Origin of the sequence: Lysinibacillus sp. UBA5990, from assembly GCF_002429815.1 — a bacterium.
Classification (GTDB): Bacteria; Bacillota; Bacilli; order Bacillales_A; family Planococcaceae; genus Lysinibacillus; species Lysinibacillus fusiformis.
On sequence record NZ_DJAY01000009.1, the window covers coordinates 173,015 to 225,611 of the forward strand.

At 36.0% G+C, this 52,597-nt stretch carries 45 protein-coding genes (1 of these 45 only partly in view); 10 read left to right on the forward strand and 35 right to left on the reverse strand.

The window, feature by feature from the left end; genetic code table 11:
* From B3D94_RS06400 to B3D94_RS06455, 12 genes are all read right to left on the reverse strand, one after another.
* Positions 1–2,754: the 5' portion of an Eco57I restriction-modification methylase domain-containing protein gene (locus B3D94_RS06400; RefSeq protein WP_069483119.1), read on the reverse strand. It extends 396 nt beyond the left edge of the window; only the first 2,754 of its 3,150 coding nucleotides appear in the window; it begins with the start codon at positions 2,752–2,754; its stop codon lies off the left edge, out of view.
* 114 nt (positions 2,755–2,868) lie between these two features.
* A complete protein-coding gene (locus B3D94_RS06405; protein ID WP_291755826.1) occupies positions 2,869–5,724 on the reverse strand; it encodes an N-6 DNA methylase in 2,856 nt (951 codons plus the stop codon).
* Between the two features lie 10 nt (positions 5,725–5,734).
* The gene (locus B3D94_RS06410) at positions 5,735–7,651 is read right to left on the reverse strand and encodes a DNA methyltransferase (protein WP_083244760.1); all 1,917 of its coding nucleotides are present in this window, start codon (positions 7,649–7,651) and stop codon (positions 5,735–5,737) included.
* A gap of 178 nt (positions 7,652–7,829) precedes the next feature.
* A complete protein-coding gene (rlmH, locus tag B3D94_RS06415; protein ID WP_069483117.1) occupies positions 7,830–8,309 on the reverse strand; it encodes a 23S rRNA (pseudouridine(1915)-N(3))-methyltransferase RlmH in 480 nt (159 codons plus the stop codon).
* Positions 8,310–8,399: 90 nt separating this feature from the next.
* Positions 8,400–8,564 (reverse strand): CxxH/CxxC protein, encoded by a 165-nt coding sequence (locus tag B3D94_RS06420; RefSeq protein ID WP_069483116.1) that lies wholly within the window; start codon positions 8,562–8,564, stop codon positions 8,400–8,402.
* A gap of 242 nt (positions 8,565–8,806) precedes the next feature.
* Positions 8,807–10,105 (reverse strand): S1C family serine protease, encoded by a 1,299-nt coding sequence (locus tag B3D94_RS06425; RefSeq protein WP_069483115.1) that lies wholly within the window; start codon positions 10,103–10,105, stop codon positions 8,807–8,809.
* Between the two features lie 165 nt (positions 10,106–10,270).
* Positions 10,271–11,059, reverse strand: a complete 789-nt coding sequence (locus B3D94_RS06430) for an MBL fold metallo-hydrolase (protein WP_069483114.1) — start codon at positions 11,057–11,059, stop codon at positions 10,271–10,273.
* Positions 11,059–11,883 carry a two-component system regulatory protein YycI gene (locus tag B3D94_RS06435; protein ID WP_291755832.1) on the reverse strand — a complete coding sequence of 275 codons (825 nt, stop codon included), beginning with the start codon at positions 11,881–11,883 and terminating at the stop codon, positions 11,059–11,061. The genes B3D94_RS06430 and B3D94_RS06435 overlap by 1 nt, the downstream gene beginning before the upstream one ends.
* Entirely contained in the window at positions 11,870–13,195 is a 1,326-nt protein-coding gene (locus tag B3D94_RS06440; protein WP_029986985.1) for a YycH family regulatory protein, read from the reverse strand. Before B3D94_RS06440 ends, B3D94_RS06435 begins: the two co-directional genes overlap by 14 nt.
* On the reverse strand, positions 13,192–15,057 hold the full coding sequence (gene walK / locus B3D94_RS06445; RefSeq protein WP_025115722.1) for a cell wall metabolism sensor histidine kinase WalK: 1,866 nt from the start codon (positions 15,055–15,057) through the stop codon (positions 13,192–13,194). The genes B3D94_RS06440 and walK overlap by 4 nt, the downstream gene beginning before the upstream one ends.
* 5 nt (positions 15,058–15,062) lie before the next feature.
* Complete coding sequence (gene yycF, locus B3D94_RS06450) at positions 15,063–15,776, reverse strand: response regulator YycF (RefSeq protein ID WP_291755838.1); 714 nt, start codon at positions 15,774–15,776, stop codon at positions 15,063–15,065.
* Between the two features lie 213 nt (positions 15,777–15,989).
* A complete protein-coding gene (locus B3D94_RS06455; protein WP_069483112.1) occupies positions 15,990–17,450 on the reverse strand; it encodes a M23 family metallopeptidase in 1,461 nt (486 codons plus the stop codon).
* 386 nt (positions 17,451–17,836) lie between these two features.
* Between B3D94_RS06455 and B3D94_RS06460 the strand changes: the two genes are divergently transcribed.
* Entirely contained in the window at positions 17,837–18,712 is an 876-nt protein-coding gene (locus tag B3D94_RS06460) for a YitT family protein (protein ID WP_069483451.1), read from the forward strand.
* A gap of 49 nt (positions 18,713–18,761) precedes the next feature.
* Here the strand turns inward: B3D94_RS06460 and B3D94_RS06465 are convergent, their stop codons facing one another.
* The 8 genes from B3D94_RS06465 to rpsF all read right to left on the reverse strand — a co-directional run bounded on the left by B3D94_RS06465 (position 18,762) and on the right by rpsF (position 26,435).
* A complete protein-coding gene (locus B3D94_RS06465; RefSeq protein WP_008177939.1) occupies positions 18,762–20,051 on the reverse strand; it encodes an adenylosuccinate synthase in 1,290 nt (429 codons plus the stop codon).
* Positions 20,052–20,284: 233 nt separating this feature from the next.
* Entirely contained in the window at positions 20,285–21,646 is a 1,362-nt protein-coding gene (dnaB, locus tag B3D94_RS06470) for a replicative DNA helicase (protein WP_008177941.1), read from the reverse strand.
* Between the two features lie 13 nt (positions 21,647–21,659).
* Positions 21,660–22,106, reverse strand: a complete 447-nt coding sequence (gene rplI, locus B3D94_RS06475; RefSeq protein ID WP_008177943.1) for a 50S ribosomal protein L9 — start codon at positions 22,104–22,106, stop codon at positions 21,660–21,662.
* Positions 22,106–24,076, reverse strand: coding sequence for a DHH family phosphoesterase (locus tag B3D94_RS06480; protein WP_069483111.1), 1,971 nt, complete (start codon positions 24,074–24,076; stop codon positions 22,106–22,108). The genes rplI and B3D94_RS06480 overlap by 1 nt, the downstream gene beginning before the upstream one ends.
* A 13-nt stretch (positions 24,077–24,089) precedes the next feature.
* Positions 24,090–25,031, reverse strand: a complete 942-nt coding sequence (locus tag B3D94_RS06485; RefSeq protein ID WP_291755852.1) for a YybS family protein — start codon at positions 25,029–25,031, stop codon at positions 24,090–24,092.
* Between the two features lie 225 nt (positions 25,032–25,256).
* Positions 25,257–25,493 (reverse strand): 30S ribosomal protein S18, encoded by a 237-nt coding sequence (gene rpsR, locus B3D94_RS06490; RefSeq protein WP_004233359.1) that lies wholly within the window; start codon positions 25,491–25,493, stop codon positions 25,257–25,259.
* A gap of 38 nt (positions 25,494–25,531) precedes the next feature.
* Positions 25,532–26,101: a single-stranded DNA-binding protein gene (gene ssb / locus B3D94_RS06495; protein ID WP_069483109.1), complete on the reverse strand. Its 570-nt coding sequence runs from the start codon at positions 26,099–26,101 to the stop codon at positions 25,532–25,534.
* Positions 26,102–26,147: 46 nt separating this feature from the next.
* Positions 26,148–26,435: a 30S ribosomal protein S6 gene (gene rpsF / locus B3D94_RS06500; protein WP_008177955.1), complete on the reverse strand. Its 288-nt coding sequence runs from the start codon at positions 26,433–26,435 to the stop codon at positions 26,148–26,150.
* Positions 26,436–26,613: 178 nt separating this feature from the next.
* Between rpsF and B3D94_RS06505 the strand changes: the two genes are divergently transcribed.
* Positions 26,614–27,198 (forward strand): DUF3267 domain-containing protein, encoded by a 585-nt coding sequence (locus B3D94_RS06505; protein ID WP_291755860.1) that lies wholly within the window; start codon positions 26,614–26,616, stop codon positions 27,196–27,198.
* 41 nt (positions 27,199–27,239) lie between these two features.
* Here the strand turns inward: B3D94_RS06505 and B3D94_RS06510 are convergent, their stop codons facing one another.
* The 4 genes from B3D94_RS06510 to B3D94_RS06525 form a co-directional block, all read right to left on the reverse strand.
* Positions 27,240–28,280 (reverse strand): acyl-CoA dehydrogenase, encoded by a 1,041-nt coding sequence (locus tag B3D94_RS06510; RefSeq protein WP_193833500.1) that lies wholly within the window; start codon positions 28,278–28,280, stop codon positions 27,240–27,242.
* An 82-nt stretch (positions 28,281–28,362) separates the two neighbouring features.
* The gene (ychF, locus tag B3D94_RS06515; protein ID WP_069483106.1) at positions 28,363–29,463 is read right to left on the reverse strand and encodes a redox-regulated ATPase YchF; all 1,101 of its coding nucleotides are present in this window, start codon (positions 29,461–29,463) and stop codon (positions 28,363–28,365) included.
* 97 nt (positions 29,464–29,560) lie between these two features.
* Positions 29,561–29,761: a DUF951 domain-containing protein gene (locus B3D94_RS06520; RefSeq protein WP_008177961.1), complete on the reverse strand. Its 201-nt coding sequence runs from the start codon at positions 29,759–29,761 to the stop codon at positions 29,561–29,563.
* A 1-nt stretch (position 29,762) separates the two neighbouring features.
* Positions 29,763–30,635: a mechanosensitive ion channel family protein gene (locus B3D94_RS06525; protein ID WP_291755864.1), complete on the reverse strand. Its 873-nt coding sequence runs from the start codon at positions 30,633–30,635 to the stop codon at positions 29,763–29,765.
* 91 nt (positions 30,636–30,726) lie between these two features.
* On the opposite strand from B3D94_RS06525, the gene yyaC reads away from it, so the two are divergent.
* Complete coding sequence (gene yyaC, locus B3D94_RS06530) at positions 30,727–31,359, forward strand: spore protease YyaC (protein ID WP_036121907.1); 633 nt, start codon at positions 30,727–30,729, stop codon at positions 31,357–31,359.
* On the opposite strand, the gene B3D94_RS06535 is transcribed toward yyaC, so the two are convergent.
* The 11 genes from B3D94_RS06535 to rpmH form a co-directional block, all read right to left on the reverse strand.
* Positions 31,276–31,992, reverse strand: coding sequence for a DUF554 domain-containing protein (locus B3D94_RS06535; RefSeq protein WP_069483104.1), 717 nt, complete (start codon positions 31,990–31,992; stop codon positions 31,276–31,278). The genes yyaC and B3D94_RS06535 overlap by 84 nt on opposite strands.
* A gap of 77 nt (positions 31,993–32,069) precedes the next feature.
* Positions 32,070–32,918 carry a ParB/RepB/Spo0J family partition protein gene (locus B3D94_RS06540; RefSeq protein ID WP_291755868.1) on the reverse strand — a complete coding sequence of 283 codons (849 nt, stop codon included), beginning with the start codon at positions 32,916–32,918 and terminating at the stop codon, positions 32,070–32,072.
* The gene (locus B3D94_RS06545) at positions 32,911–33,672 is read right to left on the reverse strand and encodes a ParA family protein (protein ID WP_069483102.1); all 762 of its coding nucleotides are present in this window, start codon (positions 33,670–33,672) and stop codon (positions 32,911–32,913) included. The genes B3D94_RS06540 and B3D94_RS06545 overlap by 8 nt, the downstream gene beginning before the upstream one ends.
* A gap of 224 nt (positions 33,673–33,896) precedes the next feature.
* A complete protein-coding gene (noc, locus tag B3D94_RS06550; RefSeq protein ID WP_291755872.1) occupies positions 33,897–34,796 on the reverse strand; it encodes a nucleoid occlusion protein in 900 nt (299 codons plus the stop codon).
* Positions 34,797–34,976: 180 nt separating this feature from the next.
* Complete coding sequence (rsmG, locus tag B3D94_RS06555; protein ID WP_069483100.1) at positions 34,977–35,693, reverse strand: 16S rRNA (guanine(527)-N(7))-methyltransferase RsmG; 717 nt, start codon at positions 35,691–35,693, stop codon at positions 34,977–34,979.
* Between the two features lie 114 nt (positions 35,694–35,807).
* Positions 35,808–37,700, reverse strand: a complete 1,893-nt coding sequence (mnmG, locus tag B3D94_RS06560) for a tRNA uridine-5-carboxymethylaminomethyl(34) synthesis enzyme MnmG (RefSeq protein ID WP_291755876.1) — start codon at positions 37,698–37,700, stop codon at positions 35,808–35,810.
* A gap of 27 nt (positions 37,701–37,727) precedes the next feature.
* Entirely contained in the window at positions 37,728–39,113 is a 1,386-nt protein-coding gene (gene mnmE, locus B3D94_RS06565; protein ID WP_291755878.1) for a tRNA uridine-5-carboxymethylaminomethyl(34) synthesis GTPase MnmE, read from the reverse strand.
* A 249-nt stretch (positions 39,114–39,362) separates the two neighbouring features.
* Positions 39,363–40,166 (reverse strand): RNA-binding cell elongation regulator Jag/EloR, encoded by an 804-nt coding sequence (gene jag / locus B3D94_RS06570; RefSeq protein WP_069483098.1) that lies wholly within the window; start codon positions 40,164–40,166, stop codon positions 39,363–39,365.
* Positions 40,163–40,933: a membrane protein insertase YidC gene (gene yidC, locus B3D94_RS06575; protein WP_036121922.1), complete on the reverse strand. Its 771-nt coding sequence runs from the start codon at positions 40,931–40,933 to the stop codon at positions 40,163–40,165. The genes jag and yidC overlap by 4 nt, the downstream gene beginning before the upstream one ends.
* A gap of 354 nt (positions 40,934–41,287) precedes the next feature.
* The gene (gene rnpA / locus B3D94_RS06580; RefSeq protein ID WP_069483097.1) at positions 41,288–41,632 is read right to left on the reverse strand and encodes a ribonuclease P protein component; all 345 of its coding nucleotides are present in this window, start codon (positions 41,630–41,632) and stop codon (positions 41,288–41,290) included.
* A 100-nt stretch (positions 41,633–41,732) separates the two neighbouring features.
* A complete protein-coding gene (rpmH, locus tag B3D94_RS06585) occupies positions 41,733–41,867 on the reverse strand; it encodes a 50S ribosomal protein L34 (protein WP_004233310.1) in 135 nt (44 codons plus the stop codon).
* 594 nt (positions 41,868–42,461) lie between these two features.
* Here rpmH and dnaA point away from each other — a divergent pair.
* The 7 genes from dnaA to B3D94_RS06620 all read left to right on the forward strand — a co-directional run bounded on the left by dnaA (position 42,462) and on the right by B3D94_RS06620 (position 52,312).
* Positions 42,462–43,811 (forward strand): chromosomal replication initiator protein DnaA, encoded by a 1,350-nt coding sequence (gene dnaA, locus B3D94_RS06590; protein ID WP_025115702.1) that lies wholly within the window; start codon positions 42,462–42,464, stop codon positions 43,809–43,811.
* 170 nt (positions 43,812–43,981) lie between these two features.
* On the forward strand, positions 43,982–45,118 hold the full coding sequence (gene dnaN / locus B3D94_RS06595) for a DNA polymerase III subunit beta (RefSeq protein WP_069483096.1): 1,137 nt from the start codon (positions 43,982–43,984) through the stop codon (positions 45,116–45,118).
* Positions 45,119–45,229: 111 nt separating this feature from the next.
* A complete protein-coding gene (yaaA, locus tag B3D94_RS06600) occupies positions 45,230–45,454 on the forward strand; it encodes a S4 domain-containing protein YaaA (RefSeq protein ID WP_069483095.1) in 225 nt (74 codons plus the stop codon).
* Between the two features lie 3 nt (positions 45,455–45,457).
* Complete coding sequence (gene recF / locus B3D94_RS06605; protein WP_069483094.1) at positions 45,458–46,573, forward strand: DNA replication/repair protein RecF; 1,116 nt, start codon at positions 45,458–45,460, stop codon at positions 46,571–46,573.
* A 92-nt stretch (positions 46,574–46,665) separates the two neighbouring features.
* The gene (gene gyrB / locus B3D94_RS06610; RefSeq protein WP_069483093.1) at positions 46,666–48,600 is read left to right on the forward strand and encodes a DNA topoisomerase (ATP-hydrolyzing) subunit B; all 1,935 of its coding nucleotides are present in this window, start codon (positions 46,666–46,668) and stop codon (positions 48,598–48,600) included.
* 25 nt (positions 48,601–48,625) lie between these two features.
* Positions 48,626–51,091, forward strand: a complete 2,466-nt coding sequence (gyrA, locus tag B3D94_RS06615) for a DNA gyrase subunit A (RefSeq protein WP_069483092.1) — start codon at positions 48,626–48,628, stop codon at positions 51,089–51,091.
* 141 nt (positions 51,092–51,232) lie between these two features.
* The gene (locus B3D94_RS06620; protein ID WP_069483091.1) at positions 51,233–52,312 is read left to right on the forward strand and encodes an HD-GYP domain-containing protein; all 1,080 of its coding nucleotides are present in this window, start codon (positions 51,233–51,235) and stop codon (positions 52,310–52,312) included.
* Positions 52,313–52,597 lie beyond the last annotated feature (285 nt).

The window sequence follows — 52,597 nt, forward strand, 5'->3', positions numbered from 1 at the left end:
GGCAGCACAAGGCTGACTTCCCCCTGCCCCCATATGAACTAAAATGTTATCTTCATAAAAATTTTGCTGCGTAAGTTTCCCTCGAACATCTAATCCTTTACGGAAACTATTTTTTTGAAACTCTTCTAATGTATCAAATTGACTAAACCATTTAGCAGAATAACTTTCACCTTTAATAATTAACTCTTCATTACTAACCATCTTAATTTCATCATCTACTTTGATAGGTAACGCAACTATTAATTCGTCAGGCAAAATATAAAAAGGTAAGAGCATTTCTGAAATTATGGTACGGAATAAATATTTCGGACTAATGATACCTTTAAAAACCCGATTTTTGAGTTTCTTATTATTTTTATTATTTGCAGCGTATTTAGATGTTGAAATAGATATATTTTTTCCACTTGCACTATTCATTTTTTCAACAAATACAGCAGTACGAGGCATTAAATCCGCCCCTTGTCTAAATCGACCTAAATACGTATTTTGTACAGAAGAGATTACATTGTAATTCGTACTATAAGCACTCTTCTTGTCTAATTGAACTAAATAAATTTTCCCTAAAGACACATTTTCATGCTCGTCTAACGTAATAAGTTCTCGATATTTAAATTCCTTGTTCTCTGCATACTCTTTAGTACAAAACAGTACACATGATTTCACTTTAAATGTTGATAGGTTATTAGGAATTTCCCAAAATTCTTCAAAACGTACATTTACAATTGGATGAAAAGCAGATTGACGGAATTTGTAATGATTATCTCCGTCCATAATTGTACCCGGAAGAATAAACACTGCATCCCCTTCTGGCTTTAAATAAACATCAATGGCTTTCAACATAAATACTGTTGCCATTTCAGGATGATGTGCTGAACTACCTGTAGGATTAATTTTATACTCTTTTGCTAAACCTATAATTTTATTTTTGTACCTAACATTAGGAAGACTTGATATCGTTAGCCAAGGTGGATTACAAATAATAAAATCAAATTCTTGATTCAAACCTTTTGGAACAGTTTTATTCAGAAGCATATATTGCCAAATACCATCATTTATTTTTAATCGTTTCTTGTAAAAATATTTGATTAGAACATCTGATGCTTCTTCTAACATTATTTTTTCAACTTCATCTAATTCAATAATTTCATCTGCTAAGATACCCTCAAACTGGAACTCATCAATAATCCCTTCTAAATCCCCATTAATAAGAGCAAGTTTTGCCAATGAATCGAAGTGTTTATACAACTTAGAAAGTGCCCCATGATTAATTGCTAATGTGCGAGGAATACTGATAATTTGATTTTCTTCATCTAATTCCAATGTAACAATATCATCATCATATAATTTTTTAATTAAAGAATCTGTATGATAAATAGGTATCGTAATCATATCATCAGCTTCAGGTAATAATTCTGCAGTTGTCAAAAGCCACGTTGCTTTCGCCAAAATAACTGCAATTGGATCAACATCAATACCTAGAATATTTTGCTGAATAATTTTAATTTGCTCGGATTTAGGTATTTCTTCAATATCTAAAATATTTCGTAATTCACGAATAGCTTCTCCTAAAATTGCACCTGGACCAACAGCTGGTTCAATAATTTTAGAATCACTTTTTAAATTTGTACGAATACGTTTAAAAATATTTTTCACTAATGATTCTGGTGTGCTAGTCTGTCCGTTCTCTCTTCTAGCTTCAGCAGGGATAATTTCCTCAAAAATCAAATGAAATAAGTTGGCTTTATCTACCTGCTCGAAATTAAATTCCTTTACGTAAAAGTAAAATTCTTTGCCAATACTTACGAACTGTTCTATATACTGTGGTTGTAAAATCCAAGAATAATAATCCGACTCTACAAAATTGGTTACATTTAAAGCTGTTTCAGTCAATTCACCGGTAATCATTTCTCTAATTAAATTATCATCTACGACAGCATTTTCATCTAGTTTTAAACTACGAGCCACAATGATTCTGCCTAACAGCACTAAATAAATGTGCTGACTATAGGTGTTATGAACACGTCCTGGCGGAAATTGATAGTTATATTGCTGAGATTTTACCCATAAATCAATTTGATTTTTTACTATTAAATCACTTTCAGCTATTTCTGTAACAATAGAATATATTTTGCTTACATGTGACTTAAAAAATGTACTATTCTCACCGAAATTCGCTTTTAATGTTCCTGCTGATATGAGCAGTACATTATCTTTAATCAAATATTTTTCTAAAAATTTTTCCACATATATAGCATTGCTTTGAATGTTTGTAGAAGCATCAACTTCCTCACACATAGTCAATTGAACGTCATCTGCACTATATATTTCTTTTTCTTCAGCACATGATGCCTTGTATGCTTTCCAACGTAATCCGTCAGTAATAATCCCAATATGATGATCATCATATCCAAATTCATTCCACTTGCCAGAAGTATATCTACGAATTTCTAAATCAGCTGTTGTAAAGGCACGAGTATCTGTTAAATCCCTCTTCCATTCAACGGTCACACTACCTAAATCCGTATCCTGGAAACCCGTGACACTGTTACTTTCAGAAGATTGTTGTGTGGCAATCTTTCCTTCTGCCCCCATGTAAATATTATCGATTTTTAATCGGGCAATCGGATTTTGGTGAAATATTGATTTTAAATTACCAATCAATATTTCTTTTCGTGCCGTCTCGTTTTTGTTTAAAAATTCAGCTTGTTGCATCACATTTAACATATCAACTGTTGGTTCTAATGAATGTTCCATCTTACCCCTCCTGATTTTACTCATCGTTTTTTAAGTCCTCGTAATTTTAGAGTAAACGAAATCAGTTAAGATGTCAATAAAAAACAGTCAATAAAAAAAGAAGAAATAGCAATACTATTTCTTCAATCTTTCGTTTTTCACAAACTCTATTTCCTCATAGATTTCTTGGAGTAATTTTAGGGCATTTTGTTCAGTATCTGTGACCGTTTCTAATAGCAAGCGATCTATCTCGCTCACTAAATGTTCATCAGGAAATTTTTTATTTTTTATGGTCATTCCTAATTTTTCCAAATTTTGTATTTGCCGCTCAGATAAAACACTTAAATCTGGAACCAAAATTTTTCTTAAATGTGTTGCTTCAACTTTTAACGCACCACCAGCCATTACAGTACAATTTTTCTCTAACTGTAAACGAATCAAACTAGAATTAAAAATTGCCATATACACATGCAATGTTTTTCCATCCACATTATCCTTGAAGGTCATCGTCGTAAAATTGGCATCAATAACATACGGATTTTTCATATCATTTAATACGAAAGGGATTTCCTTATAATTAATTCGATTCACAAAAATATTGCCTATATGTCTAGATTGTAAAGCTAAAGTGTACCAGTATGTAGGTAGACTTTGCTTTTTAGGCTTATTTTTATAGCTTTGTAATACTGGCATTTCTGGTACATAAATAATACCTTCATTTTTTTGCACACGTAGTTTCATTGCTTCTTCTACATAGGCATTTGTAGCCTCATCAAATGCATGTAACCCCATTGTTGTCCAGCCTTCAATTTCCTCACTCATATAATTTTCTGCTAAACAATTTAAATCGTTCCGTAAAATACCTTCCCCGCTTATAAAAATATAATGTGGAAGCCGTTCGTTTGTCACATCATAATAGCTTAAGTCTTTAATAGAGCGTACAGCTTTTTTTAAATACTTTTTCCGAATAAACGTTAATTTATCTTTCTTCTCACCTAAATCAACATAATTATATGTCACTAAAATATACTCATTATATTGGTTTTCATAATTTACGGGTATTTTTGTAGATGGTGCACATATATCTTCAATATTCACTAGATTTTTTTCATAAATATTTTCCCAGTATAAATCTGTACATGGGTTGGTTTGAATACTTCCTTTTACTAAACCTTTTTCTCTAAGTTCCTCAAACGTTAATCGTTTAAAATAAAAGAAACTGTTATATCCCGTACGAATTCCTTGATTAATATTTATAGGTAGGTGATCAATACTCATCCATTTATTTGAACTATACAATGTCTCCATTACGCTCCCATGTTGAAAAAAATCACTCCACTTTTTAGGTAATAAAGGGTCTATTTTTTCCTGAGCAGGTATGAATTTTAGTAATTTTTTTTCTTGTAGTAATTCGCTTAACAGATCTTGTTGTTCTACTATACGAATTCGGACAAAAGCGTCTTCCCAATCGGATTCTATCGTTTCTAACCAATTACTAAATTGTAGTTCTAGATTTTTTCCGTCTTTATAGCATTTTTTACCTTTTAATATATTCGTCATCATATAATGTAAATTATGATTTTGTTGATCTATTTGCTTAAACTTAATAAATTTCACACGGTTTTTAGGATTAAATTTCTTTTTGGACGTAATAACGATTGATGTACTTACTTGTGCATCATCAAAAGCCACAATATTTGAAAGGTCCATTACATATTTCAATTCTGTTAGTTTTACAAGAAATAACTTCAGCATTGCTCCGTAGTCACGATTAATCCATGAATTAGATGTAATGAAGCCCATTTTACCCTTCAGATTACACAAAGTGTATGAAAGTAACCATGTAGGAACCGTTGAATCTGATAAGCCCGAATAGCCTTTCACCATGTTATGCCAAAATAATTCATCTTCCGCAATATAAGCGATTGATTTTTTCTTAATTAATTTTAACCGCTCTTTGAAATGTTCCATATTTTGAATATTTCCTAATAAACTCGCACGAATATATGCGTTCACAAATTTCCCTTGAGCTTTCGAATCTTCCAGTAACTCATTGTAAACTTCAATATACGCCCTTTTAAATTTGTTTGGTATATATTTATATAACTGCCCTAAATTTTGATAGCGAATATATGCTGGATTTCCGATAATTACATCGAATGGTTCCACACGCTGTTGTTCATTATCTAATGCAAACATCTCTTTCGAAGGTGGAGTACGAATAAAGGGATTGAAAGCATCTACGTTTAATATTTCTACCTCATGTGAATATTTTTTTTCTAATTTTTCAACCTTAAATACTAATTTAGCAATTTCAGCAGTTATTAAATTTATTTCAAACCCAACAAATTCTTTTTTTACACCGAAATCCGCTTGCTCTAAAAGCTCTATAGTGGATGAAATGAATAATCCTGTACCGCACATTGGATCTAAAATTCGCTTACTTTCTTTAGTGATAGTAAGCGCTGCAATCAGTTTACTAATCGTATGTTCTGTAAAAAATTTCCCTAAATCTTTACGTTCTTTTTTACTAATTACATCTTCATAAATACTGACCAATTCAATCAAATCAAAGTCATTAGCCATGTTTAATAGCGCATAGTAATTTTTCTCTTTATCTATCTCTAATAAAGCTACATAATACATTGTAGTTGGAAACTCATTCACTTCATTTTTTTTGTCTATACATGATAAAAGATCCTGGACATGATTTATTTTTTTATACTCATTCGCTTCATACTTCTTTAAGAAGAGTATGTTCAAGATAAATAGATAAAGTAATTTTTCAACACTTTTCTCCAAATTGTGATGGAAATCCTTTTCTTTATCCTTCAAATCATTGATTTCTAACCAACGTTCATGAATATTAGAAAGCTTACTTTGTTCAAAATGTAAAGCTAGCTTAGAAGTAATCGTTTGAATTATTTCTAAGCTAGCAGATTGCCATTTCGTATACTGCGTTCTTCTGGTGCTCTTATCGTATGACAACATGGCCGTTCACTTACTCCTTTAAAAATCTTATTTTTAATTGCTTATAGAAATCCTTTGCATCGTAATTGACTGAAAAATGATTTTTGATCATGTAACTTAAATAAACACTGTATAAAAATTGCTTATCTTTTTCTATTTCTTCCTTCGACTTATAATTTTCATTTATTACATCAGATAAATGATCCCATATATTACATTCATCATCACTCAATGTTTTTAATGCATTTTCCTGAAAAGGTTTTATTACACCAATAATAATATCTTTCCCTACCGCATTTTGAGATTTTACTTGCTTAATACTACCTTGCTTTTTATCTAAGATTGATGTTTCAACGATTCTAAATCCGACCTCAACCATTGATTCAATTGTTGCATTCCATACATCTTTTTTAGAATTATGAAATACGACGGACATATGTTTCCCAGCCTTGAGTATACGATACATTTCACTAAATGCTTGCTTCATTAATTCTTTGTAATCAACAAGTCCTTTACCTTGAGCTTTGCAAATAATCGCTTCATTTTTATTATCAGTATATTTTCCTAACCATGCTTCTAAAATAAAATTCATCTCAGAATAGATTATATCTTGTCCGAAAGGCGGATCAGTAAAAATATAATCAATACTATTATCTGGGATATTTAAATCTGTAATAGACTGTGTAGAAATTCGTATATCATTTTTATCTACATTAAATAAGCCCGATGCTTTTATTAAATTCTTTAATTTTTGTTCTTTAATTCCTTTAATAATATTCTTCTCTAAAGAGATTGATCCAAGATATAATTGACCATTTTGATAGCCTGTCACTACTAAATCTTCTACGCTTTTCTTGAATACAACTCGTGTCATTAACGTTGAATTAGATAAATTATAACTAGAAATTAAAAATAACAGTTGATTCCTCACTTCTAAAGGCGCTTTCAATGCATTTTCCCACAATGACCCTAACACAATTAAATTTCTTCTTGTGTAAAAATGATGAACATGGGTAACCCCTTTATGATAACCACTTCGATACATCTCACCCCAATTACCATCTTTAAACATCATTTTTACATTGGGGACCGTTTCTGGAATAGGTGTTAATTCAATTCGATTAATCAACTTAATATCATTTTCTATACATTCACGGTAATATTTCTTTTTACCGACTTGAACATATACACGCTTTGGTACTCTCTTTATACGAGATGCTTTTTCCTTTAAGACATCGTCATATATCTCTTCGGTTACTCTTTCACAAGCTGATTTTTCAAGATTTGTATTACAAGATGGACAAGTAAATGTATCTTTAAAAGTTTTATTTTCGAAATCTACTCCTACATCCCAATAGTCGATTTCAAAATTGCAGTTAGGGCATTTGTATATTTCTGACCAAACAATTTGACGAATAGTCTCTTCAACGCCATCATTCATTACTTTATACATCCAACCAATTTCTTTTTCACTTTCTTCTAAAAGTTGAACTGCTGCTTGTTCAAGTTTTTTTACATCAACAGGAAGAGCAATACTTGAAGAAATAAAGGTAGCAATTGGACTCAAATCTGTTAAAATCGCTTTACGCTTTCCTAATTTATAATCTACATTATGTTCTTGGAATTCTTGTTCGATTTTACTATCTACCTCATCACAAGAGATAGCCGCTAAACCCGTTGAACCTGTTCCTGAAAAACCATCAAATACAACGTCTCCTGGTTTTGTATAATACAAAATATATTTTATTATTGAATGATAATCTATTTTCGTAGGATAAGAATGCATATTATATACAGGACCACTTCTTTTGGATTCAACAGGATCATTATAAGGAGTCCAATTAGAATTTCGTATTATTTCACTAGACGTCTCAGATATATCTAGAATTTCTGCAATACACTCATTTTCACCCGTAGAATAGTACGGTAATCTATTTAAATTTTTCATTATATTCTCTCCTAATTTACATCTCGCAATTATACCATCTAACTTTTTAAAACAGGTAGTGTACTGTTCATTATAACATGCAAAACATACGTTCCCTATTTTAAATAAAAATATCCCAGTAAAAATTTTTACTGGGATTAACTAATTCATATTTTCAAATAGAAAGTTAAAACCGCACTTACTTATGATACGGTTCACCCTTCATAATTCTAAAGCTTCGATAAACCTGCTCTACGAGTACGAGCTTCATGAGCTGGTGGGGTAAGGTCATTTTGCCGAAGGATTGTTGCTCATCGGCTCTTTTTAGGACGTCTTCGTGTAGGCCCAGGGAGCCGCCGATGACGAAGGCAATTTTGCTTTTGCCATAGGTCATGAGAGATTCAAGATCAGTAGCCATTTGTTCCGAGGTTTTCATTTTGCCATTGATAGCGAGAGCAATTACATACGTGTCTGTACTAATTTTGGCTAGTATTCGTTCTCCCTCTTTTTTCTTCACGATATCCATTTCAGCATCACTAAGTTGTTCGGGTGCTTTTTCGTCAGCTACCTCTATTAAATCCATTTTTGCATAGCCGCCTAGTCGTTTTACGTACTCATCGATCCCCATTTTTAAGTACTTTTCTTTTAACTTGCCGACTGATACAATCGTTATATTCACACGTTATCCACCTTTACAATTCATTTACAAACAAATTATCCACAAAAGTTATCAACATATCCACATGCCATTGCTATATATTGTGTAAAGTTATTTACTTGATACAATATATTCTGCTGGCTGTTCACAGTAGCTACACTTTGTGGATAACTTTTTTTCATCTTCGATTTTATCCATAATTGGGAACACTTTTTGCTCTGCTACAAACATGTCTAAAGCGTGTTCTATATGGCTTTCACAGCTGTATTTTTCCATTTTTTGATGTCTCCTTATTTTCCGAAATTTCCACAAACTTATTCACATTTCAGTCTATGTTATCCACAACCTATTGTATCAAAGGAATAGCATGTATGGAAGAAGTGCCTTTTCCTCACTGTTTATTGTATACAATCAGTATTCAAAATTTTCTAGTTATCCACAATATTTTATTAAAGAGCTTCTTCATCTCCACAAAAAAGCAGCGGAGATTTTACAATCTCCACTGCTACTCATCCCTTTTACAATGTATTACCGTTTGTTAATGTAAGCGTAAGCTCTACCAATTTACCTTGGCGGTAAACTTTTAATGATAATTGATCACCGATTTTTTTCTCATTATATAGATGTTTTCGTAAATCAATGGCTGTTTCGATTTTTTGACCATCCATTTCCACAATAACATCATATTGTTGGATACCTGCTTTTGATGCTGGTGAGTTATTCATTACATCTGTAATCACAACACCTGTTGTCACTTCTGCTGGTAATTTTAATGTTTGTTGTTGGTAGAAGGCTGGAACATCTGTTAAGTCAGCTAATGAAATTCCCATTGTTGGACGTTTCATTTCACCATTTTTCTCTAGCTCCTCAATAATCGGAATGGCTGAATTAATTGGAATAGAGAAACCTAAACCTTCCACAGAGGATTCTGCAATTTTCATGGAGTTAATCCCTATTAACTCTCCAGCTAAATTGACAAGTGCTCCTCCACTATTCCCTGGATTAATGGCTGCATCTGTTTGTAATACTTCTTGCTGCCAGTCTTCTGTGCCATCACCGTTTAAGTCTACTGGTACAGAACGATCCTTACCTGAAACAACGCCTGTTGTCACAGATCCATAGAAGTCTAAGCCAAGTGGATTACCTATTGCTATAACTGTTTCACCTTGTTTTAACACATCGGAGTTACCGAATGTCGCTACTGTTTTTACATTCTTTGAGCTAATTGAAATGACAGCAAGGTCTGTCCAAACATCATGGCCCACTAATTCCGCTTGCTCTTTTGTTCCATCAGGCATTGTAACCTCTAATTGTTTAGCTCCTTCAATAACGTGGTTATTTGTTACGATAAAGGCTTTGTCCCCTTCAATTTTATACACTACACCTGAACCGCTTCCCGCTTCTTTTGTTGTTGTTGATTGCGGGCTCCAAAATCCTCCACTTGTTACTTCTTGAATATTAGTAATACCCACAACGGCTGGAGAAGCTTTATCAACGGCTTTTGTAACATCCGTCGTTACCTCGGTGGCAACTTGATTAATCGTTGTATCGTTCTTCCCTGTATTACTTGATGTTGTACCTGGCATTTGATTGACCAGACCTGGCAACATCAGCCAAACAAGTAAGGCACCAATAATGACGCCGACCAAGCCACTAAAGAAATAGCCACCTTTTCCTCCGCCTCCACCTTTCTTTTTATGACGCTTGGCTTGCATTTCTTGCTCCTCGCGCTCTAATCTTTCTTGAAGAGGTGATTTCGGTATTTCATCATTTTTTAGGAAATCACTGTTTTTATCATCATCTTGAAAGTAACTCATGTTCCTCATCCTTTCCTATACTGCTTTTGTTAATTGTTACCCTAATCTTACGATTCAAACATTAAAATCAGATGAAAAACAAATAAAATGGACATAAAAATAGCTGCCCAACGCATTTATTAAAATGCGTCGAACAGCTTTAAGTTTTACCTAAATAACGAGTCGTTAAACCGTTACTAATTTGGTTGGCTCTTCTGCATCGGTATCAAAAAGATGAACATGCTCGCCAACCATAATGCCACAGGACTGTAAGGTTTGTGACACGCTCATGCGCGCCAGCTCTTTCATATTATTATCCTTACTTAAATGCGAAAGATAGATATTGGTAGTCTTATCAAATACAACCTCACTCATTGCAATCGCTGCATCCTCATTGGACACATGTCCTACATCACTTAAAATACGGCGTTTAATGGACCAAGGATAACGTCCCATTTGAAGCATATTAACATCATGATTACTCTCAAAAACAAAGGAATCTGCTCCGCGTATAATACCCTTCATACGATCACTGACATACCCTGTATCTGTAATAATGACAAGCTTGCGATTACCTTCATGGAACGTGTAGAACATTGGATCTGCTGCATCATGCGAAACAGCAAAAGATTCAACGGCTAAAGAGCCAAAATGCTTCACTGTATCCATGTCAAATTCAAAACGTTGCTCTACAGAAATATCACCAACCAGCCCGTCCATTGCCTGCCATGTTTTGGCGTTTGCATAAATAGGTACATTATATTTTCGTGCCAGTACACCTATCCCTTTAATATGATCACTATGCTCGTGTGTAACGAAAATACCACTAAGCTGCTTCATATTACGATCAATTTTTATAAATAGCTGCTCCATCTTTTTCCCACTAAGACCAGCATCAACGATAAAGGCATAATCGTCATTCTCTACATAAATTGAATTCCCCGTACTGCCACTTGCTAAAACACTAAATCGCATTATTCAACTCCCCAGTCTTCTTCTTCGCCCTCTTGCTTGTCCTCCTGGATTTCAATGATTTTGCCTTCTACTGCATTGACAAAATACTCTTCTGTTTCCCCATCCGATAATTTCACTCGTACTTCCCATGTTGGCACTAATACCTGTGTACGAGTCAATTTAACAAGTGTTGAGTAACCTAACTTCATTTGCGTAATACGTGAGTCTGGCTTGAGCGGTCCTTTTGCATATAAAGTTTGAATAATTTGAAGTGGAGGAATGACAGTTTCCTGTTGTTCCATTTCTTCAATATTATCAATCATTGTTTGCTCATACATTGTTACTTCATTGTTGGTATTCCACTTAATTTTTAATGAACCATTGTAATAGAACATCCGGTTATTAGTTTTCTGGAAAAAAATTGCGATGCGCTCTTCGCGATCTACTTTCCATAAAGCATACGATGCTCCTTCATTTACGTTTGCAACAGCAAAGTCCGTAAAGCTTGCATCATCACTCACATTCCGTAATTTAACAGGCTTTAAGAAAATGGCACGAACTTTAGTATTCGTATTATCCCTAAATGTAATTTGTTGGTTGTTATTACTAAATTCATCTATTGTGAATTTATGCACTTGAGCTGTCATATACGAAGCAAATTCAATATTATTTGGTAATGAGCCATACGTAATATTATCATCTTTTAAACGAGCTTCTATTGTTTTTTCACCTGGAACTTCAATATCTTTTGCCTCATTATAGCGATTTACATAAAGTGAATATAAGAAGATGTTTAGAATTAAAAAAACGAATATAAAAATAGATTTCGTTCTATTCCAATCCATTTTTAACACCTCCTAAAACTTCAGGGGTTAGTTTAATCCAAGATCCATTACGAATGACAAACCAACAAGGTTCAAATGTAAATATATTTAGTTCTTGATTTTGTGTTAAATAATAACCTAAAACAATTTCATCGATATCCGCTAACGCAATATTATTCCCAACTTTTAATCTCTCAGCAATATCTGCTCCCGAAGATAATTCTTTGATTTCCTTTTCTGCTTCAATATCCATATCTAATGAGAAGTATGGACGCTTATAATGGAAAATCCGACTATCTCCCCAAATTGTCGTCATTCGGGTAATGACATGATTGCTATAGACCGGTAAACCTTGCAAATATAATTGATAATCCATTTGATTTTTATTTGTGTTCGTTGAAGCATAACGGAAATCTGCAGTATATCCACCATGCTCGTTAATAAATTCAAAGCTATCTTTTAGAAGTTTTGAAGGCTCAATTCTAATACTACTTTCTGCAGCTGGATAAACATAGTTTAATGACTTTAGATTTGTATCTAATGTCATTAATGACATACCATCCGTATATTTTTCAGAGGATGCACTTTCAACATTGCGCCGTACTATATTTGGATCTGTAAATAACACATTTTTAAATAATTCTGGTGTGATTTCTTCAATATAGTACGTAAATTTTACGGACTCCATTTTATTGTTATCTACATAAAGAGATGTCTGATTTTCTCGCTCAATTTCTTTAAAAGTGCCATATTTTTTTGCAGGCTCTATGACTTCCTGTATAAATTGGTTCATGTTTGGCACGCTGACATGTGAGCGGAATAATGATTGGTTATTACTACTAATGTAATAAACCATTAACTCTTTGGAGTTTGAATTACTCCAGTCAATAATCATACGATTGAAGGTTGTTTCTGGTAACTCTTTTTCAGCAAATTGAAAAATGGTGTTAAAGGCTGAAAATGGAACCTCACCAGTGAAAAAAATAGTCATTCGATGATCTGCCCCAATAATTTGATTCACATAGTTTGGCGACAGATTGTTGTTAACTGGCTCTAAATCTAGAACGTTCCAGCCTTTAAATGTTTTCATCAAATTCTTCATGGCATTGTTAGATACTGTGCCTGTAAAATCCTCATCAAAACGGAAAATAGCCTTGTATGGACGAATAATATCCTCCATTTCCTTTTGCGGCTTTATTAAAATTTCCTTCCGTTCCGTATTTTCAATATATTTATAATCCGGTGTGTAAGTCCAAATCAAAAAGGTTAGAATCACACTTAGCATGACAAGTAGAAATAAAACGACAGATTTAACTGGCTCTATATATTTCATTCCCACTCACCTGCCTCACCAAATTCATCTGCATCGTATGGTAATGTGAAGAAAATTGTCGTGCCCTGCCCTTCCTCACTCTCTGCCCAAATCTTTCCGCCATGCGCTTCAATCATTTCCCGCGCAATAGCAAGCCCCAAGCCTGTTCCTCCCATGGAACGAGCACGGGCCCGATCGACACGATAGAAGCGATCAAAAATGCGGCCTACGTTTTCTTTAGGAATCCCCATACCATCATCTGAAATCATGACTTTTAGCATGTCACCTTGTCCTGTGAAGCCAAAACGAATATTTCCACCGTCTGGAGAATATTTGATGGCATTCGAAATGATATTATCAATGACCTGTGTCACCTTATCCGTATCAATTTCTACGTAAAAGGAGGTTTCAGGGAATAATCGTGCAAACTGTACTTTATCAGACTTAGACATTTCAAATCGATCGATAATTCGGTTAAAGAATGAATTAAATAAGACAATATCTTTGTTTAACTCATAGTCTGAACTATCCATTCGTGATAATTGCAATAAATCATTGACTAGTCGAATCATACGTTCTGTTTCAGTTTGCGTTACATTTAAAAATGTAGGAGCAATATTTTCATCCTTCCATGCCCCATCTGCCAGTGCCTCTAAATAACTACGCATAGTTGTTAATGGTGTTCTTAATTCATGGGATACATTCGATACAAACTCGCGACGATCCATTTCTATCTTTTCCTGCTCTGTTATATCGTGTAATACAGTAATAAGACCATTAATAAAGCCTGTCTCTTTTTGAATAACCGAGAAATTGGCACGTAATATATAAGGTGCATCTGATGTACTGAAATTTAAATTAATAGCATCACTCATATGAATTAAATCTTCAAAGCTATATTCCTGATCAATTCCCAATACCGAGGCAATGGGACGACCTAATGTAATATCCCTTGAAATATGCAGTAACTCCAGAGCCGGGTCATTAATTAAAATAATACGTCCCTTACGATCTGTCGCAATAACGCCATCTGTCATATTACTAAGGACGGAATCTAGCTTTCGCCGCTCCGCATCAGTAGTGGATTGTGCCTCTTGCAAACGATTGGTTAAATGATTAAAGGTAACGGCAAGCTGACCTATTTCATCTGTACCGTATACCCTTACCTTGCGAGAATAGTTGCCCTTTGCCATCGCTTGAGCCTGCTTTCGCATATCAGCAATTGGTTGTGTTATTGTTCGAGCAACGAGAATACCTAAAAAGATAGTAAAGACTAACGACATAGCTGTGCCGCCAAGGAAAATACGGTTAATTTCGTTCATTTGTTCAAAAACGGATTCTATATTCGCTTCAATATATAGAACACCGATAATTTCATCATCTGGCCCTGCACCAGCTCGAATGGGGTTCGCCAATACCCATACTCGATTCCTCGTTTTGTTATCGAGTTTTATAATATCAAAGAGCGTTTCAGCAGATATCGCACGACGCACAAGGTCCGTGTTAGAGCGTTGTCCTATTAAATTTTGATTCTCGAGCTCAGATGTAGCAAGTATTCTTTGTCTATCATCAATGACACGAATTTCTAAAATATCACCATTAGAAACATCTCTTAAACCAGTTGAAAACTCCATAACGATTGACTTCAAGCTTTCCTCTAGTTTAGGCATGCTTTCGTCTCGTTCCTTTAAAATTTCCTCACGAAGACTATATTGCATCAGGTCAACTCGCTGAAAAATAGAATCTTGGAAGTTGCTCTTCAAATTTTGTTCTAACTGACGGGCAAAATAGATACCGATAATTTGTAAAGCAAGCAATATTAATAAAATATAAATCAGCACTAGTTTGACATGTATGGATTTAAAGAAGCTCACTTTCTGCATTCCTATTACTCCTGTTCAGGATTTCGTAAATAATAACCTACACCACGTCTTGTGACAATCCAAGCAGGGTGACTAGGATTATCCTCGATTTTTTCACGTAAACGACGAATTGTTACGTCAACAGTACGAACGTCACCAAAGTAATCATAGCCCCATACCGTTTGTAATAAATGTTCACGTGTCATTACTTGTCCAATATGTTTACCTAAATAATGTAGCAGCTCAAATTCTCGATGGGTAAGCTCAATAGCCTCATCACGCTTCATTACTAAATAAGCATCTGGTTGAATAACAAGGGATCCTACAACAATTTCGTTTGATTCCTCTTCTTCCTCTTCTGCTGCTGGTGCAGCAACCTGTAAACGTCGCATATTAGCCTTTACACGAGCAATAAGCTCTCGTGTACTAAATGGCTTAGTGACATAATCATCTGCGCCCATTTCTAAGCCTAATACTTTATCAATCTCAGAGCCTTTAGCCGTCAGCATAATAATAGGGAAGTCATATTTTTTCCGTATTTCTCTACACACTTCCATACCATCGCGCTTTGGTAGCATTATATCTAGTAGCATTAAATCTGGTTGCTCCTCATCAACCTTCTTTAGTGCCTCATCACCATCATACGCACATATCACTTTATATCCTTCTTTTATTAAATTAAATTGCAGAATATCTGCGATTGGTTTTTCATCATCAACAACTAAAATTGTTTTGTTCATTCATTCTCTCCCTCTCGTTTTTTATCTATTCTTAAACATGTTGTATTTGTAAGTTCACTACTCTTAACTCTATCATGCTTTCAGTTTCCTTGCATTAATCGTTCATCAATCACTTTAAATACTTTGACATAATGGGCTATATTTCAACAAGTATTTCTCGGGAAATAATAGAAAAGACAGCCCACTATTTGGACTGTCTACTATTCAAAATGTTTATCGGCCTACATATGATAGCGGATTAACTAATGAACCGTTCTTTTCAACTTCAAAGTGTAAATGTGTGCCTGTCGAGTTTCCAGTAGAACCCATAATACCGATAACAGAGCCCTTTTCCACTACTTGTCCTACTTCAACATTAATAGAAGATAGATGTCCATAAAGCGTTGTATAACCATTATTGTGATTAATAACAATGCGATTACCATAAGTACCCGATGTACCAGCTGCACTAACTACACCATTATCAGCTGCCAAAATATTGTAATTACTTGGACGAGCAATATCGATTCCACGGTGGAAGGCACCCCAACGTTCGCCCATACCACTTGAGATATAGCCTCCTACTGCTGGCCATGAAAATTCACCTGTGCCACGTGAAGAGATTACCTTTGTCCCAACTACTTCAATTTGGTCCACTGGCTCTTGGATAACTTTTTCTTCTAATGCAACTTTTGCTGTTTGCTTACCATTTTCAGACGTTAGGGCGTATGTTGTTTCTTTTTTACCATTAGCGCCTTCTTGCTTGATGACCTTTTCACCTTTATACATAGTAGGATCTTCTTCCACTACTTTTTTGAATGGAATCACATCTGCTACTTTCTTTTTCTTTTTAACCTCAAGATTTACAAATGGCTTTGCCACCGTTACATTCAATTCCTGTCCAACTTGTAAAACAGTATCAACTGTTACTTCAGGGTTTAAAGCTAGCAACTCACTTGTAGTTAAATTATGCTTTTTAGCGACAGAACCTAATACATCACCTGATTCAATTTTATAGCTATCTTGTTCAAGGTATCCTGTCATTAAATAGTTTACGGCTTGCTCAGGTGTTAAGATTTGAGTTGGTGTAACTTTTTGTGATATTCCTGAAACATCCTGTTTAAATGAAATATCTAAAAGTCGTGATTCTCCAGCTTGTAATTCTGGTACATTATTTGTAGATTGGTTTTGTGCTAATTTATCTAACTCTGGCTGAGAAATATATTGTAGCTTCAACAGTTGAACCGTTTTTTCATAGGCTTCTGTATTTTTTAATGATACGACTGGCTTATGATTTACTAGTATTGTAAAAGCATCCGATTTCGCTACTAAAGATTGCTTAAGTTTTGATAATGTATCTGCATCTTTTGTTTCATTTGTAAAAACTTGTTCTGGGATTATTTTGACAGATGAGCTAGCATCCATAGATAACTCTTTGAATTGCTGACTCGCTTCTTTTTCTTTTGAAGCAATAACTTCTTGAATAGCATTCTCGTCAGATACTGCACCAATATAGTCATTTCCCACATAGACATGGTATATTTTATTTAAATTTTCTTTCGTATGTTCTTTAGCAAAACCCATATTTATCGTTAGGCTCGTCATTAAAACTGCAATGATCGAAACCTTTTTAAAAGAAGAAAAATTGTAGGTGAATCTATTGTTTTCTTCTTTTTTATTCCAAAACGAATTCATCAATAAAGCCCCTTCCAACTTTCCCTTGTGATAGGATGATTTACCCACAAGGAATTTTTGCACCCTTATAATGTATCATAAAGAAAATAGCGTTTGAATGATTTCACTCTTTTGTAATGTAAATGTATTATTTATCTACTAATTGTTACATAGAATATATTTTATATAGTTGATAAATACTGTATTTTTATTCATAAAATGGGTATTCAACAACGCTATTTACCTTATTAAAAATCATATACTTAGCCATTGGTATAGTATTCTATTATTTTTTTCAAGTGAATTTAGGCATAATACTTTTTACTTTTTTAATATTCCGATAAAATATAAAAGAAGGCACATTATGGATTGGAGCGATTAAATTGAGTGATTCACAGACCTCTGATATGGCAGCAAAATTGTTGCGGCATCAGAAAAGTAACATGCGCAAAACATTTCTAAGGATTATTATGGTATCGTTAGGTGCAATCATTATGGCTTTGGGCTTAGAGTTATTTTTAGTACCCAACCACATTATGGATGGAGGCATCGTAGGTGTTTCCATTATTACATCTCATTTATTAAATTTACCCCTTGGTATTTTCATCTTCATTTTAAACTTACCTTTTATTTTTTTAGGCTACAAACAAATTGGTAAAACCTTTGCGCTGTCTACTGGGCTAGGTATTACTGTACTCTCTACTGCAACACTTGCCTTACATAACCTACATCCATTTACGGAAGATACATTATTGGCCACAGTTTTTGGTGGGATGATTTTAGGAGTTGGTGTCGGTATTGTCATTCGTTATGGAGGTTCTTTGGACGGAACTGAAATATTGGCTATTTTATTTAATAGTAAGACTCCTTTTTCAGTTGGTGAAATAATTATGTTCTTCAACATTATTATTTTTGCAGTGGCAGGATTTGTTTTTAACTGGGAACAAGCTATGTACTCCATCATTGCATACTATATTGCTTATAAAATGATTGATATTGTAATTCAAGGGTTGGAAGAATCAAAATCAGTTTATATCATAAGTGATGCTATTGATGAAATTGGACAAACCATTATGGATCGACTTGGCCGTGGTGTCACTTTCCTTCATGGTGAAGGGGCTTATACAGGAAATGATAAAAAGGTCATCTTTACTGTTATTACTCGCTTAGAAGAGTCGAAGCTGAAAACCATTGTTGCGGATATCGATGACAATGCATTTTTAGCCATTGGTAATATAGCAGAGGTAAAAGGTGGTCGTTTCAAGAAGAAAGATATTCACTAAGAAAAGGGCGTACCATCTATGGCACGCCCTTTTTATTGTATTTATTTTATTAGGCTTCCCACACATCTACTAAAACGTTTGTTTGCTCACGAGCAGGACCAACTGAGAAAGTAGCAATTTGAATACCTGTTAATTCACTAACACGCTCTACATAGCGTCGTGCATTTTCAGGTAGCTCTTCTAAAGTACGGCATGCTGTTACGTCCTCAGACCAGCCTGGAAGTTCTTCATAGATCGGTTCACATTGTTCAATAATATGAAGGTTTGCTGGATACTCTGTAATTGTTTCACCTTTATAGTTATAGGCTGTACAGATTTTTACTGTCTCTAAACCAGATAAAACATCAATTGAGTTAAGTGCCAGATGTGTAATACCACTTACACGACGTGAGTGACGGACAACTACCGTATCGAACCAACCTACACGACGTGGACGGCCTGTTGTTGTACCATATTCACGACCAACTTCACGAATTTGCTGACCTACTTCATCAAATAATTCTGTAGGGAATGGACCATCACCTACACGAGATGTATAAGCTTTAGATACCCCAATAACGCTTGTTACAAGTGAAGGACCAACACCAGCACCAATCGCTACACCACCTGCAACAGGATTTGAAGATGTAACATATGGATACGTACCTTGATCGACATCAAGCAAAATACCTTGAGCGCCTTCAAATAATACTTTACCACCTTCATCAAGTACATCATTCAAAATTTTAGAAGTATCTGTCACATATTTTGCGATTTCTTGGCCATAACCATAGTATTCCTCAAAAATCTCTTCGAAAGTAACACCTTCTACTTCATAGAATTTCTCGAATAATTTATTTTTAATGGCTAAATTATGACGTAGTTTCTCTTCAAAAATATCCTTATCAAGTAAATCAGCCATACGGATACCAATACGAGCTACTTTATCTTGATAGCATGGTCCGATCCCTTTACAAGTTGTCCCGATTTTATTATCACCGCGGCTTTCTTCATCCGCAATATCTTGTTTTATATGATAAGGCAGAATAACATGTGCACGATTAGAAATACGTAAATTATCTGTATTAATGCCACGCTCTTGTAAGCCTTTTAGTTCTGTTACTATTGATTTTGGATTGACAACTAATCCATTACCAATAACTGAAGTTTTTTCTTTATAGAAGATACCTGATGGAATTAAATGTAGTTTATATGTTTCACCATCTATTTTAATGGTATGTCCTGCATTGTCTCCACCTGCAAAACGAGCGATTGCATCGGCTTTTTGCGAAAGGAAATCTGTAATTTTACCTTTTCCTTCGTCTCCCCACTGTGTTCCTACAACTACTACTGATGTCATAATCAGCACCTCCGTTAGATACCTGTGTATCTCAATTTTTTAGCCTCAATCATTGTAACAATGATAGAAACACCTCGTCAATAAAAAATAGTGAAAAAACACGAACATAAAATCAAAAAATCTGATTCAACGTTCGTGTTTAATAACAGAATGGTATGAATATTATCGAACATTCAGATTAATTCAGTCTAAGGTTAATTTGTAGAGGCAATTTATCTGAATGACGCACATGATTAATCACGTGATGGTGGCGGTGGCATTTGTGACCAATCTACATTAATGAATTTATTGAACTCTTTTTTAAAGGCAAGTGTAACTGTCCCGGTTGGACCATTACGTTGCTTTGCAATAATAATTTCGATCATATTTTTACTTTCAGACTCTTTATCGTAATAGTCATCGCGGTATAAAAAGGCTACAATATCAGCATCCTGCTCAATACTCCCCGATTCACGTAAGTCACTCATCATCGGACGTTTATCTTGTCGTTGCTCTACTCCACGAGATAGCTGCGATAAGGCAATAACAGGGACCTTTAATTCACGTGCTAGTCCTTTTAGCGATCGTGAAATCTCTGATACCTCTTGCTGACGGTTCTCGCCTGGTTTCCCACTACCTTGAATAAGCTGTAAATAATCAATAAGAATCATTCCAAGCCCATTTTCTTGTGCTAAACGTCGACATTTTGCACGAATCTCATTAATACGTACACCCGGTGTATCATCAATAAAAATCCCTGAATTCGATAAACTTCCCATTGCCATAGTTAGTTTACCCCAATCTTCCGTAGTTAAAGCACCTGTACGTAAAACTTGTGCATCAATATTTCCTTCTGCACATAGCATACGCATGACAAGTTGCTCTGCACCCATCTCTAAAGAGAAGATTGCAACATTCTCTCGTGCCTGTACGGCAACACTTTGCGCAACATTCAATGCAAAGGCAGTTTTACCTACAGATGGTCGGGCAGCTACAATAATTAAATCATTGCGTTGGAAGCCAGCAGTAATGTTATCCAAATCACGGAAGCCTGTCGGTATCCCCGTTACATCTCCCTTTTGTGATTGAAGTTGCTCAATGTTATCGAAGGTTTCCACTAGCACGTCTTTCACATGCTTAAAGTCCCCTGCATTCTTCCGATTGGCAACCTCCATCATTTTTTTCTCTGCTTCGCCTAGTAATGCCTCTACTTCGTCTTCGCGTGTGTAACCATCCTCAACAATTTTAGTAGCGACACGAATCAATCGACGTAATAGTGCCTTTTCCTCAACGATTTTGGCATAATGAGCGACGTTGGCAGCTGTAGGGACAGCATTGGCGAGCTCTAGTAAATAGGATAGCCCGCCAACGTCTTCAATCTCTTTTTTAGCTGATAATTCTTCTGTAACTGTAACAACATCTATCGCTTTTCCTTGATCGCTTAACCGTAACATTGTTTCAAAAATCTTCTTATGGGCGTTTAAATAAAAATCATCTGCCAATAAAATTTCGGATGCTGTGATTAATGATTGTGGCTCAAGGAAAATTGCACCGATAACCGATTGCTCCGCCTCCCGGTTATGCGGTGGAACGCGGTCCATCATCGGTTCGTTCATGGATCGTCGCTCCTTATTCTTCCGTTACATGTACTTTTAATGTAGCTGTTACTTCATGATGTAGTTTTACAGGAACATTTGTAAAGCCTAGTGCACGAATTCCATCATTTAAAGTCATTTTACGTTTATCAATTTTAATGCCATGCACTTTTTGTAAGGCATCAGCAATTTGCTTGGTAGACACTGAACCAAATAGACGACCGCCTTCACCAGACTTTGCTTTTAGCTCAACTGTTAATGTTTCTACTTTTTCTTTTAACGCTTGTGCTTCTGCTAATTCAGCTGCAGCATTTTTTGCTTCTAATTTTTTCTGACCATCTAATTGACTTAGTGCTTGAGCGTTTGCTTCTGCTGCATAACCATTTTTAATTAAGAAATTTTGTGCGTAACCATCTGCTACGTTTTTAATTTCACCTTTTTTTCCTTTTCCTTTAACGTCTTTTAAAAATACTACTTTCATTAGTCAGAACTCCCTTCAAAGACCTCTTCTATGGCCTCTTCTAATTGTTTTTTCACGTTATCAATGGTTTTGGCTTCTATTTGACAGGCGGCGTTCGTTAAATGACCACCACCTCCAAGTCTTTCCATAATAAGCTGGACATTGACTTCGCCTAGTGATCGGGCACTAATTCCTATTTTTCCATCTGCCCGATGTGCAATAACAAAGGATGCACCAACATCCTTCATAGTTAGTAAAATATCGGCTGTTTGTGCAATTAAGACAGAGTCATACACTTTCGATTCCTCACCAACAGCCACAGCAATTCCTGGCTTTACGAATTTAACCGTTTGCACTATTTTTGATCGTTCAATATAGGTGTCTACATCTTCTTTTAAAAGACGTTGCACTAATACTGTATCCGCACCATTCGTCCGTAGATACGAGGCAGCTTCAAACGTACGTGCTCCCGTTCGAAGTGTAAAGCTCTTCGTATCGACAATAATACCCGCTAGTAGTGCAGTAGCCTCTAGCATATTAATCTTTGCACGCTTCGGCTGATATTCTAATAACTCAGTTACAAGCTCAGCAGTTGATGAGGCATACGGTTCCATATAAACAAGTGTTGGATTTTCAATAAAATCCTCACTTCTTCGATGATGGTCGATGACAACAACCTTTTCAGCTAGTTTTAATAGGTGTGAATCAATAACTAAATTAGGTTTATGTGTATCCACAATAACAAGCAAAGATTTTTCAGTCATTTTCCCTGCAGCTTCCTCTGGTGTTAGGAAGTTTTCATAGAAATCTGATTTACTCTCTATTTCATTCATTAAACGTGTAACACTACCATTTAATTCATCAAAATTTATGATGACATAGCCCTTCACATCATTCATTTGTGCCATTTTCCGAACACCTACAGACGCACCAATCGAATCCATATCAGGACTTTTATGTCCCATAACAAACACTTGATCACTATCCTGGATTAAATCTCGTAATGCATGTGAGATAACGCGCGCTCTAACACGTGTGCGTTTTTCAACTGGATTGGTTTTCCCGCCATAGAATTTTAGCTTTCCTGTAGGTTGCTTGATTGCAACTTGGTCACCACCACGTCCTAATACAAGATCAAGACTTGATTGTGCCAATTCACCAAGCTCTACTAGGGAGGACGAACCCGCTCCTACACCAATACTTAATGTTAAAGATAAATTCTTTTGCGCTGTTTTCTCTCGGATAACATCTAAAATAGCAAATTTTTTCTTTTCAAGCTCTGTTAAAATCGATTCATTTAATACTGCTAAAAAACGATCTGATGATATTCGTTTTACAAACACACCGTGCTCTGCAGCCCATTCATTGACGATTGAAGTAACCATCGTATTCGTTAAACTACGTGGTTGGTCATCCATGGCCTGCGTGATTTCATCGTAATTATCAACAAATAAAATAGCGATAACTGTACGATCTGCAAAGTATTGCTTCTCAATAGCAATCTGCTCAGTAATATCAAAGAAGTATAGTAATCGTTCCTCTTTTTTATAATAAACTCGATATTTACGATCGCGTAATGTAATTGTAGCCTCATTTGTTTCTTCAGTCTTCATTAGTACGTAGATATCATCAGAAATATTAACAATTCCTTCTCCGACTAATGATTCCATATTTAAAATACCTTGCATATATGGATTCGACCATTCTATTTCATATTGCTCGTTCACCAACAGTATCCCAATTGGCATTTCAAGCAATGCTTCTTCCCCTACTTTTTTCATGCGGAATGATATGGATTCTATATGCTTTTCAGTTTCTTCAAAAGCAATCTTTTCCACTTTCCATGTGTAGACCATCAGTAAAGCAAAACCTATTCCATAACCGATACCTATCCCGATATTCCAAATACATAGAAGTACGAACGTCACAATTCCAAAAATGGAAAGAACAAAAAGCGGATAGCGAATTGGTCGTTTTCTAAAAGTCCCCATTACAATCATCCCCTTATTCTTTAGTCTTCCCCTTTACAAGTGAACGTACGTCAAAACCTAAATCAACGATACCTAGTAAGATCATGAAGGATGATAATGGAATCGCTAACAAAGTAGCTACCCATTTAACCCCGTTTGGCATCCCTTTTCTAGAAATGAAATAATGGATAAATGATATCCCTTGTAGAATGAGTAACACCCATAAAATATAAGAAACATTCAATACGATTATATCTAGTGTAGAACCAGCCTCTGGACGCATAAATAAATTAATGCATAAAACGATCATGTAGTACCATAAAATAGAGCGTGGTAAGCGCATATTTTGGAATGGTGCAAACTTTGGAACATCCACACCAAGTCGTTTTAAAGCTGGCAAATTTAGCGCTATGATAATAAATGCAGCAAAAAATGCTGATATTGTTATTGTTGCAGGCATTGTCAGCTCAATCGTGTTAAACATAGCCTCTAGCTGTTCTGGCTTTATCGCCACTTGCCCTGTAACGTTTTTCGCAAATTCATTTGATTGCTCATAATTTTTGCGAGCCAACTCTAAGCTCATGCTGATGAAGTCAATTCCTGCAAATCTTACATAGGCGACATAAACAAGCGCCATCGAGATTAGATTGGCAATCCCCGTTGACATAAATAAATAAATTTTACTCTTCTTCTGATAAATAGCGTTACCCATTACGACACCCAGTAACCCCAAAACAAAGGCAAATGGTAACATCGATAGTCCACTCGCTATACTAGTTAAAATACAGCCTACTATTGCTACGAGTATTGATGAGGAACGTTTGTAATTTGCACTATACCAAGCAATCGGTAGTGGAGCGAATATTAAAGCTACTATAAAAACGAATGGTACATATGCGGAAATCAGCATTAATACTGTAAAAATTGCAACCACCATTGAGCCTTGGACAAGCGCTTTTGTTTGATTATTCGGCATTGAAAACCTTCCTTTTTTTCAGTCAAACTTACTACCCTTTATTGTACCATTTTTTCATAGTATTGAACAAAAATCGCTTAGATCACTATATGCTTTCTTATGAATTTTATCTAAAAAATGTCTACTTCATTTTTTGATAAAAAAAAACCAGCATATCCGATACGAATATCGTAATATGCTGGTATTCAAAATTGATGTAAGGTCAATACCTTAACGTCATCAATCTTATTTGTCTTCTGCTACGAATGGAAGTAATCCCATGATACGAGATACTTTAATAGCTGAAGTTAATTTACGTTGGTACTTTGCACTTGTGCCAGTTACGCGACGTGGTAAAATTTTACCGCGCTCAGAGATGAATTTTTTTAATAAATCTACATCTTTGTAGTCGATGTGCGTAATATTGTTTGAAGTGAAGTAGCAAACTTTACGGCGTTTGCGGCCTCCGCGACGTGGTGCCATAGTGTGTCTCCTCCTTATCTTTTTTTAATGTAGAAGCATTAGAATGGAAGATCATCCTCAGATACTTCTATCGGTCCTTTGCTATTAGCAAATGGATCCTCATCTACACGTGTATAGTTTGGCTGATTCATAGGTGGTTGATTTTGCTGATAAGCATCGCCGCCATAGGAACCCTGTCCTGGCATAGCGCCACCAAACTGCTGTTGTGGTTGACTACCGCCATATGACTGTTGGTTATTACCGTAAGTTTGTCCACCACCGTATTGAGGAGCAGGAGCACCGCTACCATTACGTGGTTCTAAAAACTGTACGCTATCCGCCACAACGTCTGTTGTATACACTCGCTTACCGTCTTGTCCTTCATAACTGCCTGTCTGGATACGACCTTCTACCCCAATTAAACTTCCTTTTCGCATGAAGTTCGCTAGGTTTTCAGCCTGTTTTCGCCATGCAACACAGTTAATGAAATCAGCTTCACGTTCACCTTGTTGATTTGAGAATGCACGATTCACAGCAACTGTAAATCTTGTAGACGCAATTCCATTTGGTGTGTAACGTAGCTCAGGATCTTTTGTTAGTCTTCCAACTAATACGACACGGTTTATCATCAGAATGCAACCTCCTTTTCAGCGTTTTGTTAAAAATTATTCAATATTAAGCTTCTTGGCGAACTGCAATGTGACGAATGATGTCTTCGCTGATGTTAGCTAGACGTGTATACTCGTTGATTGCATCTGAAGTAGCGTTTACTTTTACGATTTGGTAGTAACCTTCGCGGAAGTCTTGAATTTCATAAGCTAAGCGGCGTTTGCCCCACTCTTTTGATTCGATGACTTCTGCACCGTTAGAAGTTAAAGCTTCGTTGAAACGTTCAACTAGAGCTTTCTTCGCTTCGTCTTCAATGTTCGGACGTACGATGTACATTAATTCGTATTTTCTCATCTGTTTACACCTCCTTATGGACTAGGCTCTCCTATATTAAGGGAGCAAGGAGCAAGTAATAAATTATTACTCACATCAATGAATTGTAACATATAGGTACTTTTCTTTCAAGTCGCAAACTTACAATTCATTTTATATAATGAGCGTAACCTGTTTAATTCGTGAAAGGAGAACTTTCGTGCTACCGAATAAAGAACCTATTGTTATTGAAATAAATATAAAAAAATTAATGATCGACAATATTGTGATCACATGTGGTCTTGTCATATTATTTATAGCCATTCAATATATTTGCTTTAAAGATTTTCACTTTTCTTTTTGGCCTATCCTTGGTGGTACAATACTGTTTGTTATTCTGTATGTAGTTTTCATTATTTTGCATGAAGCTTTTCATTTAATTGGCTTTATGCTCTTTGGGAAAGTACCTTTGAAGTCTTTACAATATGGCATAAACTTAGAGCTAGGTGTTGCCTATGCAACTACTACAAAGCCTCTATGTAACCATGCCATGAAACGGGCATTATTGCTGCCATTTTGGACGACTGGCGTTCTTCCTACTATTGCAGGGTTTTATTTTAATAATACCATTTTAATACTGGTAGGAGCCTTTTTAATGGCAGGTGCAGTAGGTGACTTTGCCATGTATAAGGAGTTACGAAAATATCCTAATAACGCCTTAGTGCAAGATGATCCTAAATTACCGAAGCTTTATGTTTATATAGAAGATGACCGTTTACCAAGGCAAGATACATATGAAAATTAGACTCTGTCATCAGTAATAATGACAGAGTCTAGTCATAACTCTTAAGGAGTTAAAAAGCCATGCTGTGCAGCTGTATACAAATTCCTCCAAATGCGATTTATTGGGGCAGTCTCTGTAATAGCATCCATGCCAAGATTACGTATTAATTTATTGGCAATCTCTATACAAGCAGCGGCAATTTCTTTACTCATTTTTGTAAATTGTGTTAGTTCTTCCTCTGTCAATGATTCATCTCTTTGATGCTTTTGCCAATATTCCGACAAGGTTGTATAGAACTGCTTCTCAAATTGTTTAAAATACTTTTGCTGCTGCATGAATAAAAATTGTAAAGCTCCCATACGCTCAGCTCGATGAGCATCATGATTTCGTTGCTTTATTAAAATAAATGCTTCTTCTAAAAAATTTTCAGTTATCCCTAGACAAACGCTTAAAAATGAAGCCTCTGCAAAGGTTGTAAATGGAAAGGTATGTACAGCATTCCCATAGTTATTTCTAATCGTACCTATTTGGAAAGTAGCTTCCTCAGGTATCCTTACATTGTTCACACGAATAGTATGACTTGCTGTTGCCTTCAAGCCCATTGCGTGCCAATCATTTAAAACTTCAACATCTTGACGGTCTAAGGAGCAACTAATGATTTTTTCTGTTATCACGCCATCTTGCTCTAGTAAACAATTCATTGTAAAGGTTGTAGCATAGTCCGCACCACTACAATATTTCCATTGCCCTGTTACCACATAACCATCTTCTGCTTTTACAGCTACACCCGTTGGATAGCCACTACCTGCGATAACTGCATTTTTAGGGGTAAAGATTTTTTCGCATCTTTCTTGGCTAAATGCTGGAATAAACGCATTACCTCCAGTCCCGATTGTCACAAGCCAACCTACATTACCATCGAGGGCAGCTATTTGTTGAAACACTTTTATTCCCTCTACTAAATCTAGATTCTTACCTCCTAGTTCATTTGCAGTGAACAATTTGAACAATTTCTGTTCATACATAAACTCTAAGACATCCTGGGGTAATCTTCCTAACTGCTCAAACTCTTGGCCACGTTCTTTTATTTCCATTACGTTCATTTGATGTCACTCCCACACACTAAAAATTCAGATAATTTAATGATTGAAAAAAGGCAATCATTAAGATTGCCCTCTGTTCGTCTTATACATTAAAGCGGAATAACATAATATCGCCATCTTGAACTTCATACTCTTTACCCTCAAGACGTACCTTACCAGCTTCCTTAGCCGCTGCTTGAGAACCTGCCTCTAATAGGTCATTATAAGCAACTGTTTCAGCACGAATGAAGCCTCGTTCAAAGTCTGTATGGATGATCCCTGCACATTGTGGTGCCTTCATCCCTTTGCGGAACGTCCATGCACGAACTTCTTGTACACCGGCAGTGAAATACGTAGCTAAGCCTAATAAGTCATAAGAAGTACGGATTAGCTGATCTAAACCAGACTCTTTAATTCCTAGTTCTTCTAAGAACATAGCCTTTTCCTCATCGTCTAGCTCTGAGATTTCTTCCTCGATTTTTGCACAAATTGTAATGACTTGAGCACCTTCAGCTGATGCATATTCACGTACCTTTTTGACATATTCATTATTGTCAGCATCAGCTACTTCATCTTCTGAAACGTTAGCAACATATAGCATTGGTTTAATTGTTAACAAATGAAGACCTTTAATGACCTTTAGTTCATCATCTGAAAGCTCAGCAGCACGCGCTGGCTTACCATTCTCTAATTGCTCTTTAATTTTTAGAAGTACTGGCTCTTCAATCATGGCTTCTTTGTCTTTTTGTTTTGCCATTTTGCTAACACGTTGGATCCGTTTATCTACTGATTCTAAATCGGCTAGTGCTAGCTCTAAGTTAATAACCTCGATATCATCAATTGGATCCACCGCACCTGATACGTGTGTAATATTTTCATCTACAAAACAACGTACAACTTGGCAAATTGCATCTACTTCACGGATATGCGCTAAAAATTTATTCCCTAGACCTTCACCTTTGGAAGCACCTTTTACAATCCCTGCAATATCTGTGAATTCAAATGCTGTTGGTACTGTTTTTTTAGGTACAACTAATTCTGTTAATTTATCTAAACGTGCATCTGGTACTTCAACGATACCGACGTTCGGATCAATCGTTGCGAATGGATAGTTTGCAGCCAATGCGCCCGCTTTTGTAATTGCGTTAAATAATGTTGATTTTCCAACGTTAGGTAAACCAACGATTCCAGCTGTTAATGCCATGGATGGACACAACCTTTCTATAATCAGTTCAAATTTTCTCTCATATAACCTTTTCTATTATATTGATTCACTTACAAAAAGTCTAATACGCCTGAAGTTAGGCCTCACTAGCAGAAAGTAAAACCTTCTTCATTTTTTTCTCAAATTCTCGACGTGGAATCATTACGCTATGTTGGCAACCTTCACACTTAATTCGAACATCGGCACCCATACGAATAATCTTCCATTTGTTCGTACCACAAGGATGTTGCTTTTTCATTTCAACAATATCATTTAAACCATATTTCTTTTCTTCCACCTTACTCACTTCTCCCCTCACCTTTGTCATAGAACATCATTTTTGGATGAGCCATTGGTATACGATGCTCTTCAAACAGTTTTGTCACATCTCGGCGTATACTACGAGCAACTCCATATTGTTGCTGTGGTAATGTTTCAGCAGCAATACGGATTGTAACCTCTGTACCTTTGACATTTTGTACACCTAAAAACACCGGTGCGGCTATTAATTCTTTATGTTTTTCTGGTAAAGATTCTAAATACTGATTAATAACCGTCTCAGCTTTTTCAAAGTCAGCATCCGCGGTCATTTGTAAATCTATAAAAATTTTGGAGTTGTTAACAGAGTAATTGACGACCTCACCAATTGCACCATTAGGAATGATAAATTGCTCTCCAGTCCCCCCATTAATTTTCGTAGTACGTAGACCAATTTCTACAACGGTACCTTCTGCTCCATTAATTTTTATATAATCCCCTACACCAAACTGATCTTCAAAAATAATAAAGAAGCCAGTGATAACATCCTTCACTAAACTTTGGGCACCAAAACCAATGGCTAAACCTACAATCCCTGCCCCTGCTAAAAGACCTGCTACCTTTATATTTAAAGAAGATAAAATGGCAATGATTGCAGAGAAATAAACAACATAGGAAATTACACTTTGTAATAATCTCGAAATCGTACGTTGACGTCGTTCTGAATGATTTAATGGAGAACGCATTCGGATTAAAAATAATTTTTTAATCAATTTTTTACCCATTCTTACAGCTATCCATGATGCTAGTAAAATTAGCACAATCTCAATGGAAGTATCAATCATATTTTCCCAAAGTTTGTCAGATGTGAGCTTTTCCCAGTATCTCTCCATTAATTTCTTATTCCATTCCATCGTTTCCACCTCTTGAATAACTTGCTAAAAATTTGCGTATACTGCATAAAAATTGAGCACTTCTAAAAATAAAAAGAAAGTGAGTTTTTTTATGAATACTATACCAAATTTGTTACTGCCTTATTCCCTTCATCACGAAAGTAAAAATGCTGTTTGGCAATTAAGTACATTATTTTTAGAATATATACCGTTTCATCATGAACGACTAATTTTTTGCTGCATTGGCAGCGATCGATGTACAGGTGATACGCTTGGACCGTTAACGGGTAGCTTTTTAAATAAGTCAGTTAGCTTCCCCTATGAAATTGTCGGTTCTTTAGAAGATCCGCTACATGCTCTAAATCTAGACTCTACTATCCAACAGCTACACAATCATACTACAAAACCATTCATTATTGCGATTGATGCCTGTCTTGGTAGTGAGCAAAATGTCGGTCATATTTCCGTTCAAAGCGGTCCTATTTTTCCTGGGAAGGCTGTAAAAAAAGAATTACCCCCAATCGGTGACATTTCCATTAAAGGAATCGTCAATATTGGAGGTTTTATGGAAATGCTTGTTTTACAAAATACAAGGCTTCATATTTCTTATGCTATGGCTGAAAAGCTTTCAAGAGCATTATTACTGGCTGCCCACCGTTATTCATTGAAAAATGTAGAAGAAAGCAACCATAATACCAACAATGATGATACCTGGCAGCAAGTTAGCAGCCTTGATCTTAGTTAAACCAGCTATATTTAACCCTATTGCCATAATCATAACGCCGCCAACGGCTGTCATTTCAGTAATATACATTTGTAACGCAGCATCCGGTACAAAAGAACTAATGACCCCTGCAAAAACTGCAATTAATCCTTGATAAATAAAAACAGGTATCGCCGAAAGCAATACACCTATACCTAATGTGGATGCTAGAATAATGGACGTAAAACCATCTATTAATCCTTTTGTAATCAATACATTATGATCATTACGAAGACCGCTATCAAGTGCACCAATAACAGCCATGGAGCCAACAACAAAAATTAAAGAAGCTGTGACAAACCCTTCTGCAATGCTAATTTGATTTTGATTATTTCGTTTTGTACGAAATAATGACTCTACCCATTTGCCAAGGCGATTCATTTGCTTATCTAAATCTAACCACTCACCTACTACAGTACCCACCACTAAACTTACGATTAAGATAATAAAATTATCACTTTCAAATCCCATTTTTATCCCTAATAATGCGACTGCTAAACCAATTATGGATAGGACAGTAGACTTCATAGATTCAGGAATATTTTTGAAAATTCGCCCCACTAATGCACCCGCTATAATTAGCACAGCATTAATCAATGCCCCTAGTATTACCACCCTTTTGCCTTCCTTCTCTCTAAAAAATAGAGAGCGCCTGTTTGCTTGGCGCTCTGATTAAATTATATAAATATCATTTATTCTTCTTGTACATTTAGGATTTCTAAAATGCGCTCTAAATCATCTTCAGAGTAAAATTCTATTTCGATTTTCCCTTTATTATTGTTCTTTCTAATTTGAACATTTGTTCCAAAATAATCTCTTAATTGGGATTCTTTCGCCGCCACAAATATATCTTTTTTCTTGGGTGGAATTGTTTCACGTGAAACTTCCTCATTTAAGGATTGTACTAACATTTCAACTTGGCGGACATTTAAACCTTGTTTCATTACCTTCATTGCTACTTCAGAGATTCGTCTTTTATTTTTTAAGCCGAGTAATGCCCTGCCTTGTCCCATTGATAGTGTGCCATCATTCATAAGCTTTCGGACATCTTCTGGCAAAGCAAGGAGGCGAACATGGTTAGCTATATGTGGTCTACTTTTCCCTAAACGCTTTGATAGCTCTTCCTGTGTTAAATGCAAGTTTTCCATTAAGCTTTGATAGGCCTCTGCTTCTTCAATGACTGTTAAATCTTCGCGCTGAAGGTTCTCAAGAATAGCTAACTCCATCATTTGTGCATCTGATAATTCTTTAATAATTACAGGAATAACATCTAAACCTGCTAGTAAACATGCTCGATAACGACGTTCCCCTGCAACGATTTCAAATTTACGACCCTTTTTCCGTACAGCAATTGGTTGCAAAATGCCATGCTCATTAATCGAATCTGCTAATTCTTGCAATGCATCTTCATCAAAAATTTTACGAGGCTGAAATGGGTTCGCAACAATTAAATCTAATTGAATTTCTTCCACTTGCCCACTCTGTTCTAAAGACTCTCCTGGAAATAGTGCACCAATGCCCTTTCCTAAACCTTTAGCCATTTTTAATCACTTCCCTCGCCATCTCCAAATAAACTTCTGCACCTCTAGATCTTGCGTCATAAGTGATGATTGGTTGCCCATGGCTAGGTGCTTCACTTAAACGCACATTACGAGGAATTATCGTTTTATATACTTTATCTTGGAAATATTTTTTCACTTCATCTATAACTTGTAAGCCAAGGTTCGTTCGTGCATCTAGCATTGTTAGTAAAACACCATCAATATATAACTGTTGGTTCAAATGCTTTTGCACAAGACGAACAGTAGATAACAATTGGCTTAGACCTTCCAATGCGTAATATTCGCATTGTACAGGAATAATCAATGCATCTGAAGCTGTTAAAGCATTAATCGTTAAAAGTCCTAAAGATGGTGGACAGTCAATAATTATATAATCGAAATCTTCTTTTATATTTTGTAATGCATGTTTCAAACGCACTTCCCTTGAAATAGTCGACACCAATTCAATTTCAGCGCCTGCAAGCGAAATTGTGGCTGGCACAATTGATAAATTATCTACATTTGTTTTTTGAATGACATTTTCAACATCTTCATCATCAATGAGGACATCATAAATACAACTTTGTATGTCTCCTTTATTAATACCGAGGCCACTTGTTGTATTCCCTTGCGGATCAGTATCAATAAGTAGCACTTTCTTACCTAAATAGGCTAGGCAAGCGCTCAAATTGACTGAAGTTGTTGTTTTTCCTACGCCACCCTTTTGATTGGCGATTGCTATAATTCTACCCATTTAAAAGCACCTGCTTTCATTTATCAACGTTTACTTTGACAAATCATTTGTAAAATCAATTATTTAACCCGCTATCTAACTTTCATTCTATCAAAAAAACAGTTAGAAGTTGTATAAAATATTAAGAATATATACAAAAAAGGAGACACCTCATTCAACTTTCTGAGATATCTCCTCTTTACGGTGAAGGAAAAGTTAATAAATTATTATTCCGAGATAATTTATTATACCTTTTTCTTTTTAGGTATCTTCACCGTAATTTGATAATATTCTTCTGTATCTTCTTCTTCCGTTTTTACCGTAATACCACTTTTCGTTACCATCGTTAATGATTGCTTAATAGTATTTAAGGCTATACGCACATCCTTACTAATGGCTTTGCGCTTCGGCCTTGCTTTCTTCGGTACCGACTCATCTTGCTCGTCTGTTACCGGATGCAAGATGGCTTGAATCCGTTCCTCTAACTGGCGAACATTCCAATCATTATCAACCGTTTGTTGTAAAATTTCTAGTTGTAACGGTTGATCTTTAATAGCAATTAATGCACGTGCATGTCGTTCAGAGATCTTGCGCTGTAAAATGGCTTGTTGTACTTCATCTGGAAGCCTTAATAAACGTAATTTATTGGCTACAGTGGATTGTCCTTTTCCAAGTCTTTGGGCAAGAGCTTCTTGTGTGAGCTCATGTAACTCCAACAATTTTTGATAGGCTACCGCTTCTTCAATTGCAGTTAATTCCTCACGCTGTAAGTTCTCTATTAACGCAATAGAAGCTGTCTCCTTATCGGTTAAATTTCGTACAATAGCAGGAACCTCTGTCCATTGTAGCTTTTTCATAGCACGATAACGACGCTCACCGGCAATGATTTCATATTGATTTTCTGATGTTTTACGTACAACAATTGGCTGAATTACACCATGCGTATGAATGGTTCTTGATAATTCTTCAATTTTTTCATCATCAAAAATAGTACGTGGCTGAAAACGGTTAGGTACAATTTGATCAATAGGCAATTTTATGACTTCTTCTGCTGTTTGAACCGCCTCTGCTTGTTCTACTTCATTTTTCACAATAGGCTCTGTTTTACTTCCGCCTCCAAAAAAACGTGAAAAAGGACTTTTCATCCAAGTGGCACCACCTTTAAGTAACTATCTTGCTCTGTCTCATTCTATTATTATTTATTATATTTCCTCAAATGTATATAGTTCATAGATGACTTTTACGTGAACCATCCATAACTAGTATGTATGCTCAAAATAGAAAAAATATATTCTACTTTGAGAAAGTTTCACATGAAACACTAATTATTGAATTGGTGTTTTATTCGGTACACCTGGCTTACGCGGGTATTTTTTCGGTGTTCCTTTTATTTTATCAAATATATATAAAATGCGGTCACTTTCTTCAACAGGTAGTTTGAAAGAATATTCTTCTTTCAGTTTAACACCTAATGTTGTTAATGCTTTTTTAGCATCTTTTAATTCTTCTGCACCTGCAGCTGCTTTTAAGGCAACAAAATAGCCATCTTGTTTTGCTAATGGCACACATAGCTCCGATAAAACAGATAAACGAGCTACTGCACGTGCTGTCACCACATCATATTGTTCACGATATTTTAAATTTTGACCAAACTCTTCTGCGCGGGCATGCACAAAATTCATATTTTCTAATTGTAACTCATCACTTAAATGGTTTAAAAATGTAATTCTTTTATTTAAGGAGTCAACAATTGTGACATGTAAATGTGGGAAACAGATTTTTATTGGGATACTAGGGAAACCAGCACCTGCTCCTACATCACAAACAGTTATTACTTTTGAAAAATCAAAATAAAATGAGGCACTGATTGAGTCAAAGAAATGTTTTAAATAAACGCCTTCTAAATCTGTAATAGCAGTCAGGTTCATCTTTTCATTCCACTCGACTAGTAATTCAAAGTATTTTTTAAATTGAGTAATTTGCTTTTCGGAAAGCTCGATGCCCTTTTTTTTAAGTGCCTCAATAAATTGTTGTTCGTTCATGTAAAGTCTCCTTTATTAATCTAGCCATACTAGTACATCTTAACAATAGTATTGCTTTAAAAATAGGAAGCGGGCACAATGGATGCCCGCCCCTTATTCACTTTACTGTTCTTATTAACCGCTTATTTTCGCGATTTTACCTTGTTCAATGTAAACAAGCAGAATAGAAATATCTGCTGGGTTAACACCAGAAATACGAGAGGCTTGTGCAATGGAAAGCGGTGTAACTTGTTTTAATTTTTGACGCGCTTCTGTCGCTAAACCAGAAATAGCGTCATAATCAATGTTTTCTGGGATTTTTTTATTTTCCATTTTATGCAGCTTCTCTACTTGTAGCAATGCTTTTTCGATATAGCCTTCATATTTAAGCTGAATTTCAATTTGCTCTTTTACTTCTTCTGTAAATTCGATATCTGCCGGAATTAATGAGGAGATCATCTCATAATGCATTTCTGGGCGTTTTAGTAAATCAGCACCACGTATGCCATCTTTTAATTCACTACCACCAGCAGAACGAATAACAGCTTGTGTAGCTTCATTCGGTTTAATAATTATTTCACGAAGACGTGCAATTTCATTTTCAATCAATGCCTTTTTCTCATTAAACTTGGCATATCGTTCTTGTGGAACCATGCCGATTTTATAGGCTAACTCTAATAATCGTAAATCAGCGTTATCATGACGTAGCAATAAGCGATACTCTGCACGAGATGTTAGTAAACGATAAGGCTCGTTTGTTCCTTTTGTCACAAGATCATCGATTAGTACCCCAATATAGGCATCCGAACGACTAAGGATTAATTCCTCTTTGCCAAGTACATTAGCTGCAGCATTCATTCCTGCCATCAATCCTTGGGCAGCCGCTTCCTCATAGCCCGATGTACCATTAATTTGGCCTGCTGTATATAAACCTTTAATGCGCTTTGTTTCTAGTGTTGGCCACAATTGTGTTGGTACAATTGAATCATATTCAATGGCATAGCCAGCACGCATCATTTCTGCATTCTCTAAGCCTGGGATTGATTTTAGTAAACGTGTTTGAACATGCTCTGGTAGGCTTGTTGATAGACCTTGAACATAAACCTCACGTGTATTACGTCCTTCTGGCTCTAAGAAGATTTGATGTCTCGGCTTATCGTTGAAGCGCACTACTTTATCTTCAATCGAAGGGCAGTAGCGTGGACCTGTTCCTTTAATCATCCCAGAATACATCGGTGAAAGATGTAAATTGGCCTCAATTATTTCATGTGTTTCAGGGCTTGTATACGTTAACCAGCAAGGCAGTTGGTCCATAATGAATTCCGTTGTTTCAAAACTAAATGCACGTGGAACTTCATCTCCTGGCTGAATTTCAGTTTTATCATAATCAATTGTACGATTATTAACACGTGGTGGTGTACCTGTTTTAAATCGAACAAGGTCAAAACCAAGCTCTTTTAAATTATCGGCTAAGCGAATTGACGGTTGTTGGTTATTAGGACCACTTGAATATTTTATATCTCCAATAATAATTTCACCGCGTAAGAAGGTACCTGTTGTGACAACTACTGTTTTGGCACGATAAATAGCACCAATTTGTGTAATAACCCCTGTTACTTCTCCATCCTCAATGATAAGCTCTTCTACCATCCCTTGATGGATTGTTAAGTTTTCGGTTTCCTCTAATACGCGTTTCATCTCTTGTTGATACAAAACTTTGTCAGCTTGTGCACGCAATGCACGTACAGCTGGGCCTTTCCCTGTATTCAACATTCGCATTTGAATATGCGTTTTATCAATTACTTTCCCCATGACGCCACCTAAAGCGTCTATTTCACGTACGACGATTCCTTTGGCAGGACCACCAATGGATGGATTGCATGGCATAAATGCAATCATATCTAAGTTGATCGTTAACATCAGTGTGTTAGCACCCATTTTAGCCGCTGCATGTGCAGCTTCTGAACCTGCATGACCTGCGCCAATGACGATCACATCAAACGTGCCTGCCTCATATTTTGTTGGCATGCTCGTATCTTCCTTTCTTTCTTAAAGTTATTTTCCTAAGCAAAACTGAGAAAATAGTTGGTTGATAAGGCTTTCTTGCACAGTGTCACCTATAATCTCACCAAGTAATTCCCAAGTTCTTGTGACATCAATTTGTACCATATCAACTGGAACTCCAGCTTGAGCAGCCGCTATTGCATCCTCAACTGTCGTCTGTGCTTGATGCAATAGTGCAATATGTCTTGCATTTGAAACATATGTTAAATCGCCCGCTTCAATTTGCCCTTCAAAAAACAATGCAGCTATCGCTTCTTCTAACTCTGTAACACCCTCCTCCTGTAAGAGAGAAGTTGTTACAATGCGATGTTTACCTGCTAGCTCTTTGACACGTGCTAAATTAATTTTTTGCGGTAGATCTGTTTTATTGATAATAACGATGTAGTCCATCGCCTCAATAGTTTCGAATAAACGCTCGTCCTCAGCAGTTAACTCATCTGCATAGTTTAATACAAATAATATTAAATCTGCTCCACGAAGCGCTTCTCTCGAACGTTCTACGCCAATTCGTTCAACAATGTCTTCTGTCTCACGAATCCCCGCTGTATCCACTAAACGAAGCGGAACACCGCGTACATTGACGTACTCTTCTATAATATCACGAGTAGTACCAGCTATATCTGTCACTATGGCCTTATTTTCCTGTACTAAGCTATTTAAAAGAGAAGATTTCCCTACATTTGGACGGCCTAAAATAACAGTCGATAAACCCTCTCGTAATATTTTCCCTTGGGAAGATGTTTGGAGAAGTTTAATAATTTCATCTCGTACCCATGTACATTTTTCTACTAAAACAGGTACAGTCATCTCTTCTACATCATCATACTCTGGATAATCTATATTAACCTCTACTTGCGCTAATGTCTCTAGTAAAGCTTGGCGCAAGTCACCAATAAGTCTTGATAATTTTCCATCCATCTGACCCAAGGCAACATTCATTGCTCGGTCTGTTTTGGCTCTTATCAAATCCATTACTGCTTCAGCCTGAGATAAATCAATACGCCCATTTAAAAACGCACGTTTAGTAAACTCACCTGGTTCTGCTAATCTTGCCCCATTCGTTAATGCTAGTTGTAAAACACGATTAACTGAAACCAACCCACCGTGACAATTTATTTCAACTACATCCTCGCGTGTGAAAGTTTTTGGACCACGCATCAATGATAGCATTACTTCCTCTACTACCTCGTTTGTTTTAGGATCCACTAAATGTCCATAATGAATAGTGTGCGAATCCTTTGTCGTTAAACTTTTTCCACCTGGTGATTTAAATATTTTATCTGCAATTGACACTGCTTCGTCCCCACTTAAACGAACGATGGCTATGGCACCTTCACCCATAGGTGTGGATATCGCAGCAATTGTATCAAACTCCATTTAATGACCCCCTTAACGTTATCCACATGTGGATAATCGAAACCGACCAACACTTACTAACACCTTAGACTAACATATTTTCACCAAAATCTAAAGTAAGGATCATTTCCAAATGTGGATAACAACCATTTCTTATAGGACTGAATTTCGACAAAATTACGATTCTTTGCCTCATAAAAAAAGATCACTTTATCGCGATGGATAAAATGACCTTTAAAACTATAGTGTCTGCATGTTTTTGAAAATAATCTAATTGTTTTTGACAGGCTCAATGACTAAATAACGATTTGGTTCTGAGCCTTCTGAATACGTCTCAAGATCAAGACGATTAGCTAATTGATTATGAATTATTTTTCTTTCGTATGACGGCATTGGTTCAAATGCCACACGTTGATTTGAACGTAATGCTTTATCCGCCATTCGATCAGCAAGTAACTCTAAAGCTACTTGTCGACGTTCGCGATAGTTTTCCACATCTAATTTCACCATTAAGAACTGCTTAGCGCTTTTATTGAGCACTAGCTGCGTTAATTGCTGTAAGGAATTCAATGTTTGACCACGTTTTCCGATAAGTAGAGCCGCTTTCTCACTTTTCAGCTGAAAATAAACGTATTTCCCTTCACGTGTCGTAGTTATTTCAAGATCATGTATATCCAATTGCTCAGCAATCGTTACTAAATAAGCTTTTGCATCCTCAATTGGGTTTGCTGAATCTTCTTCCTCATTTAGTTCGTTTACAACTTTTTGTACAGCTTCGATTTCATTTGGTTGATCAGAAACTTGTGAACTTATTGTTTCAACATCATTTACTGCTAATTGTTTGTCTAATTGAGTCGTTATTTGCGATTCGGCTTCTTCACTTTCAATTACCAGAATCTGAACTTCCTTTACAGTAACACGAACTTCTGCAGAACGTGCACCAAAACCTAAAAATCCTTTTTTACCTTCTTGTAAAACTTCAACATCTACTTGTTCACGGGTTTTGCCAAGTTTCTGTAACGCCAATGAGATCGCTTCTTGTGTTGTTGCGCCTATTTGCGTAAGTTGTTTCACTTTTTAGCCCCTCCATTTTGAGCAGGTTGTGTTTTATCTTTATTCCAAGGTTTATAAATATACAGGTTTTGGAAAATCGAAATAATATTCCCGATTACCCAATAGAGTGATAATGCAGCTGGTAAGGCCATACCAAAAGCAATGATCATGAATGGCATAATATACATCATGATTTTCATTTGAGGATTATCCATTGCTGGTCCTGTACGTAATACAATAAATTGCATTAAACCTGCTGTAATTGCTAATGCAGGTGCAGGATCTGCTAGAGGGAAGATAAAGAAATTCCCTAAATCAAATGTAGATGTAGCATTCATACGGCTAATTGCATGATAGAAACCAATTAAAATTGGCATTTGAATGATTACTGGTAAACACCCTGCAAGTGGGTTTACACCTGATTCACTCATCAGCTTCATCATTTCTTGCTGATATTGTTGTTGTGTTTGAGCATCCTTAGAAGCATACTTCTTTTGCAGTTCCTTCAATTTTGGCTGAATTTCTTGCATCTTTTTAGAACTCTTTGTTTGTTTAATCATTAGTGGTAAAATTGCTAAACGAATAATAATCGTTACGGCAATGATCCCCCATGCGTACGTGCCAAGTAGATCAGCAAAATATTTTATCGCTGATACCAATGGCCAAACAATGAATTCATTCCAGAAGCCAGTGCTGTCTTTGGAAATTGGTTCATTGAATTCTGTACAACCAGATAGTAGTAGAGCTACTGATACTAGTGACAAAATTACCCAATGTTGTTTTTTCAACCTTCTTCCCCCTACAATTACTATTCACTTTTTCTAATTCTATATGCATCTTCTTTATTCACTGACTGACAGTTTCCTGCCCTAAAATCTGTGACGTCTGACAGCAGCTTTATCTAAGCTTTAACAAAGATAAAGTTATCAGCTATTTTATCATGCCTATAACGTTTCACTCTACTAAATATTCTCACAATATACACTTATTCCTGAGTTTTGTGGCGAATTTAACATATTTTTAAGTGAAATCTAACGCTAAAAATACCCCTATACGTATATTTTCCTAGGTTATGGTATGCAATTTCACTCTCATTCTTAAAGCTAATAATACAGGCGCATTTTACCACTCGGTTGCATACATTACACTTTCTTCAATACCTTTGCGATTTTTAGTACATGTTGCAAACTTTGTTTCACTTCATGAAAATCCATAGTGGCCGCCGGTTGTCTGGCGATAATAACATAATCCATATTCGTCTTTAGATCATCCTTTAAATCAAGAATACTATGTCGAATATAGCGTTTGATTTGGTTGCGTTTTACCGCATTCCCAAGCTTTTTACTAACCGATAAACCTACACGAAATTCTGTTTGTCCCTCTTTTGCTAAAAAGTAAACAACAAACTGACGATTAGCGAAAGATTTACCTTTTTTAAACACCTTTTGAAAATCATCATTCTTCTTCACTCTTTGGCGTTTTTTCATTTCTTTCACCTGCTAATAGATAATATCTTTTGATCCTCATTTCTTGGTTTACCAAAAATAAAGAAAAAAAAGACCACTGATGTGGCTCAGTGGACTTATTTTATGCTGATAAAACTTTTCTTCCTTTACGACGACGAGCAGCAAGAACTTTGCGACCGTTTTTCGTGCTCATACGTGCGCGGAAACCGTGAACTTTGCTGTGTTTACGTTTCTTTGGTTGGTAAGTACGTTTCATTTATATAGACACCTCCTGATATATGAGTTGAATTTTTCAACATACAGACTCGAATATTATATAAAGTAACTAGTTATTTTGTCAATGTATTTCACAAATTTCTTTTAGGGAGCCATTCTATGTATCTAAATGATTCTACTTTCATCTTCCTCAGCGATCATTTAAATCGTTATTTATAACTTTATCTTAAAAATATTTATCCACAGAGTACTTGTTTTTTTTGCACAGAGTTGTGTATAGTATTTTTTGCATATTTTTTTATCCACAACATTTATCTACAGCTTTTTCACATAAGCAGGGCTTGTGGACAACTGTAAAGTGCATAACTACAAGCTATGTGGATAAGTTTCACAAACTATTGAAATAGCTTTGTTTTTCTGATACGATTACTGTGCTTCACTTTGTTGAAAACTGAAATGAACATTTTAATTATCCACAACTGTTAATATGCTGTGGATAATTTTTATCACAGCCTTTGGTTAACTTTTATCCACAACTTGTGATTATGTGGACGAGTTATAAAATGAACGTATTTACCATTTCTATAAATGCAATTTTTTTTATGTATTGAACACTGTAAAGGAGATTAGTAGCTTGGAACATTTAGAAGAATTATGGAATAATGTCCTGGCTCAAGTTGAACAAAAAATTTCTAAACCAAGCTTCGAAACGTGGCTAAAGTCTACCAAATTACTGTCCTACAATGGCAGTGGTTCCACTGTGACAATTGCTGCGCCAAATTCGTTTGCTCGAGATTGGCTTGAGAATCATTATATTCATTTGATTACAGGTATATTAACGGAGCTTACAGGCGAAGACTTGCTTATTAAATTTGTTGTTCAAAAAAACCAGGATTCGGACGATTTTGATTTGCCGGCGCCGATTATCCAAGCAAAGAATAACGATCACCATGATATTTCACCGGGTATGTTAAACCCGAAGTATACTTTTGATACGTTTGTTATTGGCTCTGGTAACCGCTTTGCACATGCTGCCTCTCTAGCAGTTGCTGAAGCACCTGCAAAGGCTTATAACCCTTTCTTCATCTATGGGGGAGTTGGGCTTGGTAAGACACACTTAATGCATGCCATTGGTCATTATGTTTTAGAGCATAATCCGAATGCAAAAGTAGTCTATTTATCATCTGAGAAATTTACAAATGAATTTATTAACTCTATTCGTGATAACAAAGCACTTGATTTTCGCAATAAGTACCGCAATGTGGATGTACTGCTAATTGATGATATTCAATTCCTTGCTGGAAAAGAATCAACTCAAGAAGAATTTTTCCACACTTTTAATACTTTACATGAAGAATCCAAGCAAATTGTTATATCGAGTGACCGACCTCCAAAGGAAATTCCAACACTAGAGGATCGGCTACGTTCACGTTTTGAATGGGGATTAATAACAGATATTGCACCTCCTGATTTGGAAACACGTATTGCTATTCTTCGTAAAAAAGCAAAAGCAGATGGTTTAGAGGTACCCAATGAAGTGATGCTCTATATTGCGAACCAGATTGACTCCAATATTAGGGAGCTTGAAGGTGCGCTTATTCGCGTCGTTGCCTATTCATCACTCGTAAATAAAGATATTAATGCCACACTTGCTGCAGAGGCACTAAAGGATATCATTCCTAATTCAAAGCCACGGACTGTGACAATATTAGACATTCAAAATGCTGTTGGTGAGCATTTTAGTATACGTTTAGAAGATTTTACGGCGAAAAAGCGTACAAAGTTAATTGCTTTTCCGCGTCAAATTGCCATGTATTTATCACGCGAATTAACAGATTTTTCGCTGCCGAAAATTGGCGAAGAATTTGGGGGACGTGATCATACAACAGTGATTCATGCTCACGAAAAAATATCTTCTTTGTTGAAAAATGACGTCCAGCTTCAACAAGATGTTAAACAAATTCGTAGCATGCTAGGGAAGTAATTACTGTGGACAATCCTACTATTTAAACACAAACTTATACACAGTCTATCTACATGTGGATAGACTGATTTTATTCATAAAAAGGCACTTATCCACAAATCCACAGAGCCTATTACTATATCTTTTTTATTTTATATAAATAAATAATATAAATATGTGAGGGAAAACGAATGAAATTTGATATTTTACGTGACCGTTTATTAGAGGGTTTAAATGATGTCATGAAAGCAGTAAGTTCAAAAACAACTATTCCGATTTTAACAGGGATTAAAATTGATGTAACAGAAGAAGGTATTCGCTTAACAGGTAGTGATGCGGATATTACAATCCAAACATTTATTCCTGTTGAGGAAGATGGACAACAGATTATTCACATTGCAGAAATAGGATCAATTGTTGTACAAGCTCGTATGTTTAATGAAATTGTACGTAAATTACCAACAAATGATGTTGAAATCCAAGTAACTCCTGGTTTCCAAACTCATATTCGCTCTGGTAAATCTGAGTTCCATTTAATTGGCTCTGATGCAGCTGAATACCCATTATTACCAGAATTAACGGAAGATCAAAAATTTACTATTCCTGCTGATCTTCTAAAAACAATTATTCGTGAAACAGTGTTTGCAGTTGCCACTTCAGAAAGTAGACCGGTGTTGACAGGTGTAAACTGGCAGATTAAAAACGAAACATTAATCTGTGTTGCAACAGATAGTCACCGTTTAGCAAGACGCAAGGTGCAACTGGAAAATTTACCAGAAGTTGAGCATAGTGTGGTTATCCCAGGGAAAAGTTTAAATGAGTTAAATAAAGTACTAGAGGATTCTACAAACCTTGTCCAAATTGTTATTACGAGTCAGCAAGTTTTATTTAAAACAGGGGATGTATTATTCTTCTCTCGTTTACTAGAAGGTAATTACCCAGATACTTCTCGCTTAATTCCGGAAGAATATCAAACTAATGTAACGATTAACGGTAAATCTTTATTACAAGCTATAGACCGTGCCTCACTTGTAGCAAGAGGGGACCGTAATAATGTTGTCCGTTTTGAAATATTGGACCACCAAGCAGTTGAGGTTTCTTCTAATTCACCTGAAATCGGTAAAGTACAGGAGGAAATTCCTGTAGAGTCATTAGAAGGGGAAGGTCTGAAAATTTCTTTTAGTGCCAAATATATGATGGAGGCATTGAAGGCAATCGACGGCCAAGATGTAGTCATTCAATTTACAGGCGCAATGAGACCGTTTATTTTACGCTCGGTTCATGACGATGCAATTTTACAATTAATTTTACCTGTACGTACTTACTAAAAATTTAAGATCTGTTAGGATAGTCGCAATTTGCGGCTATCTTTTTTACTTATGGCGAAATTTTAGGTATGATAGAGAGATAGTCAGTCTGTATTTGGAGGGGAACACACTATGCAGGACATTAAAATCGATGAGGAGTTCATCACGTTAGGGCAGCTATTAAAAATATCTGATGCCATTAGTTCAGGTGGAATGGCGAAGTGGTTTTTACAGGAAAATGCTGTATATGTCAATGGAGAATTAGACGATCGTCGCGGTCGGAAATTACGTAACGGAGACGTTGTGAATATACCAGGATGTGGTCGTTTTCAGATCGTAGGACCAACTGGGCAATAAACTATGCATATTGAACAAATAAAACTTACAAATTACCGTAATTATGATGCCTTAGCTTTAAACTTCTCTCCAAAAATTAATGTTTTCATTGGTGAAAATGCTCAAGGAAAAACAAATGTTATGGAGTCTATCTACGTATTAGCAATGGCTAAATCCCATCGAACAACGAACGATAAAGAATTGATACGTTGGGATTCAGACTATGGTAAAATAGAAGGGGCCGTTCAAAAAAGACATGGTATTTTACCGATTGAGCTTACGATTACAAAGAAGGGTAAAAAGGGCAAGATAAATCATATAGAGCAAAGTCGCCTTAGTCATTATATTGGCCAAATGAACGTCGTAATGTTTGCACCAGAGGATTTAAACGTTGTAAAGGGTAGTCCGCAAATACGCCGACGTTTTATTGATATGGAGATTGGGCAAATTTCGCCTGTCTATTTACATGATTTAGTAACCTTTCAAAAAGTTTTAAAACAACGTAACCATTTCTTAAAGATGAACCAGGGCAAGTCCATGTCAAATGATGTGATGTATGAGGTTTATAATGAACAATATATTCATGCAGCTACCCAAATTATTCGTAAAAGATTTCAATTTATGGATTTATTGCAGGAATGGGCTGAACCTATACATGCAGGTATATCACAAGGGAAGGAAACGCTCGTTATAAAATATCGTACGGTAGCTGGAATAGAAAAAGAACATTCTTCTAGCAAAATTGAAAATACTTTACATCAAAAATTGATGGAAGCAAGAGAACGTGAATTTGACAGAGGTGTGACGTTAGTTGGTCCACATCGTGATGATTTGCAGTTTTTAGTAAATGGCTATGATGTGCAAACATATGGCTCGCAAGGACAGCAGCGTACAACCGCGTTGTCTTTAAAACTTGCTGAAATTGAATTAATTAAACAAGAAACAAATGAAACACCCATACTACTTTTAGATGATGTCTTGTCGGAACTCGATGATTATCGTCAATCGCATTTATTAAATACCATTCAAGGTGAAGTGCAAACCTTTGTCACAACTACAAGTGTTGAAGGAATTCATCATGAAACGATGGAGCAGGCCCAACTGTTCCACGTGAAACAAGGTGCGATTGAAAAAAGTTAGCCAGGGTAGTTTTTTAGATTACAAAAGAATGGTAATAGTCAGCTCGGTTGACTGTTCATTCATTTACACACAATGATGTTATGAAGGAGTAGATGAAAGCCGTGGCTATAGAGAACGAAGGTTTACAAAACCAAGCTTATGAGGCCGATCAGATACAGGTATTAGAAGGTTTAGAGGCAGTACGTAAAAGACCAGGGATGTATATCGGTTCAACAAGCTCAAAAGGGTTACACCACTTAGTGTGGGAAATTGTTGATAATAGTATCGATGAAGCTCTGGCAGGATTTTGTACAGATATACAAGTAACAATAGAAAAGGAAAACTGGATTCGTGTAGAAGATAACGGTCGTGGTATTCCGGTCAGCATTCAAGAAAAGATGGGTAAGCCTGCTGTTGAAGTTATCATGACGGTTTTACATGCTGGTGGTAAATTTGGCGGTGGAGGCTACAAAGTTTCAGGTGGTCTACATGGAGTAGGGGCATCTGTTGTTAATGCTCTTTCTGTTGAAACAATTGTGCAAGTTCACCGTGAAGGTCATATTCATGAAATTAAATTCCAACGTGGAAAAACGATACAAGAACTAAAGATTATTGGCGATACAGATCGTAATGGAACAACAACACGTTTTAAAGCGGACCCAGAAATTTTTAAAGAAACTACTGTTTATGAGTATGATATTTTAGCTCATCGTATTCGTGAATTGGCTTATTTAAATCGTGGTATCAAAATTACCATTGCCGATGAGCGTGAAGGTGAGGAGCGTTCAACTACATATCACTATGAAGGTGGTATTCGTTCATATGTTGAGCACCTAAATCAATCTAAAGAGCCTATTCATGATCCGATTGATGTACTTGGAGAAAAAGATGGTATCTCGGTTGAAATTGCTATGCAATATAATGCCGGATTCTCTTCAAATATTTTTTCATTTGCTAATAACATTAATACGTATGAAGGTGGTACACATGAGTCTGGTTTTAAAACAGCTCTTACACGCGTCATTAATGATTACGCACGAAAAGGTGGATTGTTAAAAGAAGCTGATGCCAATTTGACAGGTGAAGATGTACGTGAAGGCTTAACTGCTATTGTCTCTATTAAACATCCCGATCCACAATTTGAGGGGCAAACAAAAACAAAGCTAGGGAACTCAGAAGTAAGTCAAATTACTAACTCTTTATTCTCAGATGGCTTTGAACGTTTTATGTTGGAAAATCCAACTGTTGCTCGCAAAGTCGTTGAAAAAGGTTTAATGGCCGCTCGTGCACGTGTCGCAGCCAAAAAGGCACGTGAGTTTACCCGTCGTAAAAATGCACTTGAAGTGTCAAGTTTACCTGGTAAATTGGCAGATTGTTCTTCAACGAATCCAGCTGAATGTGAAATCTATATTGTTGAGGGTGATTCTGCGGGAGGATCAGCTAAATCAGGACGTGATCGTCACTTCCAAGCGATATTGCCTTTGCGTGGGAAAATTCTCAATGTTGAAAAGGCACGCTTAGATAAGATTTTATCGAACGCAGAAATCCGTGCCATGATTACAGCGTTCGGTACTGGTATTGGAGAAGAGTTCAATTTAGAAAAGGCCCGTTATCATAAAATCATTATTATGACAGATGCCGATGTTGATGGGGCGCATATTCGTACATTGCTTTTAACATTCTTCTTCCGTTTCCTTCGTCCACTTGTAGAGGCAGGCTATATTTACATTGCACAGCCACCACTTTATCAAGTAAAACAAGGTAAGCATGTTGAATATTGCTATGATGATGAAACATTAAAAGAAATTTTAGAACGACTACCAAAAATGCCAAAGCCGAATGTACAACGTTATAAAGGTCTTGGTGAAATGAATGCTGAACAACTTTGGGATACTACAATGGATCCAGAGCACCGTACATTATTACAAGTAGAATTAGATGATGCAATTAAGGCTAACCAAGCATTTGAGCGTTTAATGGGCGATGAAGTTGAACCTCGTCGTCAATTTATCGAGGAGAATGCCGTTTACGCTAATTTAGATATCTAATTTTTCTTGAGAGGAGGTCTACACTTTGTCAGAACAAGAACGCTCCGGAGTTAAAGGAATTAATATTACAGAAGAAATTGAAACATCCTTTCTTGATTATGCAATGAGTGTAATTGTTTCACGTGCATTACCTGATGTACGTGATGGATTAAAACCAGTACATCGTCGTATTTTATATGGGATGCAGGAGTTAGGAAATACAGCAGATAAACCTTACAAAAAATCAGCACGTATTGTTGGGGATGTTATGGGTAAGTACCATCCACATGGTGACTCTTCCATTTATGATGCTATGGTACGTATGGCGCAGGATTTCAGCTATCGTTATATGCTTGTTGACGGTCATGGGAACTTTGGTTCTGTTGATGGTGATGGAGCGGCAGCTATGCGTTATACAGAATCACGTATGTCTAAAATTGCGATGGAAATGCTACGTGATATCAATAAAGACACAATTGACTATACAGATAACTATGATGGCTCTGAAAAAGAACCGGTTGTTTTACCAAGTCGTTATCCAAACTTATTAGTAAACGGTGCTGCAGGGATTGCCGTTGGTATGGCTACAAATATTCCACCTCACCATTTGGGAGAAACGATTGATGCGGTTATAGCACTTTCTGAAAACCCAGCGATTACTACAGAGGAATTGATGGAAATCATCCCTGGTCCAGATTTTCCTACTGGCGGATTAATTTTAGGTCGTAGTGGTATTCGTAGAGCCTATGAATCTGGCCGTGGTTCTATTATTATTCGTGCCAAGGTGGAAATTGAGCAAAAGGCAAATGGTAAGGAAACTATCCTTGTTCATGAATTACCATACCAAGTAAATAAGGCTAAGCTGATTGAAAAAATCGCAGAGCTTGTCCGTGATAAAAAAATTGATGGTATTACGAATTTACGTGATGAGTCAGACCGTCGTGGTATGCGGGTAGTTATCGAGGTACGAAAAGATGCAAATGCAAATGTAGTTTTAAATAATCTATACAAACAAACAGCTATGCAATCAAGTTTTGGTATCAATATGCTGTCATTAGTAAATGGTCAGCCAAAGGTATTAGGCTTAAAAGAAATGCTATACCATTATTTAGAGCACCAAAAAGTTATTATTCGTCGTCGTACAGAATTCGATCTTCGAAAAGCGGAAGACCGTGCACATATTTTAGAAGGCTTACGAATTGCATTAGACCATATTGATGAAATAATTGCGATTATTCGTGGTTCACGTAGTGGTGAAGAAGCGAAGCCTCAATTAATGGAGCGCTTTAATTTATCAGAGCGACAAGCTCAAGCAATTTTAGATATGCGTTTAGTTCGTTTAAGTGGATTAGAGCGTGAAAAAATTGAAGCAGAATATCAAGAGCTTCAAGTTCTGATCGCTGAATTAAAGGCAATTTTAGCGGACGAAGCTAAAATTGTTGATATCATTCGTACTGAAATTTTAGAGCTGAAAGACCGCTATAGTGATACACGCCGTACTGAAATTACTTCTGGCGGTATTGAAATGATTGAAGATGAGGATTTAATTCCTGTTGAAAATTCAGTGGTTACTTTAACGCATAACGGCTATATTAAACGTTTAGCTGCGAATACATATCGTAGTCAGAAACGCGGAGGTCGTGGCGTTCAGGGAATGGGTACAAACGAAGATGACTTTGTAGAGCATCTTATGAATACATCTACACATGATACAATTCTATTCTTTACTTCCAAAGGTAAAGTATTTAGAGCGAAAGGTTACGAAATTCCGGAGTATGGTCGTACAGCTAAAGGGCTACCGATTGTTAACTTGCTCAATATCGATAAAGGCGAGAAAGTAACAGCTATGATTCGTGTTGGATCGTTTAATGAAGATGCGTACTTTATCTTTACAACTAAAACGGGTATTACGAAACGTACACCTGTATCACAATTTGCCAACATTCGTACAAATGGTTTAATAGCTATCAGTTTACGAGAAGATGATGACCTTATTTCTGTTCGTTTAACAGATGGGGATAAGCAAATTATCATTGGTACACGTGATGGCATGCTTGTTCGTTTCCAAGAAGATGATATTCGTTCTATGGGACGTACAGCTGGTGGTGTACGAGGTATTAAACTTCGTGATGGTGACGAAGTAGTAGGTATGGAGATTGTTGAACCAGGACAAGAAATTTTAGTAGTTACTGAAAAAGGTTATGGTAAACGTACTTCTGAAGATGATTATCGTTTACAAAGCCGTGGTGGCGTTGGTTTAAAAACAATGCAAATTACTGATAAAAATGGTCCGATGGTGGCTGTGAAAACAGTTGATGGTTCAGAGGACCTTATGCTTATTACTATTAACGGTATGCTTATTCGTATGGATGTTAATGATATTTCATTAATTGGGCGCAGCACACAGGGTGTTCGTTTAATTCGCCTAGGTGATGAAGAATTGGTTGCAACCGTGGCTAAGGTTGAAAAAGAAGAAGAGTCGCTTGAAGACGAAGAGGAAATAGAGGAATAATTTAAACCGATGACGACAGCGTACATGTCGTTCATCGGTTTTTTATTATAAATAATGAAAAATAAGTAATTATTTTGAATTACATGATAAAATAAAAGTAACCTTATTTGAAGCAAGTTAAAGTGGAGAGGTGTTCATTTCATGGAAACAATAAATGTTCCGATTTCAGAGTTAGGCGTTGGTAGAGTAATTTCTGAAGATATTTTTGCTAATACACAGTATCCTATCATCTTTAAAGATACAATGATTTCCCATGTACATTTACAAGTTTTTCAGGCATTTAATATTTTTAACGTCCCTGTTTATAAAAATCAAAACGATATTCGTACGGAAAAGAAAGAAATAGAAGTAGAAGTAGTAGTAGAGGACATTCCGACTTTTAGAAAGTCTTATAATCATTCTATTGAACAATTTAAAAAGGAATTTAAAAATTGGGAAGCGGGTGCTAAAGTAGATATCGCCAAAGCAAGAACCATTATATTGCCTTTGGTAGAAATGGTCCTGGAAGATCGAACAATTATTTTTGATTTAAATGAATTTTCTAACCCTAAAGATTATTTATATCACCATAGTGTAGCAACAGCTTTGATTTCCTCTGTAGTTGCTCAAAAGTTGGGCTATGATAGAGGGACAACAATTCAAATTGCAATAGGTGGCCTATTAGCTGATTGTGGAATGGCTAAAGTACATCCCCGTATTCGAGATAAAAAGACACCTCTTACTGAGCAGGAGTATGATGAAATTTATAAACACCCAATTTATAGCTATAACATGGTGAAGGATCTCACCATTTTAAAAGAAACTATGAAAGAGGCAATATTCCAACACCATGAACGTTTAAATGGCAGCGGGTATCCGAAAGGCGAAAAGATCGCTAATATTTCTATTTTTGCGCAAATCATTGCAGTGGCAGATGTATTCCATGCTATGACATGTGAACGAGTATACAGGTCAAAGCAATCATCGTTTAAAGTAATAGAAATGATTAATGAATCTGAGTTTGGTAAGTTTGATATTAAAGTGGTACGTGCATTAATCGATATTGTTGCGGATCTCCCTATTGGTACAATTGTTGAACTTTCTAATTTAGAGCGTGGAGAAGTCATGTTTGTAAATAAGTTTGCTCCAACACGTCCACTTATTAAATTAGTTCATACAGGTGAAATTTTTGATTTAGGGAAAAATCGCAGTTTTTATATTTCTCGAATCATTACTAATTAGTAGAAAGGCAAGCCATAATTTTGGCTGCCTTTTTCATTCATATTAAGGATAATAAAGTGGAGAGGTATACTGTTAGATAAAGTAAAGCGCCTGCAGTTTCCAACTTTCTCTTCTACAAGCAATATAATATTTTTACTTAGAATCTAGTGTCTGAATCGCTAAAATATAATCTATTGAATTTTTTTAGATAATATGTTGACATAGTTGTCGAATCTTGATATTATTAATGAGTCGCCAAGAGGTGACACTGAAATAAACAACAGGAACCTTGAAAACTGAACAAGC

Coding starts and splice junctions, on each gene's coding strand:
- recF (WP_069483094.1), top strand. CDS start 45,458: ATGCATATTGAACAAATAAAACTTACAAATTACCGTAATTATGATGCC.
- B3D94_RS06440 (WP_029986985.1), bottom strand. CDS start 13,195: ATGAAATATATAGAGCCAGTTAAATCTGTCGTTTTATTTCTACTTGTC.
- yyaC (WP_036121907.1), top strand. CDS start 30,727: ATGAATACTATACCAAATTTGTTACTGCCTTATTCCCTTCATCACGAA.
- B3D94_RS06410 (WP_083244760.1), bottom strand. CDS start 7,651: ATGAAAAATTTAAATAGATTACCGTACTATTCTACGGGTGAAAATGAG.
- B3D94_RS06455 (WP_069483112.1), bottom strand. CDS start 17,450: ATGAATTCGTTTTGGAATAAAAAAGAAGAAAACAATAGATTCACCTAC.
- rpsF (WP_008177955.1), bottom strand. CDS start 26,435: ATGAGAAAATACGAATTAATGTACATCGTACGTCCGAACATTGAAGAC.
- B3D94_RS06540 (WP_291755868.1), bottom strand. CDS start 32,918: ATGGCTAAAGGTTTAGGAAAGGGCATTGGTGCACTATTTCCAGGAGAG.
- B3D94_RS06460 (WP_069483451.1), top strand. CDS start 17,837: ATGGCAGCAAAATTGTTGCGGCATCAGAAAAGTAACATGCGCAAAACA.
- B3D94_RS06480 (WP_069483111.1), bottom strand. CDS start 24,076: ATGGGGACTTTTAGAAAACGACCAATTCGCTATCCGCTTTTTGTTCTT.
- rpsR (WP_004233359.1), bottom strand. CDS start 25,493: ATGGCACCACGTCGCGGAGGCCGCAAACGCCGTAAAGTTTGCTACTTC.
- B3D94_RS06425 (WP_069483115.1), bottom strand. CDS start 10,105: ATGAGTTACTTTCAAGATGATGATAAAAACAGTGATTTCCTAAAAAAT.
- rsmG (WP_069483100.1), bottom strand. CDS start 35,693: ATGAACGAACAACAATTTATTGAGGCACTTAAAAAAAAGGGCATCGAG.
- rpmH (WP_004233310.1), bottom strand. CDS start 41,867: ATGAAACGTACTTACCAACCAAAGAAACGTAAACACAGCAAAGTTCAC.
- B3D94_RS06485 (WP_291755852.1), bottom strand. CDS start 25,031: ATGCCGAATAATCAAACAAAAGCGCTTGTCCAAGGCTCAATGGTGGTT.
- ssb (WP_069483109.1), bottom strand. CDS start 26,101: ATGATAAACCGTGTCGTATTAGTTGGAAGACTAACAAAAGATCCTGAG.
- dnaN (WP_069483096.1), top strand. CDS start 43,982: ATGAAATTTGATATTTTACGTGACCGTTTATTAGAGGGTTTAAATGAT.
- noc (WP_291755872.1), bottom strand. CDS start 34,796: ATGAAAAGTCCTTTTTCACGTTTTTTTGGAGGCGGAAGTAAAACAGAG.
- mnmG (WP_291755876.1), bottom strand. CDS start 37,700: ATGCCAACAAAATATGAGGCAGGCACGTTTGATGTGATCGTCATTGGC.
- rplI (WP_008177943.1), bottom strand. CDS start 22,106: ATGAAAGTAGTATTTTTAAAAGACGTTAAAGGAAAAGGAAAAAAAGGT.
- yaaA (WP_069483095.1), top strand. CDS start 45,230: ATGCAGGACATTAAAATCGATGAGGAGTTCATCACGTTAGGGCAGCTA.
- gyrB (WP_069483093.1), top strand. CDS start 46,666: ATGAAAGCCGTGGCTATAGAGAACGAAGGTTTACAAAACCAAGCTTAT.
- ychF (WP_069483106.1), bottom strand. CDS start 29,463: ATGGCATTAACAGCTGGAATCGTTGGTTTACCTAACGTTGGAAAATCA.
- B3D94_RS06405 (WP_291755826.1), bottom strand. CDS start 5,724: ATGTTGTCATACGATAAGAGCACCAGAAGAACGCAGTATACGAAATGG.
- B3D94_RS06525 (WP_291755864.1), bottom strand. CDS start 30,635: ATGGAATGGAATAAGAAATTAATGGAGAGATACTGGGAAAAGCTCACA.
- B3D94_RS06620 (WP_069483091.1), top strand. CDS start 51,233: ATGGAAACAATAAATGTTCCGATTTCAGAGTTAGGCGTTGGTAGAGTA.
- B3D94_RS06510 (WP_193833500.1), bottom strand. CDS start 28,280: ATGAACGTAATGGAAATAAAAGAACGTGGCCAAGAGTTTGAGCAGTTA.
- B3D94_RS06430 (WP_069483114.1), bottom strand. CDS start 11,059: ATGCGATTTAGTGTTTTAGCAAGTGGCAGTACGGGGAATTCAATTTAT.
- B3D94_RS06545 (WP_069483102.1), bottom strand. CDS start 33,672: ATGGGTAGAATTATAGCAATCGCCAATCAAAAGGGTGGCGTAGGAAAA.
- dnaB (WP_008177941.1), bottom strand. CDS start 21,646: ATGAACGAACCGATGATGGACCGCGTTCCACCGCATAACCGGGAGGCG.
- walK (WP_025115722.1), bottom strand. CDS start 15,057: ATGCAGAAAGTGAGCTTCTTTAAATCCATACATGTCAAACTAGTGCTG.
- mnmE (WP_291755878.1), bottom strand. CDS start 39,113: ATGGAGTTTGATACAATTGCTGCGATATCCACACCTATGGGTGAAGGT.
- yycF (WP_291755838.1), bottom strand. CDS start 15,776: ATGAACAAAACAATTTTAGTTGTTGATGATGAAAAACCAATCGCAGAT.
- B3D94_RS06435 (WP_291755832.1), bottom strand. CDS start 11,883: ATGGATTGGAATAGAACGAAATCTATTTTTATATTCGTTTTTTTAATT.
- B3D94_RS06420 (WP_069483116.1), bottom strand. CDS start 8,564: ATGGAAAAATACAGCTGTGAAAGCCATATAGAACACGCTTTAGACATG.
- B3D94_RS06465 (WP_008177939.1), bottom strand. CDS start 20,051: ATGACATCAGTAGTAGTTGTAGGAACACAGTGGGGAGACGAAGGAAAA.
- rnpA (WP_069483097.1), bottom strand. CDS start 41,632: ATGAAAAAACGCCAAAGAGTGAAGAAGAATGATGATTTTCAAAAGGTG.